33 protein-coding genes and 1 pseudogene (1 of these 34 cut by a window edge) are annotated in these 57,671 nt (G+C 71.0%); 11 read left to right on the top strand and 23 right to left on the bottom strand.

The annotated features are described in order from the left end of the window. A protein-coding gene (locus tag ABZ794_RS01605) for an MMPL family transporter (RefSeq protein WP_357513737.1) crosses the window boundary here: on the bottom strand, positions 1 to 1,391 show its 5' portion. It extends 691 nt beyond the left edge of the window; only the first 1,391 of its 2,082 coding nucleotides appear in the window; the start codon lies at positions 1,389 to 1,391; its stop codon lies off the left edge, out of view. A gap of 838 nt (positions 1,392 to 2,229) precedes the next feature. Between ABZ794_RS01605 and ABZ794_RS01600 the strand changes: the two genes are divergently transcribed. After that, positions 2,230 to 2,937 (top strand): SDR family oxidoreductase, encoded by a 708-nt coding sequence (locus ABZ794_RS01600; protein ID WP_210780665.1) that lies wholly within the window; start codon positions 2,230 to 2,232, stop codon positions 2,935 to 2,937. 572 nt (positions 2,938 to 3,509) lie between these two features. On the opposite strand, the gene ABZ794_RS01595 is transcribed toward ABZ794_RS01600, so the two are convergent. Beyond that, positions 3,510 to 3,842, bottom strand: coding sequence for a hypothetical protein (locus ABZ794_RS01595; protein ID WP_357513735.1), 333 nt, complete (start codon positions 3,840 to 3,842; stop codon positions 3,510 to 3,512). A 562-nt stretch (positions 3,843 to 4,404) separates the two neighbouring features. Here ABZ794_RS01595 and ABZ794_RS01590 point away from each other — a divergent pair. The 7 genes from ABZ794_RS01590 (at position 4,405) to ABZ794_RS01560 (ending at position 23,131) form a co-directional block, all read left to right on the top strand. Next, positions 4,405 to 7,503 carry a BTAD domain-containing putative transcriptional regulator gene (locus tag ABZ794_RS01590; RefSeq protein ID WP_357513733.1) on the top strand — a complete coding sequence of 1,033 codons (3,099 nt, stop codon included), beginning with the start codon at positions 4,405 to 4,407 and terminating at the stop codon, positions 7,501 to 7,503. A 135-nt stretch (positions 7,504 to 7,638) separates the two neighbouring features. Continuing rightward, positions 7,639 to 8,964 (top strand): MFS transporter, encoded by a 1,326-nt coding sequence (locus ABZ794_RS01585; RefSeq protein ID WP_210780667.1) that lies wholly within the window; start codon positions 7,639 to 7,641, stop codon positions 8,962 to 8,964. Further along, the gene (locus ABZ794_RS01580; RefSeq protein ID WP_357513731.1) at positions 8,961 to 12,362 is read left to right on the top strand and encodes an amino acid adenylation domain-containing protein; all 3,402 of its coding nucleotides are present in this window, start codon (positions 8,961 to 8,963) and stop codon (positions 12,360 to 12,362) included. Before ABZ794_RS01585 ends, ABZ794_RS01580 begins: the two co-directional genes overlap by 4 nt. Beyond that, positions 12,359 to 13,405 carry a MupA/Atu3671 family FMN-dependent luciferase-like monooxygenase gene (locus tag ABZ794_RS01575; protein WP_357513729.1) on the top strand — a complete coding sequence of 349 codons (1,047 nt, stop codon included), beginning with the start codon at positions 12,359 to 12,361 and terminating at the stop codon, positions 13,403 to 13,405. The genes ABZ794_RS01580 and ABZ794_RS01575 overlap by 4 nt, the downstream gene beginning before the upstream one ends. Further along, positions 13,402 to 17,904: a condensation domain-containing protein gene (locus ABZ794_RS01570; RefSeq protein WP_357513727.1), complete on the top strand. Its 4,503-nt coding sequence runs from the start codon at positions 13,402 to 13,404 to the stop codon at positions 17,902 to 17,904. Before ABZ794_RS01575 ends, ABZ794_RS01570 begins: the two co-directional genes overlap by 4 nt. Further along, on the top strand, positions 17,901 to 21,113 hold the full coding sequence (locus tag ABZ794_RS01565; RefSeq protein WP_357513725.1) for an amino acid adenylation domain-containing protein: 3,213 nt from the start codon (positions 17,901 to 17,903) through the stop codon (positions 21,111 to 21,113). Before ABZ794_RS01570 ends, ABZ794_RS01565 begins: the two co-directional genes overlap by 4 nt. Beyond that, positions 21,110 to 23,131: a beta-ketoacyl synthase N-terminal-like domain-containing protein gene (locus tag ABZ794_RS01560; RefSeq protein ID WP_357513724.1), complete on the top strand. Its 2,022-nt coding sequence runs from the start codon at positions 21,110 to 21,112 to the stop codon at positions 23,129 to 23,131. The genes ABZ794_RS01565 and ABZ794_RS01560 overlap by 4 nt, the downstream gene beginning before the upstream one ends. A gap of 54 nt (positions 23,132 to 23,185) precedes the next feature. Here ABZ794_RS01560 and ABZ794_RS01555 read toward each other — a convergent pair whose 3' ends face one another. From ABZ794_RS01555 to ABZ794_RS01475, 17 genes are all read right to left on the bottom strand, one after another. Beyond that, entirely contained in the window at positions 23,186 to 23,386 is a 201-nt protein-coding gene (locus ABZ794_RS01555) for an MbtH family NRPS accessory protein (RefSeq protein ID WP_210780673.1), read from the bottom strand. A 31-nt stretch (positions 23,387 to 23,417) separates the two neighbouring features. Next, positions 23,418 to 26,291 carry an amino acid adenylation domain-containing protein gene (locus ABZ794_RS01550; RefSeq protein ID WP_357513722.1) on the bottom strand — a complete coding sequence of 958 codons (2,874 nt, stop codon included), beginning with the start codon at positions 26,289 to 26,291 and terminating at the stop codon, positions 23,418 to 23,420. Between the two features lie 18 nt (positions 26,292 to 26,309). Continuing rightward, entirely contained in the window at positions 26,310 to 27,134 is an 825-nt protein-coding gene (locus ABZ794_RS01545) for a mycofactocin-coupled SDR family oxidoreductase (RefSeq protein ID WP_357514196.1), read from the bottom strand. A 10-nt stretch (positions 27,135 to 27,144) separates the two neighbouring features. Further along, positions 27,145 to 27,858 carry an alpha/beta fold hydrolase gene (locus ABZ794_RS01540; protein ID WP_357513720.1) on the bottom strand — a complete coding sequence of 238 codons (714 nt, stop codon included), beginning with the start codon at positions 27,856 to 27,858 and terminating at the stop codon, positions 27,145 to 27,147. An 80-nt stretch (positions 27,859 to 27,938) separates the two neighbouring features. Beyond that, positions 27,939 to 31,073, bottom strand: coding sequence for a non-ribosomal peptide synthetase (locus ABZ794_RS01535; protein WP_210780675.1), 3,135 nt, complete (start codon positions 31,071 to 31,073; stop codon positions 27,939 to 27,941). Then, positions 31,060 to 34,293 (bottom strand): non-ribosomal peptide synthetase, encoded by a 3,234-nt coding sequence (locus ABZ794_RS01530; RefSeq protein WP_210780676.1) that lies wholly within the window; start codon positions 34,291 to 34,293, stop codon positions 31,060 to 31,062. Before ABZ794_RS01530 ends, ABZ794_RS01535 begins: the two co-directional genes overlap by 14 nt. 155 nt (positions 34,294 to 34,448) lie before the next feature. Next, entirely contained in the window at positions 34,449 to 35,492 is a 1,044-nt protein-coding gene (locus ABZ794_RS01525) for a hypothetical protein (protein WP_357513718.1), read from the bottom strand. A gap of 140 nt (positions 35,493 to 35,632) precedes the next feature. Further along, on the bottom strand, positions 35,633 to 36,160 hold the full coding sequence (locus tag ABZ794_RS01520; RefSeq protein ID WP_238688340.1) for a YbaK/EbsC family protein: 528 nt from the start codon (positions 36,158 to 36,160) through the stop codon (positions 35,633 to 35,635). Between the two features lie 123 nt (positions 36,161 to 36,283). After that, positions 36,284 to 37,603 carry an MFS transporter gene (locus ABZ794_RS01515; RefSeq protein ID WP_357513716.1) on the bottom strand — a complete coding sequence of 440 codons (1,320 nt, stop codon included), beginning with the start codon at positions 37,601 to 37,603 and terminating at the stop codon, positions 36,284 to 36,286. Beyond that, positions 37,596 to 38,231 (bottom strand): winged helix-turn-helix domain-containing protein, encoded by a 636-nt coding sequence (locus ABZ794_RS01510; protein WP_210780679.1) that lies wholly within the window; start codon positions 38,229 to 38,231, stop codon positions 37,596 to 37,598. Before ABZ794_RS01510 ends, ABZ794_RS01515 begins: the two co-directional genes overlap by 8 nt. 37 nt (positions 38,232 to 38,268) lie before the next feature. Continuing rightward, positions 38,269 to 39,522 carry a glutamate synthase-related protein gene (locus ABZ794_RS01505; protein WP_210780680.1) on the bottom strand — a complete coding sequence of 418 codons (1,254 nt, stop codon included), beginning with the start codon at positions 39,520 to 39,522 and terminating at the stop codon, positions 38,269 to 38,271. Next, entirely contained in the window at positions 39,519 to 40,535 is a 1,017-nt protein-coding gene (locus ABZ794_RS01500) for an asparagine synthetase A (RefSeq protein WP_210780681.1), read from the bottom strand. The genes ABZ794_RS01505 and ABZ794_RS01500 overlap by 4 nt, the downstream gene beginning before the upstream one ends. A 51-nt stretch (positions 40,536 to 40,586) precedes the next feature. Continuing rightward, a complete protein-coding gene (locus ABZ794_RS01495) occupies positions 40,587 to 41,846 on the bottom strand; it encodes a methylaspartate mutase (protein WP_210780682.1) in 1,260 nt (419 codons plus the stop codon). Then, positions 41,846 to 42,316 carry a cobalamin B12-binding domain-containing protein gene (locus ABZ794_RS01490; protein ID WP_357513714.1) on the bottom strand — a complete coding sequence of 157 codons (471 nt, stop codon included), beginning with the start codon at positions 42,314 to 42,316 and terminating at the stop codon, positions 41,846 to 41,848. The genes ABZ794_RS01495 and ABZ794_RS01490 overlap by 1 nt, the downstream gene beginning before the upstream one ends. Beyond that, a complete protein-coding gene (locus ABZ794_RS01485) occupies positions 42,303 to 50,093 on the bottom strand; it encodes an amino acid adenylation domain-containing protein (protein WP_357513712.1) in 7,791 nt (2,596 codons plus the stop codon). The genes ABZ794_RS01490 and ABZ794_RS01485 overlap by 14 nt, the downstream gene beginning before the upstream one ends. Further along, positions 50,090 to 53,377 carry an amino acid adenylation domain-containing protein gene (locus tag ABZ794_RS01480; protein WP_357513710.1) on the bottom strand — a complete coding sequence of 1,096 codons (3,288 nt, stop codon included), beginning with the start codon at positions 53,375 to 53,377 and terminating at the stop codon, positions 50,090 to 50,092. Before ABZ794_RS01480 ends, ABZ794_RS01485 begins: the two co-directional genes overlap by 4 nt. Then, on the bottom strand, positions 53,374 to 54,234 hold the full coding sequence (locus ABZ794_RS01475; protein WP_210780686.1) for a fatty acid desaturase: 861 nt from the start codon (positions 54,232 to 54,234) through the stop codon (positions 53,374 to 53,376). The genes ABZ794_RS01480 and ABZ794_RS01475 overlap by 4 nt, the downstream gene beginning before the upstream one ends. Positions 54,235 to 54,570: 336 nt before the next feature. On the opposite strand from ABZ794_RS01475, the gene ABZ794_RS01470 reads away from it, so the two are divergent. Beyond that, complete coding sequence (locus ABZ794_RS01470; protein WP_210780687.1) at positions 54,571 to 54,717, top strand: hypothetical protein; 147 nt, start codon at positions 54,571 to 54,573, stop codon at positions 54,715 to 54,717. 165 nt (positions 54,718 to 54,882) lie between these two features. On the opposite strand, the gene ABZ794_RS01465 is transcribed toward ABZ794_RS01470, so the two are convergent. From ABZ794_RS01465 to ABZ794_RS01455, 3 genes are all read right to left on the bottom strand, one after another. Further along, on the bottom strand, positions 54,883 to 55,218 hold the full coding sequence (locus ABZ794_RS01465; protein WP_210780688.1) for a hypothetical protein: 336 nt from the start codon (positions 55,216 to 55,218) through the stop codon (positions 54,883 to 54,885). A gap of 3 nt (positions 55,219 to 55,221) precedes the next feature. Then, on the bottom strand, positions 55,222 to 55,380 hold the full coding sequence (locus ABZ794_RS01460; RefSeq protein WP_210780689.1) for a hypothetical protein: 159 nt from the start codon (positions 55,378 to 55,380) through the stop codon (positions 55,222 to 55,224). 107 nt (positions 55,381 to 55,487) lie between these two features. Continuing rightward, on the bottom strand, positions 55,488 to 55,862 hold the full coding sequence (locus ABZ794_RS01455) for an RICIN domain-containing protein (RefSeq protein ID WP_210780690.1): 375 nt from the start codon (positions 55,860 to 55,862) through the stop codon (positions 55,488 to 55,490). 279 nt (positions 55,863 to 56,141) lie between these two features. Here ABZ794_RS01455 and ABZ794_RS01450 point away from each other — a divergent pair. Further along, positions 56,142 to 56,415: pseudogene (locus ABZ794_RS01450) on the top strand (hypothetical protein); the annotation flags it as partial. Here the strand turns inward: ABZ794_RS01450 and ABZ794_RS01445 are convergent. Further along, the gene (locus tag ABZ794_RS01445; RefSeq protein WP_357513707.1) at positions 56,328 to 56,516 is read right to left on the bottom strand and encodes a hypothetical protein; all 189 of its coding nucleotides are present in this window, start codon (positions 56,514 to 56,516) and stop codon (positions 56,328 to 56,330) included. The pseudogene ABZ794_RS01450 and the gene ABZ794_RS01445 sit on opposite strands and share 88 nt — an antisense overlap. Positions 56,517 to 57,011: 495 nt before the next feature. Here ABZ794_RS01445 and ABZ794_RS01440 point away from each other — a divergent pair, with 495 nt between their 5' ends. Beyond that, positions 57,012 to 57,527: an RICIN domain-containing protein gene (locus ABZ794_RS01440; RefSeq protein ID WP_357513705.1), complete on the top strand. Its 516-nt coding sequence runs from the start codon at positions 57,012 to 57,014 to the stop codon at positions 57,525 to 57,527. The last annotated feature ends 144 nt before the right edge of the window (positions 57,528 to 57,671 follow it).

Below are 57,671 nucleotides of genomic sequence, written 5' to 3'. Positions count from 1 at the left end.
TCCGCGGCGGTGTCCGGCGCGTCGGTCGGGAACACGGAGATGTCGGCCCAGCCTCCGCTGGTCTGCCCCGGGACGGCCATGGCCACACCGTGAGTGCCCTTGACGATGTCGAGCACCCGGTCCTGGTGCGCCGGCCGCGTGAAGATCGTCATCGGCTGGCCGCCGAGTTCCGGGAAGTGCTGGCGGAGGACGGTGAAGCCGGTGACCGACTCCGGCGCGGACAGGAACTGGTCCTGCTCCCGCAGGGCGCCGGTGTTGCCCGCCAGCCCGATGGCGAGCACGCCGAGGACTCCGAGCGAGCCCAGCGTCGCCACCCACCGGCGGCGGCTGATGGCGGTGCCGAGCCGTCCCCACAGCCCCGGCTTCTCCTGGACGGCCGTGTTGAACCGCGGGATGGCCGGCCAGAAGATCCGCCTGCCGAGCACCACGAGTAGCGCCGGGAACAGCGTCAGCATGGCCACCAGCGCGCACAGGATGCCGGCCGCGCCGATCGGGCCCAACCCGCTGGTGCTGTTCAGGTCGGCGACGAGCAGGCAGAGCAGGCCAGCGATCACGGTGGCCGCCGACGCGACGATGGCCGGTGCCGCGCCGCGTAGCGCATGGACCATCGCGACCCGGACGTCCTCGTGGTGGTGCAGTGTCTCCCGGTACCGGGCGATGAGCAACAGCGCGTAGTCCGTGCCGACGCCGAACACCAGGATCGTCAGCAGCGCCGAGTTCTGGTCGTTGATCACGATGCCGAAGCCCTTGACGAGCAGGTAGACGGTCGCCATCGCGGTCAGTGCGGCCGCGCCCACAGCCATGAGCGGGATGAACCACAACACCGGGCTGCGGTAGGTGAGGATCAGCAGGAGCGTGACGACGACAACGGTGGTGAGGAAGACCTGCAGGTCGATGCCGTCGAAGACGGCGTCCAGGTCGCCGTCGACCGCGGCCGGTCCGGTCACGTCGAGTTCCAGGCCGGCGGGGCGGTCCTTCGCAGCCTCACGCAACGGGCCGACGATGGTCTCCGGTGCGCCGTATGTCGTGCTCACGTCGAGGGTGAACATCATCGCCTTGCCGTCGGCGGAGGGTCTCGTCGGTGAGCCCTCCTCGTCCTCGCCGCCCGCCGCCGTCGCCTTCGGTGGGTACCGCTTGGCAAGGGTGTTGTGGTGGCGCTCGACCGACGCGCGGTCGGCGTCGGTCATGCCGCCGGCCCGGTGGTACACGAAGACGAACGTGTTGTCCTCACCGCCGGGCAGGCTGTCCTCCAGCACCGCCACCTTGGTGGACTCGGCGCTGGCCGGCAGGGTGTCCACGGCTCTGTCGGTGGTTACCGAGCTCAACTTCCCGCTCAGCGGCACCATGACCGCCGCCAGCGCCACCCACAACCCGATCACCAACCATGGCACCCACCGGCCTGCCAAGCGACCGGCCGGCGCTTCCCCGGGCGGCGCTGCCTTGACTGCCATCACTAGCTTCCTCCACACGGTTATCGCTCGTCTGATGCCGACTTCGTACCGAGCGAATCTGAGACGACCGTTAATGCGCCGCTCAGGCCGGGTGGCGGAACCAGGTGCCGAGCCCACGCCCCAGCGCGGTGGTGTCCAGATCCAGATCCTGCGCGGTGCAAGGTCCAGGCGACGCAGCCGTCGGGCCGGATCAGCTACGCGTCGAGGATGTGCTCGGGCAGTTCAACGAGGAAGTGCATCGGCACGGCGGCGACGGTCGGCAGCACCCAGAGCAGCAACACGTACTCACCGAGACCGGCGAGGGCCAGACCGGTGGCGGGGAGAACTGCAGCGCCTTGGACCAGGTGAAGCTCGGCGGACGCCGGATCGAGCTGGGTGAGATCGACGCCGCGCTGCAGGCGCTACCCCATATCGCCGGTGCCGCCGCAGCGGTACAGCGCACCGCTGCGGGCAACCAACTGCTGGTGGGGGTACGTGATTCCGTACGACGGCGTCGCATGCGTGCAGCGCGGGAAGGTTGCGCTCGAGCTGGTCACGCCCGCTGGATCGGCACCCCGTCAAGCTACGTCGGCGGCCATCGACGCCCTCGGTGTTCGATGGCCAGTGGGTGGGGTTGGCCGGTGAGGGCTGCCAGGGCGGTGGCGACGGCGCGCAGGTCAGCTTTGATGTAGGTGGTGGTGCGGGTCCACGGCGGTCGGTGTGGCCGGCGTAGGTGCGAGCGTGATTCACCTCGCACAAGTTTGCCCCTGACGTCAACGTGAGGTTTTAGCGTGGTGATATGCAAATCAACGGCTCAACAGCTCTCGTGACCGGAGCTAACCGCGGCCTCGGCAAGGCCTTCGCCGAGGCCCTCCTCGTCCGGGGAGCCACCGTCTATGCGACCGCCCGTCGCCTGGAAAGCATCGACATCCCCGGCGCCATCGCGCTCCAGCTGGACATCACGGATCCCGCGTCCATCGAGGCCGCCGCAGGCAAGGTGGGCGACCTCGACATCCTCATCAACAACGCCGGCACCTCCACTGAAGCCCCGCTGCTCGGCCCCTCCACGGAGAACATCCGCCGCGACCTCGACACCAACTTCTGGGGCACCCTCAACGTCACCCGCGCCTTCGCGCCCAGGCTGGCCGGTGGCGCCATCCTCAATGTCATCTCGGCGCTGAGCTGGTACACCTTCAGCCCCGGCAGCAACGGCTACGCCGCCTCCAAGGCCGCGGAGTGGTCCCTGACGAACGGCATCCGACTCGAGTTGGCAGACCAGAAGACTCTGGTCACCGCCCTGGCGCTGGCGATCGCCGACACGGACATGATGGCTGGCGTCGACATCCCCAAGCTCGCGCCCCACGAGGTGGTCGCCCAGGCCCTCGACGGACTGGAAGCAGGCAAGATCGAAGTCATCGCTGACAAGCCCACCGCCAACGTCAAGGCCTCCCTCTCCCGCGATCCCGCCGACTTCTACGCCGACATCACCGGCAACCTCTTCGCCTGACTTCACCGGTAATCCGCCTGCCGGAGTAATCGGCTTGGTCAACGGGCGTACGCCCGGCGGGCGGCCCGGATTCTCATGAAGCCGGGCCTCCGCCTGACCGCCGCAGGGGTGCGGACGGCGAGCGAAGCCCTGAAGATCGTGATCGACTTCGTGGTCTTGAAGCTGGCGCCTCCAAGGTGCGACCGATGGCTCCGGGAGGCATAGGACCTTCTGCCCCTGCTCACAGGCCAGATGGGCCTTGGTGGTCAGACCGCCGCGAGATCGTCCGAGCCCGTGATCGGCGGACCGGAGACCTCTTCAATTGTCGATCACCGCCACGCCGGGACCTTCACCAGCCACCACGACTTCCAAAACACGCCTTGGTGTCCTGCCGAGCCATCCGCCTCAACAGGCATATCCGGCAAGCCACACCGCCGCCGCGGCTGGGTTGAGCGCACGGCACCTACAGCATCCTAGGAGGATGGCCTGGGGGGTTGGCTTCTTCAGGCCGAAACGCATCTTCTTCGGCTCGGGGACTACTACAAGCTGCGGGCGCTGAGCGTCATCGAGCGCGGGTCGTTGATCCGTTGGCATTACAGGGCGCCGCCTGGGGTTCTGCCGGCCCGCCGGAGGGCCTGCGGGGTGTCTCGCTCGGCAGCAAGCAGCGCCTGGAATGTCGCCTGCAGGCGCCCGCGGCCGTGTAGTGCCAGCGCTGCGTCTTCCCAGTAGCGAGCTCGGCGCTCCGGCATGACAATCCGGGCTGGGTCGATTTGCCGGGCGTGATCGACGGCGGTGCCGTAGTTACCAAGTACCCGGGACACGCTGATCTTGTAAACAGCCAGGTCGAGCAGATTGAATTGCCCGACCTTCGTGTCACCGGTCCGACGGGCCGCTCTCTCGGCTTCGCCGAGCAGGGTCCGCGGCACGGCACGCGGCACAGGGCACGCGGCACGCGGCACGCGGGACGCGGCACGGCTATGGTGAGAACGCGGCTGGTCACACCGCACTGATGATCTTAAAACACCCGTGGCGGTCAGAGCCAGGTCCGCACATTGGCGGACGTCACTCCTGGCACCGCCCACCAGGAGAGCGCTGAAGGCCGACCGATTCGCACCCGCCTTCATCTTATGCGGCCTCACATGTTGAGATCACGTCACGCGCAGAATACAGTCGGTTACTGTACCGACGGCCGCATGGGCGCATCGACTCATGTCGCTCGCGGGCACAACCGCACCGCAGCATCTTCAACGGGGGCGCCATGTTCGACTTCAATGCATTCGCCAGTCGTTCTGATGACGTCAGCAGGGGCTCGAGCTCACTTCCGTAGCGGGCAGACCGCCCGGCCCGGAGCAGAAGCAGGTCGTTCAAGCCGCTCTAACCGGTAATGAGAAATTCACCTGACTCGGGCACCCTAGCGTTCAAAAACCCTTTGCTGCCTAACCCGACTGATCTACCTGGCAACTCTGGGACTAAGAAGGGCTGCAATGAATGGCATCTCACAAATTCAACATACTCGGGCCCCTGAATTTGATGGCCGACGGCCAGTCCAGACATATCAAAGGCCGGCGGCAACAGGTCATTCTAGCCATGCTCCTGCAGGCGGCAAATAAGGTCGCACCCATCACCAGACTGGTCGATGCCGTGTGGGCCGACAATCCACCATCCACCGCACGGTCTCAGGTGCAGATCGGCATCTCCGCATTACGCCGGACACTCAAGGAGGCCGGCTTCGGGGACATCATCGTCACGCAATCACCCGGCTACCTGATCCGCGTCGCCGACGACCAACTCGATGCGACGGTCTTCGAGGCACACGTTGAAGAGGCGCGGCGTCTGGTCGGACTGGGGCAGCCGGAAGCGGCGATATCCGCCTACCGAAGGGCCTTGGCGCTGACCCAGGGGCCGGCCCTCGCCGACATCGACAGTCCGCTCGTGCAAGCGACCGCGAACCGCCTCGACGAACAACGGATCGTCACCCATGAGGAGTGCATCGAACTCGAACTGGCCCTCGGCCGACACAACAGCGTGATAGCCGAGCTCGGGGAACTGGTCGCTGAGTATCCTCTACGGGAACGACTGCGTGCGCAGCAGATGGTGGCCCTCTCACGCGCTGGCCGCCCGGGTGAGGCGCTGCATGCTTACCGGGACGCCCGGGACACCTCGGTCGAGGAACTCGGCATCTTTCCCGGCGAAGATCTGCAGGAGATCGAGCATGCGATCCTGACTGGCGACGAGAGCCTGCACTCCCCGCTGTCGAGCTGGGTGAGCGATCGCCTGTCGAGTGACAGCGCGCCGACGCCACGGATGCTGCCGGCGGCGCCGGCGGACTTCACCGGCAGGTCGTCGGTCAGCGACCACATGCTGCGGCTGTTCACCCCGGAAGGCTCCCGGACCGCGAACGCCGTCAAACTCGCGGCCGTCGCCGGACCGGGCGGGGTCGGCAAGACGGCTCTGATCCTGCACACGGCGCATGCGATCAGCGAGCAGTACCCCGACGGTCAGCTCTTCGCCCGGCTTCAGGACGACCAGCGCGGCCTGGTCGACCCCGCATACCTGTTGGAGCTGTTCCTTCGCGCGCTCGGTGTGCCCGCAAACGCGATACCCCCGGCACTCGAGGACCGGGCCGCCCTCTATCGCAGTCACATCGCCAGCCACCGTCTTCTCATCGTGCTCGACGACGTGGCCAGCGAACAACAGGTCCTGCCTCTGCTGCCGGGCAGCGACACCTGTGCGGTCCTGGTCAGCAGCCGACAACGCCTCACCGGCCTGCCCGGGGCGCACCACGTCGAACTGGGCGTGCTACCCGCCGATGAGGCGTTGAGCCTGATGGCCCGGATGGTCGGCCAACGCCGTGTCGACGCCGAGGTCGAGGCCGCCCACGAGATCGTCGAGCTGTGCGACGGCCTGCCACTGGCACTGCGCATCATCGGCGCGCGAATCGCCGCCCGACCGCACCGCTCACTGGCCCGCATCGCCAACCGGCTGTCCGTCGAGGAGAGCCGCCTCGACGAGTTGGTACACGACGGGCTGGCGGTCCGTGCCAACATTCTGCTCACCTACAAGAATCTGGACGAGATGACGCGGTGCCTGCTCCGTCGGCTCGCGCTCACCCAGACGCCCGAGTTTCCCGGCTGGATAGCCGCGGCTCTCCTCGACACCGATCTCACCACCGGGGAGAACGTCCTCGACAATCTGGTCGAGGCGCATCTGGTCGACGTCGTCGACACCCATGGCTCGTGGTTGCCCAGGTTCCGGATGCACGACCTCGTCCGACTCTTCGCCCAGGAGCAGCTGCACGACGAAGACGGCCCGGCTGAGGCGCGGGACGCGGTACAACGGGCGCTCGGCGGATGGCTGCTGCTGGCGGAGGCGGCCCACTCCCGGCTCTACGGCGGGGACTACACCGTTCTGCACGGCGACGCGCCACGGTGGAAGAGCCTCCTCACCGCCGTGGACGACCTGACCCTCGCCCCCATGGAGTGGTTTCTGCAGGAGCGGCCGTCCCTGCTGGGAGCGGTCAACCAGGCCGCGCGGATGGGCCTGGACGAGCATTGCTGGGAGCTGGCCGTCACGTCCGTGACCCTCTTCGAAGCCAAGGGCTACTTCACCGACTGGCGGGAAACCCACCGCCTCGCCCTCGCCGAGACCCGTCGGGCCGACAATCGCCGAGGCCAGGCGGCGGTGCTCAACTCGCTCGGCTCCCTGCTCGCCACCAGCGGCCAGAGCGAGGAGGCGCGGTTCCTCCTCGAACGCGCCCAGGTGCTCTTCGACGAGGTCAACGACCAGTACGGAACCGCGCTGGTGCGCCGCAACCTGGCCTTCCTCGACCGGCTGGCCGGTCAGCTGGACCGGGCGATGAACAACTACTTCCACAGCCTGCAACAGCTGCGCCTCACCGGGGACCACATCGGAGGGGCACACGTGCTGAACGGCATGGCACAGATCGCCCTGGAGCAGGGCGACCACGACAACGCGAAAGGCTGGCTGGAGGAAGCCCTGGTCATCTGCGCCGAGCACAACAACCACCGGGTCGCCGCCCAGGTGCGTCACCGGCTCGGCGAGATGTACCTGCAACGAGACGACGTCGACGCGGCCGATGAGACATTTCGCAGCGTGCTCGCCACCGTGCGCGAGGCCGAAGACCAGCTCGGGATCGCCTTCGCGCTGGAGGCCCTGGGTCGGGTCCGTATCCGGCAGGACAGGCTCTCGGAGGCTCGCGAGTTGCTGCTCCAGGCGCAGAAGCTCAGCCACGAGGCGGGCAACCAACCCCTGTCCGCGCGTGCCCTGCTCAGCTTGGGCATCCTGCACGAACGGCGGGGCGAGCCGCACACCGCATCGCGGTATCTCACCGAAGCCCTCGTGCTGTTCGAGCAGATGGGCGCCAGGGCCTGGCTCGGGCAGACGCTGGAAGCCCTCGCCGAGCTGCATCTGCACCAGGGCGACCAGGCCGACGCTGCGGCCCGGGGGCAGGCGTCCGTGGACGCGCTGGACAGCATCGGCTCGCGGGAGGCCGGCGAGCTGCGTCGCCGGCTCGCCGCACGGCTGCTCGAGAACCGGGGCGCACCCGGCCAGGATGCCGTGAACTAGACCGGGCGACGTCGCGGGAGCTCGATAGTCCTTTCGATGGTTGTTCGATAGTGAGTCGAAGTCCGACGCTGGCACACCTGAGACGTGGCAGCTACGGACGTTCACCCGGCACGGCGCTCCTTCACACCCTTCTTGGTGCTGTGGTCTGGTCAGATCGTCGCGGTGGTCGGCAACTCGGTCCTCCGCTTCGCCTTCGTCGTCCACGCGTGGCAGCACGGCGGTGGCGCGACCGCGGTGGCCCTCCTCGCGCTCTGTGCCGTGCTGCCGCAGATCCTGCTCGGTCCGTTGGCCGGCGCGCTGATCGATCGATGCCGGCTGCGGGTGGCGCTGCAACTGTCCGGCCTGGGCGGTCTGGTGATCGTCGTGGGATTCGCCGTCGCGACGTCCGCTACCGCGATCCCGCTGCCCGGCCTCTACCTGGTGGTCACGCTGCTGGGCGTCGCAGCCGCGTTCCAGTACCCGGCGCTGTCCTCGGCCGTGCCACTGATGGTGGGCCGGGAACACCTCCGTCGGGCGAACGCCCTGTTGGCGACCGCGCGCAGCGCGGCCGAGGTCTTCGGCCCCGCACTGGCCGCAGGTCTACTCGCCGTCGGTGGGCTGCGGAGCACGGTATGGACCAACGTGGTCGCGCTCGTCGTCGCCCTGGTGACGGTCTGGTGCGTGCCGCTCCCGGCCCGGCGCGGTCCGGCGGAGCCGGCCACCGAGCCGCGAGGCGTACTGCGTGAGTCGCTGGACGGACTCCGGCTGATGCGCGACACGCCCAGTTTCGGCGGGTTGGCGGCGATGGTGTTCATGGTGAACCTCTGCATGGTCTTCGGTCTCATCGTGACGCAGCCGATGATCCTGCGGCAGACCGGTGACTCAGCCGCGCTGGCGACGGTCATGGCCTGCTCCGGCATCGGGGGTATCGCCGGCGGACTGCTCGCCGGGGCACGAACCTGGAAGCGGTCTCGAATCAGCACCGTGAACCTGGGGATCGTCGCCGCCTGTCTCGGCTCACTCGTCCTGGTCGGCTGCGTGCGTCGGGTGCCGCTCTGGTGCGCCGGCGTGCTGGCGGGGTCGGCCGCACTGGCCGTGGTGAACACCGACATCCAGTCGATAGTGCAGACCAAGGTGCCACCCGGCACGCAGGGCCGGATGTTCGGAGCGATGCAGCTCATCGGCGACGCGTCGGTCCCCCTGGCGATGGGTGTGGCGGGGCCGCTGGCCGATGAGGTCTTCGAACCACTGGACGGGGGTGCGCCGGCCCTCGTGACCGCGCTGGCCCCGCTCGTCGGTTCGGGACCGGGCAGCGGCATGGCGGTGATGCTGCTGATCGCCGGGGTGGGCGGCGTCGCGGTCGCGCTGTGCGCGCAGGCCTGGCCCCCGCTCCGTGACATCGACATCCTCGTACCGGACCTGCCCGACGGCCGTACCGGCCATGGTGACCTCGTCGCCCGGCCAGAGCGGATGGCGTCGTGATCCCGGCCGACTCCACCGTTCCGGATGCCTTCCGCCGGGTCGCCGCCGGCTCGCCGGACGCCGTCGCGCTGATCGCCGAGGACCGGACCATGACGTACCGGGAGTTGGACGAACTCTCCGACCGACTCGCCGCCGCCATCGCGCCGGAGACCGCGCTGACCGGGCGCACGATCGGCATCGAGTTGGCACGCGGGGTCGACCTCGTGGTGGCCGAACTGGGCGTGCTCAAAGCCGGCGCAGCCTGCCTCATGCTCGACCCCGCCCTGCCGCCGCACCGCCGCCGGACCATGGGGATCGACGCCGACATCGACGTCCTGGTGTCTGACGGTCGCGATCCGGTCGTACCCCATCGGCGTCTGATCTCGCCGCGACCACCGGCGGCATCGCGCCAGCCGCCGCGGTTCACCGCGGCGCCCGACGATCCGGCCTGGGTGATGTTCACCTCGGGATCCACCGGCCGCCCCAAGGGCGTGGTCGCCACCCACCGATCGGTGACCGCGACCATCGCCGCGCTGCTGGCTCGCGGTTGCCGGCCGGGCGAGCGGTGGTTGCAGTGCGCGCCGATCTCCTGGGACGCCCACGCGCTCGAGGTGTGGAGCCCACTGCTGACCGGCGGCTCCTGTGTGCTGTACCCGGGGCGACGCATCGACCCGGCGCGGCTGGCCACGCTCTTCACCCGCTCCGGCGTGACCGCCGCCTACCTGTCGGCGAGCTTGTTCAACGTGGTCGTCGACGAGATGCCGGACGTCTTCGCGGGTGTGCACACCGTCATCACGGGCGGCGAGGCGGCCTCACCGGCGCACCTCGGACGGATCATGGCCCGGCATCCGCACCTGCGGCTCTACAACGGGTACGGCCCGGTCGAAACGATGATCTTCCAGACCCTGCACCGAGTCCGGCCGGCTGACGCCGAGGCGCCGGACGTGCCCATCGGCACCCCGCTGCCGGGCAAGCCGGTGCGGCTTCTCGACGAGCGGCTCCGGCCGGTGCCGGATGGCCAGATCGGCGATCTGTACGCCGGCGGCGCCGGCGTCGCCCTGAGCTACCTCGGCCGGCCCCGCGAGACCGCCGACCGATTCATGCCGGACCCCGGTGGGACCGGTACGCGTCTCTACCGCACCGGCGACCGGGCCTGGCGTGACCCGGACGGATTGCTGCACTTCGCCGGTCGGCTCGACAACCAACTCAAGATCCGCGGATTCCGGGTGGAGCCGGAGGAGGTGGAGAGCGTCCTGTCCCGCAGCCCGGCCGTCGACCGCGTCGCCGTGGCCGCCGACGCCGAATCCACCCGACTGGTCGCCTACGTGGTACCGGACGCCGCCGACCCGGCGGCCGTCGAGCGGCAGCTCCGGCCGTACGCCGCCCGACACCTGCCCGAGCATCTGGTCCCCGACACGCTGGTCGTGGTCGACGACCTGCCACGTACCGCCAGTGGCAAGCTGGACCGGGCCGCGCTGCGCCGACTCGTCCCCGCGCCCGCCGGTGGATCGGCGGCGGAGGCGTCCCGGGGACCAGCCGAGTCCTTGGTCGGCCGGGTCTTCGGGGACGTCCTCGGGACCGCGTCGGTGTCCCGCACGGACGACTTCTTCGCGCTCGGCGGTGACTCGCTCCGCGCCGTCCGCGTGCTCAGCCGGATCAACGCCACCACCGGTGCCGCGCTCGACATCGCGGAACTGTTCGACAACCCGACCGTCGCGGCGCTGGCCCGGCGGCTGGACGGCTACCAACTCCGCGAGCCGGCGAGCCCGACCCCGACCCCCGCGCCGGCAGACGCCACCGTGCTGTCCCCGGCGCAGCGGCGGCTGTGGCTGCTCGACCAGGCCGGCGCGGGACCGGCGTACCTCGTGCCTATCCGCATCGCGCTGCGGGGGCCGCTCGACGCGACCGTGCTGACGGCGGCGATCCGGGACGTCGTGGCACGGCACGAGCCACTGCGCACGGTGTTCCCGGCCGAGGACGGCTCCCCCCGAGCGGTGGTGCGGCCAGCCGCGGAGGTCGACGTGCCGTTGCACACCGCCGGCCCGGACGCCGTCAGACGCGCCGCCACCCGGGCGTTCGACCTCGCCCGCGAGGTTCCGCTACGGGTCACGCTGTCACCCGGGCCGGCCCCCGACGAGCACACCCTGCTGCTCACGATGCACCACATCGCGGTCGACGGTTGGTCCCTGCGCCCGCTGCTGCGCGACCTCGGCGACGCGTACGCCGCTCGGCTGGCCGGTGGGCCGCCGCAGTGGCCCGCGCTGCCGAGCCACGCCGAGTACCACCGGGCCGAAGCCGACCGGCTCGGCGCTCCGGACGACCCTGGCAGTACGTCCGCCCGTCAGCTCGCCTTCTGGCGACGTACGCTCGACGGCCTCCGACCCCGCTCCGCGTGGCCCGTTGGCACCGGGATGAGGACCGAGCTGCGGCACCTGGACCGGACCGCCTCGGCGGCGGTGGCCGCCACCGCCGCCCGCCACGGCGTGACACCGTTCATGGTGTTGCACGCCGCGCTGGCCGTCGCGCTCCGGCGGGCGCAGACCAGCACCGACGTCGTGGTCGCCGCCCCGGTGGCCGGCCGGCACGACCCGGCCGCGGACGACCTCGTCGGTTTCTTCGTCAACCAGGTCGTGCTGCGGTGCGATCTCGCCGGCGATCCGGACATCGCCGAGCTGCTTCGTCGCGTCCGGGCCGCGGACGTCGCCGCCTTCGCTCACCAGGACATCCCGTTCGACCTGGTGGTGCAACGGTTGAACCCGCCCCGCGTCCCCGGGCGGATGCCCTTCACCGACATCGCCCTCGTCCTGCAGCACAACTCCGGCACCACGTTGTCGCTCCCCGGCGTCGAGGCGGCGGTGCGCGTCGTGCGTCCCCGTGCCCCCCGGTACGGCCTCCTCGTCGAGGTGACCGAGGAGGCCGGCGGCCTCACCGTCGCCGTCGAACAACGCGACGGTACGGGCCCGGCCCTCGACGCCTCGATCATGGCTGACGGCCTGCGGACCGCACTCACGGCGATCACCACCGGACCGGCCACCGCGCGGATCAGCACGCTGCTCGCGGACGCGGCGGAACCCACCGAGGCGCCGCCCTCCGAACCGTCTCCCACCGTGTCCACCGCCCCGGCTTCCCGGCTCGTCCGGCTGATCAGCAACGTCTGGTCCGAACTCCTGGACACGCCGGCCGTCACGCCGCATGACGACTTCTTCCGGCTGGGCGGCTCGTCCCTGACGGCGGTACGGGCGGCCGCACGGCTCAGCCGGCAGGGACTCCCCGTCTCCACGGCAATGATCTTCAGTCACCCCACGGTGTCCGCGCTGGCCAGCGCGCTGTCGCGCAGCACGGACCGACCACTGCCCCCGATCCCCCGAGCGCCCCGCCACCGAGACATCCACGCCCCGACCAAGGAAGTCGACAAATGAACCTGAGCGTGCTCTTCTTCGGTGCCGACGACGCCAGCACCGACAACGGCCATCGGGAGGCGTACGACCGCGTGCTGCGCGTGGCCTCCGCCGCCGACGCCGACGGTTACCACGCCGTCTGGCTCCCGGAACGGCACTTCCAACAGATCGGCCAGGCGTTCAGCAGCCCGGCGGTGCTGGCCGCGGCACTCGCCGTCACCACCCGGCGCATCCAGCTACGGGCCGGCAGCGTCGTCCTTCCGCTGCATCACCCCCTACGGATCGTCGAGGACTGGGCGATCGTCGACAACCTCTCCGGCGGCCGAGCCGGCATCTCCCTGGCGACCGGCTGGCACTCGAAGGACTTCGTCCTCGCCCCGGACCGGTACGACGATCGCCGGGACCGGGTCGCCGCCGCCGTGCCGCTGTTGCGCGGCCTGTGGGGCGGAGACACGATGACCCTCCCGGACGGTGCCGGAGCCAAGGCCACCGTGGCCCCTGGGCCGCGACCGATCTCGTCGACACTGCCGCTCTGGTTGACCACCTCCGGCAACCCGGCCACCTGGGAACAGGCCGGCAAGCTGGGTGTGAACGTCCTCGCGGCCACGATGGGCCAGACCCGGGCGGAGCTGGCCGGCAAGATCCGCCGGTACCGGCAGGCATATCGGGACACCGGGACCGGGCCGGGCACGGTGACGCTCATGGCCCACACGTACGCCGGCGCCGACGACGACACGGCGCTGCGGATCGCCGGACCGCCGCTGCGCCGCTACCTGCGGTCCTACCTCGGGCAGCTGGCCACGAACGGTGACCCGGCGACACCGGCCGTCGACTCCCTGCCCGAGGCGCAGCTGGACCGCCTGGTCGAGCTGGCCCTACGCCGATACGTCGACTGGGGCAGCCTGATCGGCTCCCCCGAGACCTGCGCGCGGTCGCTCGCCGACCTGGCCGACATCGGCTGCGACGAGGTGGCCTGCTTCGTCGACTTCGGAATCCCGATCGATGAGATCCTGGCCGGTCTGCGGCGCATCGCACCGGCCACCGTGGAGGTGGACCAGACATGAATTCCGCGCCGAATCGTTCCCCGCTGTCCCGCGGCGAACGCTTCCTCCGGCTCAGCAGAGAGCAACGGATCGGCGTCCTCCGCCAACTGGTCGCGGCCGGACGTACAGCGGAGATTCCGGCGGTGATTCCGCCCCTCGACGAGGACACACCGGAGCGCCTCAGCCCGGCTCAGGAGGATCTCTGGGTGTACGAGACCCTCTACCCGGGGGCGTCGCTCAACCTGTCGGTTGCCTACCACTTCCACGAGCCGGTGCAGGTCTCGCTGCTGGAACGGGCGCTGACCTGGCTGCAGGAGCGCCACGAGGTGTTACGGCTGCGAATCACCGGAGAAGCCGGCGATCTGCGGGTCGACTTTCCCGAGCGGGGGCCGTTCCGGCTGGAGCGCGTCGACGTGGCCGACGACGAGGCGGCCCGGCGCGTCACCGAGGAGTTCAGCCGGCGGCCGTTCCGGCTCGACAGCGACCAACTGATCCGCGGCTGCCACCTGCCACTGGACGAGCAGCGGTCGGTCCTCTGCCTGACGCTGCACCACATCGTCACCGACTGGTGGTCGTTCGACGTGCTGCACCGCGACCTGGTGCGGGCCTACCAGTCGCTGCGGAACGGCGTCCCACCGGATGCCGACCCACCCCTGGTCCGCTACGCGAGTTTCGCCGGGTGGCAACGGGAGCTGGAGGCGTCCGGTGTCTTCGGTGCCCAGCTCACGTTCTGGCAGCGCCACCTCGACGGTGTACGGGGCCCGCTGGCCGTCCGTGGCACTGGCGCCGCGCAACGCGGCGGGCCGGACAGCATCGCCCAGGTGCCGATTCGACTGCCAGCCGACATCGCACCGGCCGTACGCGCCTGCGCCGCGTCGCAGGGCGTCAGCGTCTACAGCGTGCTCGCCACCGCGTTCGCCGTCCTCGCGCATCGGCTCACCGGCGAACCGGACCTGCTCATCGGCACTCCGCTCGCCAACCGGACCGCCCGTGGACTGCGCGATGTCGTCGGTTACGTAATGAACGTCGTACCGACCCGCTGGCGGTTCGAGCCGACCGACACGTTCACCCGGTTGGTGAAGGACTTCGCGGCCGAGTTCCCGAGCCTGATGGTCAACGCTGACGTCCCCGTCGGACGAATCGTCGCGGCGGTGGACCCACCTCGGACGCCGGGCGTCTCGCCGCTGTTCCAGTGGGTGTTCATGTACCTGCCGCGCCGGCAGGGCGACGTCGACCTGCACACCATCAGCGAGCCACGACGGATCCACACCGGTGGCGAATACGACCTTGTCTGCATCGTGCGGGAATCCGAGCAGGGCGACCTGGAGGGCACATTCGAGATCCGGACCGACGCCTGCGACCCGGCCACCGCCGCGTCGTGGGCGGAGAGCTTCGCGGTCCTGCTCGCCGGTCTGGTGTCGAGTCCGGAGGCTCCGGTCAGCCGAGGGGCGTTGGTGTCCGAACCGCTCGACGTGGAGCTGGCCGAACCGGAACCGGCTCCGTCGCTCTCCGATTCGGTGGCCCGATGGGCGACCCAGCGACCGGACGCGGTGGCGCTCGAGGCCGCCGACGAGGCGTGGACCTACGCGCGGCTGCACGCCGAGGTCGACAGCGCCACGGCCCGGCTGCGCGCGGCCGGCGTCCGGCCGCACGACGTGGTCGCGCTCGCCCTGCCCCGATCGGCTGAACTCGCCGTCATGGCGCTGGCCACGGACCGGATCGGCGCCGCCTACCTGCCGGTCGATCCCGCTCTCCCCCCGGGACGGCGGGACGTGCTGCTCGCCGCCACGACGCCGGCCGTCCTGGTGACCCTGGAGGATGGTCCGGGGGCGGTCGCGACCCCGCGCCTCACGGCGCTGGCCGGCGAAGCCGCGCTGCCGAGGGTGGCGTACGTCCGGCACACCGCCTCCGGCGACCGACCGGCGGCGGTGCCGATCACCCGGCACGCGCTCGGCGTGTTCGCCGCGGACCTCACCGAGCGGCTGGCCCTCACCGGCGACGACCGGGTCGCCCAGCTCAGCGCGCCGAACTGCGATCACCTGGTCGCCGGGATGTGCCTGGCCTTCACCGCCGGCGCCGCTCTGGTGGTCGGGCCCGCCGATACGGCAACCGGGACCGAGATCGGCGCGTTCCTCGACGATCGTCGGATCAGCGCCCTGCTGACCACGCCGACGTCACTGGCCACCGTGCCGGCCGCCGGCCACCCGACACTCCGGGTGATCTGTGTCGGCGGCGACGTCTGTCCGCCCGATCTGGTGCGTACCTGGGTCGCGGGCGACGTGCCACGACGGCTGCACAACGCGTACGGGTCGACCGAGACGACCATCGTGGCGACGGTCACCGATCCCCTCACACCGGGAACCGGACGGGTGCCGATCGGACGACCGACGCGGGGGACGCGGACGTACGTGCTCGACGCCGACCTGTGTCCCCTCCCGCTCGGCGTACCGGGTGAGCTGTACGTCGGCGGCGTCGGTGTGTCGCCGGGATACCTGCGCCGGCCAGGCGGGACCACCGACCGCTTCGTTCCCGACCCGTTCGCCGGTACCCCCGAGGCACACATGTACCGCACCGGCGATCTGGTACGCCGCCGTCCGGACGGCCAACTGGACTACCTCGGTCGCGTCGACGACCAGATCGTGCTGGACGGCCACCGGATCGAACCGGAGCGGATCGAGGAGGTGCTGACCGCCCAGCCCGGCGTGACCCGGGCCCTGGCGGTGTGCCGTGACGACGCCCCGCAACGGCCCGCCCTGGTGGCCTACGTCCTGCCGCAGGCTGGTGCCACCGTCGAACCGGATCGGCTGATCGCCGCCTGCCAGGCGGCGCTACCCCGACATCTGGTGCCCGGCGCCGTAACGGTCCTGGTCGCCCTCCCGCTCACCCCGAGCGGCAAGGTGGACCGCGCCGCGCTGCCCGCCCCCGACCTGGCGTCTTCCCGTCCACCGGCCGTCGACACCCCGGACGTGGAACTGTTCCGCCGGCTGTTCGCCGAGCTTCTCGACTGCGCCGAGGTCGGACCGGAGGACAACTTCTTCGCCTCCGGCGGCGACAGCATCCGCGCGATCCTGCTGGTCGGCAGGGCCCGCGCCGCGGGGCGCCGGATCACCGTCCGGCAGCTCTACACCTGGCAGACCCCGGTGGCGCTCAGCCAGGTGGCGACCGAACTGGACGACTCCCTCCCGGTAGCCACCGATGCCCCCGAGGGCGCGCTACCACCGCCCCCGATCGTCCAGTGGTGGCACGAGATCGGCGGTGACATCTCCGCCTTCACCGTGTCGCTGCGGCTGTCCATCGAGGCCGGGGTGGCCCATGACGACCTGCTGGCGGCGGTGAACGCCCTCGTCGAGGCACACCCGGCCGCCCGGCTTCGCCTGGTCGAGACCGCCGGCCCGGACTGGCACCTTCGGATCCTCCCCGTCGCGGAGACCCCGCCGCCGACGGTGGACGAATGGGACGGCACCGACCAGCCGCCGGAACTGATCGACCAGGCCGTGCACCGGATCGCGACCGGCACCCGGCTCGACCCGACCGCCGGTCGGATGCTCGCGGCGACCCGGATCGTCACCGGCGGCGACACCGACGTCCTGGTCCTCGTGGCCCATCACTTGGCCGTGGACGGCGCCTCGGTACAACTGCTGCGGGACGACCTGCTCGACCGGCTGCGCGGGCAGGCGCCACCGAACTCCCAGGGTCAGACGTCGTACCGGGAGTGGGCGCTGATGCTACGGCGCCGCAGCGGCACGATCGGCGCGGAGGCGGAACGCTGGCGGTCGGTGCTGCGGGCCCCCGGCACCCGGCTGTCCGACCGTCCGGCCAGCGGGCCACGGCGGATGGTGAACGTGCAACTTCCGGCCGGACCGACCGGCTCGTTGCTCGGCCCGGTGCTCGCGCGCTACGGGTGCGGTCCGTACGACATCCTGATGACCGCGCTGGTGGCCGCTGCCGTCAGTTGGCGTGGCGCGGGTAGCGGACTGCTGGTGGATCTGGAGGGACACGGCCGGGAGGCGCCGATCCCGGGCGTCGACGTCTCACGGACCCTCGGCTGGTTCACCACCGTCTTCCCGGCCCTCATCGATCCGGGACCGGCGGCCGTCGAGGCATTCTGGACGGCCCCCGGGGGGATCGCGCCGATGGTGCGCGCGGTGACCGCCCAACTGCACGACATTCCGCTCAACGGCCTGGACTTCGGGCTCCTGCGGTACGCCAACGCGGATACCGCCGCCGCGCTCGCCGCCGAGCCCGCGGCGGACGTCGCGCTCAACTACTACGGCAGGTTCCGGGCCACCGGGGAGGACGACACCGAGATGCTCGGTCTGGTCGACGTGGACGCCATCCCGATCCAGCACGCGCTCGAGGTGGGTGTGGTCGCGGCGATGGACGACCGGGGCTTGCGGTTGCTGACCACGCTGGCCTACCCCGCGGACACGCTGTCCGAGAGCGAGGTGACCGAGTTCGCGCGGCGGTGGTCCGCCGCCCTCGACCGGATCGCCTCGGCCGGCGGCGAGGAGGGGTCGTGACCGGCGCACCCGGGGGCGGCCCCGGCGAGGCGGAATTTCCGGTCTCGCCCGGACAACTGCGGCTGCTGGTGCTCGAACAGTTGCAGCCGGGGAGCGCCCAGTATCACGTGCCCATCGCGTTCGCGGTGGACGGTTCCTTCGACCCGGCGGCGTTCGGCCGGGCGCTGACCGCCGTGATTCGCCGACACGAGGCGTTGCGGACCAGCTTCCCGGTCCGCAACGGACGTTTCGTCCAGGCGGTCGCCGCCGAGCCGACCGTGGACGTGCGGGTGACCGACGGTTGGTCGCCGGCTGAGGTTCCGGCCGTCATGGCGGACGCGGCGCGTGAACCGTTCGATCTGGCCGACGGCCCCCTGCTGCGCTGCCGGATCTACGGCCTCACCGACGGCAGCCACCGTCTGCTGCTGGTGGTACACCATCTGGTCTGCGACGGTTGGTCGGTCGCCATCCTCCTGCAGGATCTGGCCACCGCGTACGCCGGTGGTGGCCTGGAGCCGCCGCCGTTGCAGTACCCGGACGTGGCGGTGTGGCAGCACGACCTGCTCAGCTCCGGTGGCTACGGCGAGGCCATCGCCGACTGGCGGGCTGAGCTGGCCGGCGTGCCGGACGTTCTGGCGCTGCCGGCCGACCGGACCCGGCCGCAGATCCAGTCGGCCGCGGGCGACAGCGTCGCCGTGCCCCTCGGCGACGACGTGGCCGAGCGCGTCCGGGCCGTCGCGGCCCGGACCGGCAGCACCGACTTCGCGGTCCTGCTGGCCACGTTCGGGGTGTTCCTCGGTCGGGTGTCCGGTGCCACCGACCTGCTGGTCGGCGTGCCGGTCGCGGGTCGGGACCACCCGGACCTGCAGGACGTGGTCGGGCTGCTGACCAACACCGTGGCGGTACGCGTCGACCTGTCCGGTGACCCGTCGTTCGTCGCGATGGTGCGTCGTGTCCGCGACCGGCTGGCCTGGTCGAGGGCGCGACAGGCGGCGCCGTGGACCGAGGTCGTGGCCGCTCTGGCGCCCGAGCGACGGCTCAGCCACGACCCGGTGGTCCAGGCCATGTTCTCGTACGACGACGCGGCCGGCGAGTTGGCGCTGCCCGACGCCCGGGTCCGGCGGGTCGACGCCGGCGTGACGGCGGCCAAGTCCGATCTGCTGGGCTACCTGGAGAACACCCGCGACGGTCTCTCGCTACGCCTGATCTACCGGACCGACCTGTTCGAGCCGTCGACCATGCGGCACTGGGCACGTGCCTTCGCCACCCTGATCGATGGACTGCTCGCCGCGCCCGACCAGCCGGTGGAGACCGCCGAACTGCTCGACGACGAGTCCCGCCGCATGATGCTGCGGGACTGGAACCACACCGACGAGGTGGTGCCGAACGCCCGGGTACCGGAACTGATCGCTCAGCGGGCCACCGCCCACCCCGAGCGGACCGCGCTGGTCGCCGACGGACACGTGGTGAGCTATCGGGACCTGGTCAGCCGGGCCGACAGGATCGCCGACCGGCTGCGTGCGGCCGGCACCGGTCCCGGCTCGGTCGTCGCCCTCCTCCTGCCGCGCGGCGCGGAGTTCGGGGTGGCTGCCCTGGGGGTGTTGCGCGCTGGCTGCGCCTATCTGCCGGTGGATCCCTGGCAACCCGCGCAACGCATACGGTTCATCCTGGCCGACGCGGGCGCGGAGGTGGTCATCGCCCGGGCCGACACCGCCGTCGAGGCAGCAGCCTGCGATCTTCCTGTGCTGTTGCTCGACGCGGCGGCGCGCACCGCCGGCGAGGTGTCGCGAGCGACCGCGCACCGCGGACGCCGCCCGGACAGTGACCTCGCCTACCTGATCTACACGTCCGGATCGACGGGACAGCCCAAGGGCGTCCGGGTCGGCCACCCCGCGCTGACCAATCTGGCGACCGCCGTCGCCCGTCGTCTCGGACTCGACGCCGAGGACCGCGTCCTGCAGTTCGTCTCCGTCACGTTCGACGTCGCGGTGGCCGACTACTTCATGACCTGGGTGGCCGGCGCCGAACTGCACGTCGCCGCCGACTGTGAACGGCTCGGCCGGCCACTGCTCGCCCGGCTCCGGGACGCCCGGATCACCTGGTGCTTCCTGCCACCGTCGGCGGGGATGTCGCTTCCGTACGACGAGGAGGCGCTCCCCGCGCTGAGAGCGTTCGCCTTCTGCGGCGAGCAGTGCCCGGCGGAACTGGTCGCCCGGTGGTCCCGGCCCGGTCGCCGGATCATCAACGCGTACGGCCCCACCGAGGCCGCCGTGTTCACCACCAGCGCGGACCTGACGGTCGACCGGCCCGTGGTGATCGGCCGTCCGCTGCCCAACCACCGGGCCTACCTGTTGGACGGCCGACTGCGCCCGGTGCCGGTCGGCGTGCCCGGTGAGCTCTACCTCGCGGGACGGGGGCTCGCCGACGGGTACGCCGTGCGGGCGCGGGAGACCGCCGCGCGTTTCGTGCCCGACCCGTTCGGGCCGCCGGGATCCCGGATGTACCGCACCGGCGACCTCGCCCGGTACGACAGTGCCGGCATGCTGACGTACCTCGGCCGGACCGATCACCAGGTCAAACTGCACGGCTTCCGGATCGAGTTGGAGGAGGTCGAGTCGGTGCTGTCCGGCCACCCGCAGGTGGCCCGGGCGGCCGTCGCGGTCCGGGGCGACGGCCAGCACCGCAGGCTCGCGGCCTACGTGGTCGCCGCCGGAGTCGCGCCGGGGCCGGAGTCGCTGCGGACCTGGCTCGCCGACCGTCTACCGGAGTACATGGTGCCGGAGGTGTTCGTCCCGCTGCCCGACCTCCCGCAGGGTCAGACCGGGAAGGTGGACCGCTCGCGGCTACCCGCGGTGGAGGCGGTCCGGCCCGCGCTGACACATGCGTACGTGGCCGCGGTGACCCCGATGCAACGCCGACTGGCCGAGGTGTGGGCCGCCGCGCTGGAGGTGGACCGGGTCGGCGTCAACGACAACTTCTTCGATCTGGGCGGCAATTCGATCCGCGCCCTGGCCGTCGTGGAGCGGCTCCGGTCCTGGCCGGAGAGTCAGATCACCCTGATGGACCTGTTCCGGCACACCACCGTGGCGGCGCTGGCCAGGCGGATGGAGATCGGCCCGGCGTCGGTCGATCTCGGGGATGCGCGGCGTCGTGGCGAACGACGGGCGTTGGTGCTGGGATCCGCCCGCGGCGCGGCGAAGGACAGGACGAGCGACAGGAGAATTCCGTGAACGTGACGACTGATGTGGCCATTGTCGGCATGAGTGCTCGGTTCCCCGGCGCCAGCGACGTCGGCGAGTACTGGACGAGCCTGCGGACGGGGCGATGCTCGATCCGCCGCTTCGACGCCGAGACGCTGGCGGCCTCCGGGGTGCCGGTCGAGGAGCGACAGCGCCCCGACTACGTCCCGGCCAAGGGCTTTCTCGACGACGCCGACCGGTTCGAGGCCGGGCTGTTCGGGTTCTCCACGCCGGAAGCGACCGTCGCGGACCCGCAGCATCGTCTGCTGCTGGAATCGGCCTGGGCCGCGTTCGAGGACGCCGGGTACGACCCCTCCCGGGCACCGGCCGCCACCGGCGTGTTCGTCGGCGGCGGTCAGTCCGAGCACATGATCGCCACGCTGGCCGACGCGGCGCTGCGCGCTCAGCTCGGCGATCTGCAACTGCGGATCCTCACCGATCGCGAGTTCCTGGCTCCCTGGCTGTCGTACCGGTTCGGGCTGACCGGACCGAGCGTGACCGTGCAGACCGCGTGCTCGACCTCGCTGACCGCGGTGCACCTGGCGGCGCGGGCCCTGCTCGTCGGCGAGTGCGACGTGGCGCTGGCCGGTGGGGTGTCGGTGGACACCCCGGCCGCGGTCGGCTACCGCTACCAGGAGGGCGGCATCTTCGCGGCCGACGGGCGATGCCGACCGTTCGCCGAGGCCGCGGCGGGCACGGTCAGTGGGTGCGGCGCCGGTCTCGTCGTGCTGCGCCGCTGGGAGGACGCGGTGGCCGACGGTGACCCGATCCGGGCGGTCATCCACGCCAGTGCGATGACCAATGACGGCGCGCTGCGGGCCGCGTTCTCCGCTCCGGGGGTGGACGGACACTCGCGGGCGATCACCGAGGCGTGGGCGGCCGCCGGCACCGTTCCGGCCCGGGCGCAGTACCTGGAGCTGCACGGGACCGGAACAGCGCTGGGCGACCAGATCGAAGCCGAGGCGGCCGGTAACGCGATCGGGTCGGGCAACCGATGTGCCGTCGGCTCGGTCAAGGGCAACGTCGGGCATCTCGACGCGGCCGCCGGGGTGGCCGGCCTGATCAAGGTCATTCTCATGCTGGAACACCGCACGCTGGTGCCGACGGCCGGGGTGGACCGGCCGATGGCGGCCGTCGAGCCGAACGGCCCCGGGCCGCTGCGGCTGGTGACCGAGACCGAACAGTGGCCGGCGCCGCCGGACGGACACCGCCTCGGCGGGGTGTCGGGTCTGGGTATCGGCGGCACCGACGTGCACGTCGTGGTGGGTCAGGCGGATCCGGTCGAGGCGGCCCCGACCGCACGGGTACCGCGCGCGGAGGTGCTTCCGTTGTCCGCGACCGGTCCGGCCCAGCTCGCCGCCACCGCCGAGCGGCTCGCCGAGGCGCTGCGCCGGCCCGGTGCCCCGTGTGTGGCCGACGTGGCGTACACGTTGCGGACTGCCCGGGCCGCGCTGCCCGCCCGGGCGGTGGTGGTCGCGTCCACGCCGGCGGAGGCCGTTGCGGCGTTGGAGCAGGTGGCGGCCGGACGTGCACCGGCTCTGCCCGGGTGGGCCAGCCACTACGCCGCCTGGGTCTCCGGCGCGGACGTCGACTGGCCGGCGACGGTGGGCCGCCGGGTCAACCTGCCGGGCACGCTGCTGCGCGGCGAGCGATTCGGCTGGCGGAGCCTGGGCGACGTCGCCACCATGCCGACGGACCGGACGCCCGAGTCGGGCCGGCCGAGCGAACAGGTGGTCCTGGCGATGATCTGCGAAGTCCTGGGGCTGGCCGACGGCGACGACCTGGACCGGTCGTTCTTCGCGGCCGGCGGGGACTCCCTGGGCGCTGTCGCGCTGGCCGGCAGGATCGGCGACCGATTCGGCCTGGACGTCGACCTCGATTCCTTCTTCGACGCCGAGAGCCTGCATGACCTGGCCGCGCGGGTGGCGCGGGACGATCGGGCCGCGTCGGACGATCTGGTCGACGCCCTGCTCAGCGAGGCCGAGACGGCGTCCCGCGCGTCCGCGTAGGCGGTTACCGGAGGTCGCCGGCACCGGTGGATGCCGGCGACACCGTGACCGCGGTCAGGACGGCCCCATCCGCTCGCGCAGGCTGACCGGCCGCAGGTCGGTCCACACCTGCTCCACATGTGCCAGACAGTCGTCCCGGCTACCGGAGAAGCCCTCGACCCGCCATCCGCGCGGGGGCTCGTGCTCAGTTGGCCAGACCGAGTACTGCCCCTCGTCGTTGCGGACCACCTGATGTGTCGGCTCGCTCTGGGACATGGCGACGTGCCTCTCTCTCCTCGTTGGGGGGTCAGGACCGCTGCTGGTCGAGATCGGCGGCCAGCGCGCGAACGGTCGGCGTCAGGTAGAGCTGGCGCATCGAGAGCGCGGGCAGCCCGCGCTCCCGCATCGCCGACCCGATCCGCACCGCGTAGAGCGAGTTGCCGCCGAGCGCGAAGAAGTTGTCGTCGAGCCCCACCGACACGCCCAGCACCGACTCCCACACCTCGGCGAGGTCTCCGGACAGCCCCGCGGGCTTCCCCGCCGTGGCCTTCGGCGGCGGGGCAGGCGTGGCCGGCGCGGGAAGCCGGTCGGGGTCGAGCTTGCCGTTGCCGGTCAGCGGCAGCGCGTCGAGTGCGGTGAGCGTGGTCGGCACCATGTATTCCGGCAGGATCCTCGACGCCCGCCGGCGAACCGCCTCGGTGTCCTGGCCATCGAGCACGACATAGGCGTCGATGCGGACCGTGGCGGCGTCCTTCAGCGCATCGCCGCTGACCAGCACCGCAGCCGCCCGGACGGCCCGGTCGTCCAGCAGCACGTTCCGGATCTCGTCCAACTCGACTCGGAACCCCCGCACCTTGACCTGATCGTCGAGCCGCCCCAGGTGCTCCAGGGAGCCATCGGGCCGGAACCTGCCGAGGTCGCCGCTGCGGTACCGGCGGCCTTCGAGAAACGGATCGGGCTGGAACCGTTCGGCGGTGAGTTCCGGGAGCCCCAGGTATCCGGACGCGACTCCCGCGCCACCCACCCAGATCTCACCGGTCACCCCGGTGGGCACCGGCCGACCCTGTGGGTCGAGCACGTACAGCCGCCATCCGGGCAGCGCCCGGCCCACCGATCGGGTCCCGGCCAACGCCTCCCGCCGGGTCACGGTCTGGGCTGTCGCGTGCACGGTGGTTTCGGTGATCCCGAACATGTTCACCAACCGGCAGCGGTCCTCCGGGTACCGGTCGAACCAGCCCAGCAGGACGCGAGTGTCCAACGGCTCGCCGCCGAACACGACGAGGCGCACCGCCAGGGGTGCCGCGCTGCGCCGGTCCGCCTCCATGAGCTGGCCGAACGCCGACGGCGTCTGGTTGAGAACCGTCACCCGCTCGCGCACCAGCAACTCGTGGAACTCGGTTGGCGATCGGCTGACGTCGTAGGGCACCACCACGAGTGTCGCCCCGGTGAGCAGCGCCCCCCAGATCTCCCAGACGGAGAAGTCGAACGCGCTGGAGTGGAAGAGCGTCCACGTGTCGTCGGGATGCAACGCGAAATCGTCCCGGGTGGCGGCCACCAGGCCCGTGACGTTGCGGTGCGGAACCTCGACCCCCTTGGGGCGGCCGGTCGATCCGGAGGTGTAGATGACGTACGCCGCGTCTCCCGGCCCTCGCCGCGGGACGGCCGGCCCGCCCGCGCCGCCTGCCCGGACCAGCTCCGCCACGCCCAGGACCGACCCGTCGCCGCCGGGGAAGTCCGGCAGGTCTGACACGACGACGCGGAGACCGGCGTCCCGCACGATGTGGGCGCGCCGTTGCGGGGGGTGGCTCGGGTCCATCGGGACGTACACCGCGTCGGCTTTGAGCACCGCCAACATAGTCACGACGAGGTCCAGGGACCGGTCGAGGCAGATGCCGACGTGGTCGCCGGGCCGCACTCCCCGCAGGCGTAGCCCCGCGGCGACGAGGTCGGCCCGCTCGCGGAGCTGCCCGTACGTCAGGGCAGCGTCGCCGCGACGGAGCGCGACGGCGCCGGGGTGGCGCTCCGCCCACTCGTCGAAGAGCGCGTCGATCCGACGCGGGCGCGGCGGCGCGCTCTCGGGTGCCAGCCCGAGGGCCAGTTGGCGTGCCCCCGCTTCGGCGTCGAGCAGGTCGAGGTCGCGTACCAGGCCGTCGGGGCGCTCGGTGAGCTGTCGGTGCACGAGGGCGACGCACTCGGCGTAGGCGCGTGCCGCCGCCGCGCCGACGTGCCGGACCTGGTGCCGGACCTCCACGTCCGTCGTGCCGTCCGCCCCGGGGGCCAGGACCAGGGTGAGCGGAAAGAGCGCGCTCTGACAGGGGAGTTCGGCGGGGATGTCCGCCTCTCCCGCCGCGGCGGCGACCTCCAGCACCCCGACGTCCGGCCTCCGTTCCGCTGTGTCCTGCGGGGACACGTCCGGCGAGGTCGAGAGCGAGTCGAGCAGGTCCTCGTTCGAGCGGACCCGGGACAGGTCGACCGTCAGCACTGCCACCTCGTCGAAGGCGCCGAGTGCCTCCGACGCCCGGGAAGCCGGGGACCGCACCCGTCCGGTGCGCACCACCTCCCGCCCCTCGTACCGGCTGAGAACCACGACCGCCGCCGCGCTCAGGCTCGTGAGCGGGTCGCCGGCGGCGGCCCCGAGGGGAAGCCGGAAGACGTCCGTCCGGTCGCCGGCCTGGGCGTCGCCCATCCCCCACTCCACCCGGCGACCTCCGCTCGGCGTACGGCGGGGGGTAGCTGTCACCTCGGCGGGCAGCGGTTGCGCGGTCAGTGGGTCCGGACTGCGCCGCCCGGTGAGCACCTCGGCCAGCACGCGCAGCGAGGGCGGGTCCAGCGTGCCGCGATGGCCGGTCAGTACGAGGTCGCGCGAGGCGTCGGCGTAGGTCAGCACCACCGCGCGCAGTACGGGTCCGGTCCGGCTCACCGGTCGATGCATCTCGGTACGCAGCCGGTGCCGGGCGAGTGGGGTGCCCCGGGCCGACGGCACCGCTTCGCTCCACAGCGTGGGCGTACGGTCGGCGGGACCGGGCCACCACCGCCGCACGGCCGTATCGAACCGGTGGCGTAGCGCTTCGGCGTCGACGTCCTCGGTGAGCCGCACCGCAAGCGCGTGACAGAGCGCGGACTCCGGGGTGTCCACCCCGACGATCCGGGCGAAGCCGGGTTGCGTGAACGATGGGGTCACTCTGCTCAGCTCCACGGGTCAGCGGGCGGTGAAGCCGCCGTCGACGGTCAGGACACTGCCGGTCACCTGGCGTGATTCGTCCGACGCGAGCCAGAGGGCGGCGCCGGCGACGTCGTCGGGCTCGATGAGCGTGTTCATCGGCTGCGCCTGGACGAACGTCTCCTCGTGCTCGGCGACCGGTACGTCGAGGGACCGCGCGATCTCGGCGAGCATCCGTCCCTCCACGCGCGGGTCATCGCGCACCGATCCCGGGCAGAGCGCGTTGACCCGGACCCGGCGCGGCGCGTAGTCCAACGCGACGGCCTTGGTGAGCCCGATGATCCCGTGTTTGGCAGCCACGTAACCCGCGAAGTGTCGGTAGCCGACCAGGCCGGCCGTGGAGGCGATGTTGATGATGCTGCCCGAGCCGCGCTCGGACATCCGGCCGCCGACCGCTCGGATGGTCCGCCAGGCCCCGCTGAGGTCCACGTCGATCATCAACTGCCACTCCCGCTCGGTGATCTCGTGTGCGGCACGTCCCGAAGGAGCAGCGATTCCCGCATTGGTGACGAGGACGTCGAGCTCACCGAAGCGCCCCACCGCCTCCGCCACGGCCTGCTCGACCTGCGCCAGGTCACGTACGTCTACCGTGCCGGTGAGCACGCCGGCACCCGCTTCCCGGCAGAGGTCCGCGGTACAGGCGAGCTGACTGGCCGAGCCCAACGGGTACGGAACTCCGGGCAGGTCCGCGGCGATGTCGAGCAGGGCGAGGTCGGCCCCCTCCCGGGCGAAGGCGACCGCGACGGCCCGCCCCAGTCCGCGGGCGGCCCCGGTGATCAGCGCGGTCCGGCCGGCAAGTCGCATGGTCACCGCCTCACCCGACCTCGACCGTACGAAGTTCCGCGGCGATCAGGTCGAGCAGTTGACCGGGCTGCTCGGTGAGGTACATGTGGCCCCCGTCGAGTTCCGACGTGCGGAGCCCGCCGGCGGTGGCCTCCGCCCACTGGGTGATCTGGGCCGCGCTGACCAGCCCGTCCTGCCGGCCCCGCAGCGCACTGATCGGCGTCCTGAGCCTGCGGTCCGAGGTGGGACGGTAGGACTCGTGCAGGCGTACGTCCGCCCGGAGCGTGGGCAGCAGCAGCTCCCTCATCTCGGGGTCGTCGAGGGCTGCGTGGGCGTAGCCGGCGATGACGCGGACCTTCGCGAGGAACTGTTCCTCGGGTAGATCGCCCACCCACTCGGTACGCCCCGACCACGGTCCGGGTGAGCCGCTGACGAAGAGCCGTTCCAGGCGCACGCCGGCGGCGGCCTCCAGCCGATGCGCGAGTTCGTACGCGAGCACGGCGCCCATGCTGTGCCCGAACACGGCGACGGGCGCCCCGGCGGCGAGATGACCGGTCACCAGGGCGCACGCCTCGTCGGTGGCTTGCGCCGCGTCCGTGTGCGGCGGCTCCACGAAGCGTTCCTCCCGGCCGGGGAGCTGGACCGGCAGGATGCGCAGACCCTGCGGGGCCTGCCGCTGCCAGGGCCGGAAGAACGCCGCGCCGGCTCCAGCGAAGGGCAGACAGATCAGCGTGGTCTCGCCCACAACATGCGCCTCTCTTCCTCGGGGCAGCAGGCGCCGGTCCCGGCGCCCGCAACCTGCTCAGGTGTACGGAGATCGCGCCGTCATCTGGCCCGTCGCGCGATCCGGACGATGGCCGGCGGAGCCGGGTCGGCGGCACCTTCCGCGTCGATCCAGGCGGCGAGCTCGGCAACGGTACGCAGCTGAAAGATCTTGCTCACCGGTAGCCAGACCCCGCTGCCGGCCTGCACGTCGTTGACCACCCGGGCGGCGAGGAGGGAGTGACCACCCAGGCAGAAGAAGTCGTCGTCCGAGCCGACCGATCCCACGCCGAGCAGCCGCGCCCAGATGTCGGCGACGAGCCGCTCGGTCGCTGTTCGCGGCGGCGACGTGGCCGCGCGTTCGGTGGTCCACTCGGGAGACGGCAGGGCTGCGACGTCGACCTTCCCGTTGCGGGTCAGCGGCATCGTCGCCAACCGGACCACCCGCTCCGGGAGCATGTAGGCGGGCAGGTTTCTGGCGAGCAGTTCCCGCAGCGCGGTCTCGTCGAGCCGGTCGCCCGTCGGCACGACGTACGACACGAGCCGTTCCTGGCCCTCCGGGTCCCGCCGCAGCATCACCTTGCACTCGCCGACGTGGCCGGTGGCCCGCGTCCTGGCCTCGATCTCCCCCAGTTCCACGCGATAACCACGGATCTTCACCTGGTCGTCGCGACGGCCCAGGTAGTGCAGCGTGCCGTCGGGCGTCAGGCAGGCCAGGTCGCCGGTGCGGTACATCCGACCGGGCTGGCCGGTGCAGTCGGCCAGGAAGCGCTGGGCGGTCAGTTCGGGACGGTTGACGTATCCGGCGGCGAGCGCCGGGCCGGCGATGTGGAGCTCACCGGGCATCCCGATCGGCGTGGGGTGACCCGAGCGGTCGAGGACGTAGAGGCGGGCACCGTCGATGGGTCGCCCGATGGGCACCGGACCGCTGTCCGGGGGCGAGGTCACGGTGTGCACGCAGCAACCGACGACGGCCTCGGTGGGCCCGTACTCGTTGATCATGACGGTTTCCGGCGCGGCCCGCAGCCAGGGCGCCGTCTGCTCGTGGTGCAGGGCCTCCCCACCGACGACCCAGGTCCGAGCGGTCGCCGCGGCACGCGCGACGCCCGGCCAGGTGGAGAGCAGGCCCAGGTGGGCGGGCGTCACCTTGACGAAGGCGAACCGGTGGTGGCCGGCGAGCAGGTCCGCCAGGCCCTCGGGCGGCGCCACCACGATCGTCCGGCCTGCCGCCAGCGGACAAAGGAGGCTGGTCAGGCCGAGGTCGAAGGCCAGCGACGAGTGCAGCGGCACGCCGCCGTCGGCCCCGGTGAGGTACCGGTCGACCGCCCACCACACGTAGTGGGCCAGTGGGCCGTGCTGGACCCGCACGCCCTTGGGCTCACCGGTCGACCCGGAGGTGTAGATGATGTAGGCGACGTCCTGCGGGTCGGTCACCACGTCCCCGGTGGTCGGTCCGGTGGTCGTCACCAGGTCGGGTCGGACCACGGGCAGGTCGTCCGCCCACCCGGGCCGGTCACCCGTCACCACCAGCACCGCCCCGGCGTCGCGGACGATGAACCGTAGGCGCTCTTCCGGCTGACCCGGGTCCAGGGGAAGGTAGACCGCCCCGGCTCGCCAGACCGCCAGCACAGTCACCACCGCCGCCATGCTGGGCGCAAGGCTCACGGCCACCACGGACCCGGGCCGGACGCCACGTTCGATCAGGCCCGCTGCCAGGCGGTCGGCACGCTCGGCCAACTGGCGGTAGGTGATCATACGGTCGCCGTCGCGCACGGCGACGGCATCAGGGGTACGACCGACGGAGGCGGCGAACGCCTCGGGCATCGGGGTCCGCCAGGTGCCAGCGGCGGGCCGCCCCGCGTGCCTCTCCAGGTCGCGCCGCTCGTGCTCGGGGAGCATGGCCAGCTCCCGGACCGGGGTGTCGGGATCGGCCGTCGTCAGGGTTTCGAGCAGGGTCAGGAAGTGGTCCAGGATCCGCCGCGCCACGAGGCTGGTGAACCGTCGCCCGTCGTGCCGCAGCACCACCTCGCCCGCCTCGGGGCGCAGCACGAGCGTCAGGGGGAAGTGCGGGCTCTCCAGCACCTCGCCGGGGGTGGACCGCGCGGTGCCCCACTCGGCCGGGTCCGCCAGCGGATAGCTCTCGGACACCACTATCGAGTCGAAGACCAGCCGCCCGGTCGGTAGGCCGGCGAACTGCAGCGCCTCCGACAGCGAGGTGTCCTGGTACGCGCGCAGCTCGGTGAGCCGGTCGTGCACCGCCTGGATGAGAGCCACGGCGGTGGCGTCACCCGGGACGCGGAGCCGCAGCGGCAGGGTGTTGAGGAACGTGCCCACCATCTGCTGCGCATCGGCCAGCGCGTCCGGTCGACCGGCGAAGACGGTGCCGACGACGACATCGTCCGCGTCGGTGTACCTGGCCACCTGGATGCACCAGGCCGCGTGCAGGACGGAGTTCAGGGACACCTGACGCGTGCGGGCGAGTGTCCGCAACGAACCGAGCAGCCGCTCGGGCAGGGCGTGCCGCTCCTCTCCCCAGCCCTCGTCGGTGCGGCGTTCCAGTTGCCCGATCTCGATCTCACGGGTGTCGAGGTCCCGCAGCTGGTCCTGCCAGAACAGCTCCTCGGACCACCGGTCCCGGCCGTCGCGCCAGGCGAGCAGGGCGTGCACCGGTGGTCGCGCCCCGGGCATCGGTTGCTGCGGATCGCACAGGTGCGCGTACGTCTGGGCGAGGTCCCGCCATGCGAGGGCGAGACTGATGCCGTCCAGCAGGAGGTGGTGGTGGGTGAAGAGGATCCGCAGCCGCTCGGGGCCGAGACGGACGACGGTCCACCGGCACGGCGTCGGCGCGTCCAGGCGCAGGCCACGGCTCCGGTCGGCGCCCAGCAGGTCCCGCCACCGCTGGTCCTGCGGATCCGCACCGTAGGGGGTGAGGTCCAGTTCGGTGTAGTCGGGGCGTACCCGGCTGGTCACCACCTGGACGGGCTGCTTGATGCCCTGCCACATGAACGCGCTGCGCAGGGCTGGGTGCAGCTCGTGCAGGAGTTCGACGGCGCGGCGCAGCAGTCGCAGATCGACCGGTCCGGTCAGGTCGCGGAAGGCCTGCACCAGGTAGTGGTCGGCGTCGGGCTCGCTCAGACAGTGCACCAACATGCCGTGCTGGGTGCGGGTCAACTCGTTGACGGCCTCAAGCGTGGGCATCGTCGTCCCCTCCGTCGATCCGGGCGATGGCCGCCGCGATGGTGCTCAGGTCCCCGGCATCGAGCCCGAGGCGACCGGGGTCGACCGCGATGTCCCCGCTGGCCCGCTGGGTCTCGTCCGCCGCGTCGCAGAACGCGTGCAGGTGGCGGTTGAACGCGCTGGCGAGGTTCCGCACGGTGACCGGGTCGTCCAGCTCGGGCACGTGCTCCCACTCGGTCCGGAGGCCCTCGGTCGACACGAGACCGACGACGTCGAGTCGGTGGGAACGCACGTTCCGCTCCGCCGAGTCCAGTGCCACCTGCACGGGCGCGACGCTCAGCGCGGTCCCCCGGTGGTCGTCGAAACGACCGAGATAGTTGAACTTGACGGTCGGGGTGGGCAGGGCTGCCAGCTCGGCGCGGAGGTCGGGGTCGGCGGCCTGGTACCGCAGCATGCCGTACCCGCTGCCCCGGTGTGGGATCCGGCGCAGTCGCGCGCGGACCGCCCGGAGGACCTCCAGTGGACCGGCGTCGGCCGAGGCCTCGAAGTGGACGGGAAAGATGCTGGTGAACCAGCCGACCGTCCGTGACACGTCGAGGTCGTCGGTCAGGTGGTCGCGGCCGTGGCCCTCGAGATCGATGAACAGGCCCTCCGTGCCGTGGTTCTCGCGGACGGCCAGCCAGAGGGCGGCGACGAGCACCTCGTCGATCCGTGCGCCCAGGACGCGGGTCGTGTCCCGCAGCAGGTGCTGGGTGGTGGCCGGGGCGAGGGTGGCGGTGTGTCGTCGGGCCGATCCCGACGTGCCGGTGCCCGGACCCGGCCATTGCGGGCCGACCGGTGGAAAGTACTGGGTGCTCCAGTAGCGCCGGTCCGCCGCCAGGGCGGGGCCGGCGGTGAGCGGCGTCAACGCTCGCGCCCAGTCGAGGATCGAGTTGGTGCGCGCCGGCAGGTCGGCCGGGCGTCCCGCACGGGCGGCGCGGTAGGCGGCGTCGAGGTCGTCGGCCAGGATCCGCCAGGAGACCCCGTCCATGACGACGTGGTGCAGGGCGAGGACGAGCCGGTCGCCCTCGGAATGGCGCAGCACCGCGGCGCGTACCAGGCGGCCGGCGCCGACGTCGAGCATCCCGCTGGCGGTGGTGATCCAGGCGGTGAGCTGGGCGTGCCGGTCGGACCCGACCCCGAACTCGACCACGTCGAGCGGCGCGTCGGGCGCGATCGGGCGGATGGTCTGCGTTCCGGTCGCGTCGAGGCGGGTACGGAGCGCGTCGTGGTGTGCCAGCACCGCGTGCAACGCGGTCCGGGCCGCCGGTACGTCGATCGGGTCCGACGCGTCCAGCACCAACGGCATCGACCAGTGGTCGGGCACCGCCATGTCGTACTCGAGGAATCTCCGTTGGATCGGGGTCAGCGGCGCCGTCCCGTACGCGGGCTCCTGGTCGACGGCGAGGACCTGGCGACCCTGGACGATCGGCGCCAGTCGGGCCACGGTCCGCAGGGTGAACAGGTCGTCGGTGGTGAGCCGGAGCCCGGCGTCCCGGGCAAGACTGATCACCCGCAGCCCGAGCAGCGAGTCACCGCCCAGCTCGAAGAAGTCGTCGTGCACCCCGACGGGGTCAACGTCCAGCACCGTCGCCCACAGGTCGACCAGCGTCTGTTCCGTCTCGTCGCGGGGCGCGGTCCACGGGGCTTCCGCTGCCAGCGGAGGCCCCGCCGTCCGATGCAGGGCAGGGAGATCCGCCTTGCCGTTGGCGGTGACCGGCACCCGGTCGACCAGCCGGATCGACGACGGGATCATGTATTCCGGCAGGTGGACGGCGAGGGCGTCGCGCAGGCCGCCGAGGCTGACCGTGGCACCCGGTCGCAGGCGCAGGAAGGCGATCAGCCGGTCGGCCCCGCCGGAGGTCTTCTCGGTGCTGACGATGGCCTCGACGACCTCGGGCACGTCGCACAGCCGGCTCTCGACCTCGCCGAGCTCGATGCGGAAACCCCGCACCTTGACCTGCCGGTCACGTCGGCCGCAGTACTCCAACTCGCCGTCCGGGTGCCGGCGGACCAGATCCCCCGTGCGGTAGATCCGGTCCGGTCCGTCGGGGAGCGGACTGGGCAGGAAGACTTCCCGGGTCAACTCGCTGCGGGCGAGGTAACCGGTCGCGAGGCCCACGCCGCCGAGGTACAACTCCCCGACCTGACCGTCCGGGACCGGGCGCAGATCCTCGTCGAGGACGAGCGCGAACATGTTGTCGATGGGTCGGCCGATCGGGACGTACCGCCGGCTGTCGTCGCGCTGGCAGGTCCACGCGGTGACGTCGATCGACGCCTCGGTCGGGCCGTACAGGTTGTGCAGCTCGGTGTCGAGGAGATCGAGACAGCGGTCCTGGGTATGCCGGGGCAGCGCCTCGCCGCTGCAGAAGACGTGGCGAAGCGACCCGCAGCCGCCGACCCCGGGTTCGTCGAGGAACGGCGTCAGCATGGCGGGCACGAAGTGCACGATGGTGATCGCCTCCCGCCGGATGAGGTCCGACAGGTACCTTGGGTCGTGGTGACCCTCCGGACGGGCGGAGACGAGGGTCGCGCCGCTCAGCAGCGGCAGGAAGAACTCCCAGACCGAGACGTCGAAGGTGTACGGCGTCTTCTGCAGGATCCGGTCGGTCGCCCGGATGTCGTACGCCCGGCGCATCCAGAGCAGCCGGTTGACGACACCGGCGTGGCTCAGCACGGCGCCCTTCGGGCGGCCCGTCGAACCGGAGGTGTAGATGACGTACGCCGGATCGGTGGGATCGCTGTCGCCGGGGCGGACGAACTCGACCGGCTCGTGCCGCCGGGGCTCGCCATCGAGAGGCACCACGGGCAGCGTCCCCGCGAAGCGGCGGCCCAAGGGCTCCGGCGCCAGCACCACCGCTGCCCGCGACTCCTCGAGCATGTACCGGGCCCGCTCGTCCGGGCAGTCCACGGCGATGGGCAGGTAGGCCGCCCCACTCTTGAGAATGGCCAGGAGCGCCACGCTGAGCTCGACGGACCGTGGTGCGCAGACGGCGACGATCTGACCGCGCCCGACGCCGTACTCGTCCCGGAGCCGCGCGGCCCACGAGTTGGCCCAGGACTCCAGGTGGGCGTAGCTGAGGCTGCGGTCCTCGGACACGACGGCGGTGGCGTCGGGAGTCGCCAGCGCCTGGCGGCTGATGAGATCGTGCAGCAGGTGGGCGGGCTGGTCCGGCACCGTCGGCCCGGATCCGGCTGCCAACCATCTCGTGAAGGACCAGTCGCGTGGGGACGGTTCGGCGTCCCGTGCTGCGGCGGCTGGGCTCAGCGTTTCGGCCGGTATCGCCATCGGTGTCCTTCCATCGACTCGTGGGGCTGCCCCGCGCCGTGCGGATCGGATCGCCGACGCGGCGTGGCCTAGCCCACGCCCTGGTGCATTCGGATCGCCATCGGTCGGCTTTCGCGCCGGCATCCGGGCCGGGCGTACCGCCCGTCCACCTCCCTGGCCACCGGCCAGGCGCCGATCGCCAGGGTGAGCGCGTCGGCGACGAGGTCCGCGCCGGAGCAGCCGAGGTGGCGCGTGAGTCGCGCGCCGGGGCACACGTCCACGTCCAGGACCTCGATGCCCTGGGGCGTCAAGGCGAGTTCGGTGTGCGCGACCCGCCACCGCACGCCCAACACGTCGAGGCACCGGCTGACGAACCGGGTCAGCACGGTCCGCTGGTGCTCCGGGAGCCGGGTGGGACGGGTGACGGTCGCGGCGAGCCGGCTGTCGACCCCGAAGGGGGCACCCGTCGCGATGTTGTCCCAGAGGCCGAGGTGGTGGTGCGCCCGGTGCTCGTTGACGGTCAGCACCGAGATGGACGCCACGCACCCCGCCGCGACCTGCCGACCGAGAGGCGACGGGCGCGTCTCGAGCAGCAGGCCGCTCCATCGGCGTCGACGGGCGATCTCACGCTGGACGTCAGCGGCGTCGGCGATCAGCGACGCCCTCCCGGCGGCCTGGTGCTGCCGGGACCGGAGCACGCGGACGCCGCTCGACGCCGCGACGATACGGCGAAGATCGTCCGGTGTGTCGACCGGTTGGCTCACGATAGCGCTGAGTCCATGCCGGGCCAGGGTGGTACGGACGGCGAGCCGGTCCCAGCATCCCTCGATGGTCATCCGGGGCGCGCCGAGCTGCCGCGCGATCCGGTCCGCCTGTTCCAGTCGCGCGTCGTGGAACGTGGTCACGCCGCGCAGGTCCAGTCGGGCCACGATCTGCGGCAGACTGTCGCTGGTGGCCACCGCGACGGGAAAGCGCGTCGCCGCGGCACGCACGCTGGCGGGATGTTCGCGGGCGTCCCGCGCGTCGATGAGGATGACCGGGCGGCACCGGCTTCCGGCGGCCCGTTCGATGTCGCCGAGGCCCGCGGCGCTACGAGGGGCGTGGAGCACACCGACGCGGGGCAGGTCGGTCATGCCGCCGCTCCCGGGTGGGTGGTGTTCGTGGCGGTCCAGGCCGGCGTAGGGTCGCCTGGTCGGTGCGCGTGCAGGAGGCTGAGCGGCCCCCGCTCGTACTCGTTCATGGGAGTCCTTCGGTCCGATGGCGGATGGGCCGCTCAGGTGGCGATCCGTGCGATCCTGGGCCGGGCCAGGGCGAGATAGTCCGCCGTCCGCAGCGCCATCGACAGGTCGAGCCGCCCGGCGTTGAAGTACAGCTCGTCCTGCAGGACCAGATTTCGGTCGACGATCAGATCGAGTTCCGGGTCGAAGGCGAACGGGATGATGGATCCGCTGACACTGCCCGCGAGGCGTTCGGCGACGTCCCGCTGGGCGAACAGCGCCTTGGTGCCGCCGGCCAGACACCGGACCGCGTCGAGGTCGACGCGGCGATCTCCGGGCACCACGGCGAGGACGTAACGTCGGGACCGCTTGGTCAGGCCGACGCGGATCACGAGGCACTTGGCCGCCTGCGCGAGATCATGTTGACGGAGGCGACTCACCAGCTCGGTGCATCCTTCGGCCCGGTGACGCATGAGCCGAAAGGGGGTGCCCGTGATCTGCAACCGCTGCATCAGGCGATGATGCGCGGTCTGCCGGTCACCCGCTGTCGGAGTGTCGATGTCGAGACGGGCCTGCACGTTCACGGTGCGGCTCCTTCCGTAAGCCCGGCCGTTGCGCCAACGGTCGACCGGGGCGCTATCGGGGCGCATTCACGGCGACATCGTGCTGCCGATACCGCACTCGTCGGGCACGCCCGACGCGCCTGGTCAGTGCGGAAGTGCGGACTCGGCGACGGTCGTGCCCCGGGCGTCGGGCACCCGGGGAGTGGGCGTCAGCCGTAGGTAGGCCACGCTCGCGAGCGCGACGACCGCGGCGGCGCACAGCCAGACCGTGGCGACGCCGACGCTGTCCACGATCGCGCCGAACCCGAAGGAGGCGATGACCGCACCGGCGCTGGTGCTCATCGAGTACGCCGACAGGACGCTGGCCCGCCGGCCGGCGGGACTGGCGCGATGCAGCAGTGTCTGGTTGAGGGGGGCGCGCAACTCCAGAAACAGGTACACGAACAGGAAGGCGGTCGCGGCGACGGCGAAGGTGGGAGCGACGGCCAGCGCGACGATCGCGGCGGCGAGGAGCGTGAAGAGCGCCCCGCAGACGATCCGCGCGCGGCGGGCGGCGGCGGCCGGTAGCCGGGCGGCGATGAGCGAGCCGATGGCGCCGACCAGTGTGGAGCCGGCGACGAGCAGCCCGGCCATTGTGGTGGTGGCCGACGGATCGGCCAGGAGATCAGCGAGGGCTGGCTGCCAGAACGCTTCCACCGCACCGATACCGACACCGACCGCGAGGCCCGTGATGAGGATCAGGCGCAGGTTCCCCCGCTGGACCGAGAAGGTCACGCTCTCGCGGATGACGCCGGGAACGCTCCTCAGCTCGGCCAGTCCGGCCCGGGCACTCTTGCTGCCCTCGCCACCGCGCACCAGCGCGAGCAGCGCGACGATCTGGAGCAGACCGCAGAGCACCGCCAGGACGAACGGCAACGCCGAGGTCGGGAGGTCGACGGGGAGTTGCCCCTTCGGCAGGAGGGACACGCCGACGGCGGCACCGGATCCGATGAGCACGGCCACGTTGGTGAGGAACATGGCGCCACCGATGGCGGGACGGACGTCGGCGGCCGGCTCCCGGGCGTAGACACGGTCGACGTACCACGCCTCGAGCGCGCCGGAGGCGAGCGCACGGCCGATGCCGCCCAGGATCATCGCGACAGTGAGGGCCACCATCGTCGGTGCCAGCGCGAACCCCAGATAGAAGGCCGTCTCGAGGAGCGCGGCGATGATCAGCACCGGCCGGTTGCCCAACACGTCCGCCAGCGTGCCGGTCGGCAGCTCGAGGAGCGCCGACGTGGCGTTGTAGACCCCGAACAGCACGCCGATCTGACCGAGGCCCAGGCCCCGGTCCAGCGGCAGCAGGGCCAGCACGGGCAGGGCCAGACCGAGGGGCAGCCAGCGGAGGAAATGGCAGGTCCAGTACGTCCATCGCAGGCCGGCGATGTCGCCGCCAACTCGGGTGCGAGGGGTGCGGTCAGTCATCGGACGGTTCCTCTCGGGGCGTGACGGTCGGCTGGCCCTCGTCGGCGACGGGTGGCGGCTCGTCCGGCACCCCGAAGGCGAACAGTCGCACCGGTCGGACCGCCGCGCCCGCCCGCTCACCGCCGTGGCGTCGCTGTGCCCGGGCCACCACCTGCCTGACTTCCTCCGCGACCTCGGTCAATTCCTCGGAGGTGAGCAGAACGGTGTCCGTGATGACGAAGGCCGCTTCCCGCCAGGAGCCGGGGTACCGCTCCTGCGCTGTCTCGTATTCGGAGAGCGCGGCCAGACCGTGCGCGGTCAGTTGGCGCCGTAGGGCCGCTGCCGCCGCGGCGGTCTCGGGGGTGGAATTGGCACCCGATGCCCAGCGGAAGCCACGCGCGACTGCCTGCCAGGGCCGATCGCGTCCTCCGCCCGGTCGGGGCGCGTCGACGACGAAGCCGAACTTGGCGAGCTGGCTCAGGTGGTAGCTGGCCGAGGGTGCGGAGACTCCGAGCTGCCCGGCGAGTTCGGTCGCGGTGGCGGCGCCCTGCTGTGCCAGCAGGCGGAGCAGGGCCAGGCGCAGCGGATGCGCCAGCCCCCGCATGACGCGTGGATCGGTCAGATCCAGGTGGTCGGGAATGTCCGCCATCTATTCAAGATATCTAAAAAAAGAAACCTTGAAAAGCTCACGTCGGTACGTCGGGCCGCCACAGATCGTCCGGCGACAGCAGCCCGACCCGGTACTTGCCGACCGCGCTGGTCAGCATCTGGAGCTCGAGCGCCAGGCACCGCACGAGCCGCAGCAGGCCCTGGTCGGCGTCCTCGTCGACGGCCAGCAGCGCCGCACGCCCCAGCCCGACCGCTCGGGCGCCGAGCGCGATCGCCTTGGCGGCCCGCGCTCCCTCCCACATCCGTCCGCTGGCGAGTAGGCAGGCCGGGGTGTCGGACAGCCGGACGAGACACTCCCCCAGCGGCAGCCCGACGTGGTGCAGGAACGATGTCGGCGCCCATCCGGTGCCGCCCTCCGCACCGTCCACAGTGACCGCGTCCGCACCCGCCGCGTGCGCGACGGCGACCGCCTCGGCCACGTCCCGACCCGGGAACAGCTTGACCCACGTCCGGCAGCGCGGATAGTTGTTGCGCATCAGCCGGATCTGGTGCCGGAGGATGTCGGCGGTGAAGGTGCCGGGGCTCGACGACCGCACCAATGACGCGTTCCGGTCGTCGTCGGCGACCCCGTTCAGGGTGCTGAGGCGGAACTGCTCCGCGAGCCGCGAGCCGTCGGCCCGGTCCACCAGCGTCATGCCCCCGAGCCCCGGCTTCGCCCCTTGGCCGACCTTCAGCTCGAAGCCGAGCCGGCCGGTCTTCAGCAGGGGTTCCACGGTCGGGTCACTGTAGAGGTGGTTCCAGACTTCGGCGTCCGCGTCCTCGGTGCTCTGTTGGACGACGACGCCACCCATGCCGTCGGGCACCTCGTCCAGATAGAGCCGAATTCGCTTGATCAACGTGCCGGCCAGCTCGGCCTCGTCGCGGTAGCCGTGCACAGGAGCGATGTTCTCCCCCACCAGCATCGGCAGTCCGAGCCGGGCAGCCTGCCGGCTGGCCGCGGCGGCCAGCCCGTCGTTGGCGACCCTGGTGGAGCCGAAGGCACAGACGAACACGGGTACCGGCGACCGGAACCCGCCGATGTCGGTGTCGAGGTCGACATCGCTGAAGAGGGGCTCGCGGCCGAGCTGAACCAGTTCGCCCAACCGGCCGGGCATGAACAGCGGCGGCGCCACGCGGAGCGCGTCCAGCCCGTCAGCGGGCACGGGAGCGCCGGCCCCGTACAGGGTCGTGCCGTACGAGTCCGCGGCCGGAAAGACCGTCCGCTCACCGTCGCGGGCTCGGGCACGGACCTCCTCCTCCGGAAAGCCGGGTGCCCTGAGCAGGTCACTCATGGCGCCACCACGCCGGGCAGCTTGGGGAACGCCGTGGCCTGCCAGGTCGCCTCCAGCCCGGCGATCCACCGGGTCAGTCGCTCGACGCCGATCCCGAACCCGGCGCTAGCGGGAATACCGGAACGCACCATGTCGAGGTACCAGGCGTACTTGGCCGGGTTCTCGCCGGTCTCTCGCAGCCGGGTCACCACCTTGGCGTACTCGTACTCGCGCTCACTGCCGCTGCTGATCTCGCCGAACCCCTCGGGGGCCAGGAGGTCGAAGTTCAACAGCACGTTGGGGTTCTCCTCGTCTGCCCGGTCGTAGAAACCCCGCGACCCCCGGGGATAGTCGGTCACGAAGAACGGCAGGTCGTACTCGCGGGACAGCAGCACCTCGGCGGGCCACTCGATCTCCGCCTCCGGGTTCTGGGGATAGTTCCGCCGGTGCAGCGCGGTCACCGCGACCGGGTGCGGCAGCACCGGGAAGGGCAGATCCACCAGCAGGCGAAGCGGCTCCTGATCGCGGCCCAACTCGTCCAGCAGCGCGGAGTGCTGGTCGAGGATCCGCCGCACCATGTGTTTGACGAGTCCCTCGGCGACGTGCATGGCCTCTTCGCGTCCGGCGTTGGCCAGCTCGACGTCGAGTTGGCGGAACTCGACCAGGTGCCGCGCGGTCGAGCAGACCTCCGGAGGTTCCAGCCGGACGTTGGCCGCCACATTGAAGATGCGGTCGAAGGCGGTGAGCGAGGCCTGCTTGTAGAGGATGCCGCTGGTGGCCAACTTGAACCGGTGGCCGTAGTAGTCCACGTCGACCTGCTTCGCGCCGCGGACACCCGGGTCGGTCACCGGACCGATGACCGGCGGGAGCAACTCGACGAAACCCGCCTCGGTGAGGTACTCCCGGCCGGCGATGAGGAGATGGTGCTGAAGGCGCAGAGCGGCACGGGTACGCGGATCAGCGAGGTGGTCGCCCGGAGCGGGCGGTCCGGCGATCGCCGGGTCCGACTTCTGGTGGTTTCCCAGGGTGAGCATGGATCTCCCTTTCTCGGCCGCGGGCATCGATGCCCGCGGCGGCGGGCGGCGTCAGGCGCCGTCGTAACTACGCTGTACGTGGGACAGGGCGCGGAGGAGTCCGGCCGAGGTCAGCAGTGGGGGCGACGAAACGGCGTCGGGGGTGAGGGGCAGCGACCCCACGTCCGCCCACCGCAGCCAGCCGTCGGCGTCCATCGAGGTGGTGGTCGCGGCGTGGTTGTCGGGATGGATGCAGTACGGCACGTCCAGGTATCCCCGGGCGAAGGCGGAGACCAGTGCCCGGCCGACGTCCGCGTCCATCGACAGAACCGCGTGGATCAGCTGCCGGGCCTCGTCGCGGATCCCGGAGTCCGGCACGGCCTGCGGTGTCACGTCGGCTGCCGCGGCGGCGGCGAGTTCGAGGGCTTCGACGTTCTCCCCGATGGTGGGAATGCGGTGCGCCTCGGCGGTGGTCTTCACGATCAGGCGGGCCGCGCCCCCACCGTGGGCGAGCCGGGCGGCCGCGCGCAGGATCTCCCGCGCGCCTCGCGGAGTCCGGGGATACACCCCCATGTACGCGTAGACGACCACGTGCCAGTCGACGTCCGTCAGCAACTCTGCGCAGAGCGCGCGGAGGGCCTGCACCCCCTCGAGATCCTGCCGGTGGTTGGTCTGCTGCGCGAAGCTGACCGACACGCTTCGGATGCCGTGCTGGCGGAAGAAGAGCGCCTCCAGGACGGTGATCGCGATGAGCAGACCCGGTGGACAGAGCTGACCCAGCATGCAGCCGCCGAAGCTCTCCAGGTGCGGGTTGGCCCCGTCCTCCCGTCGTGCCGCCAGCCGCCGGCAGCAGTGCGCCCACTCGGCCACTGCCAGGTGCAACGGTCGTCGGCTGTACGGCAGGCAGTAGGAGACCGGACCACCCTCGGTGGCGTCGAGTCCGGCCTCGAGCAGCGCCTCGAAGATCTTCGTCGGCGCCGCCGAGCCGTGCCGTACCTGTACCGGGAAGGACGGGTGGCCGACCTCCCCGAGCATCGTCCGGGTCACCCCGGGGTCGATGCTCGCCAGCGGGTACCCGTTCAGGGCTACGCCGTCGCGCAGCGCGCGTTCGACGGCGCCCAGCTCCCCGGTCCGGGTGTAGCTGTCGACGGTGATGGTGCCCACCGTGGTGGCCCGGGCCGCGCGGGTCGCGCGCAGACCCGCCGTCATGGCACCGGTGTCGCTGAAGCCCATCCGGGGCTGGACGACGAGGCGACGGTCGCGACGGGCGTCACTGATGAACGTGTGGAAGCTGGGCCCGACAGCCGGCGACGGTCCGGTGGCGGTAGCCATCACCGGACGGCCGGTGCCGGGCTCGCCTGCCGGCGGGCGTGGTGACGCACCGAATCCAACAGGACCTGGAACCGGGGCACCTGTCCGTCGCCGTCGAAGACGTCGTCGTAACCGGCGTCGCGGAGCCGCTTCAGTCGGCTCCCGTCGTCCGGGCCGTCGATCCCGAGCTTGCCGCCGACGACGATCGGGGTGTCGCGGAGGTGCGCTTCCCGCCGCAGGGATCGGATCAGGGTCAGCCCTTCGTGGTAACCGTGACCGTTGACGGTGCTGATCACGACAAGGTCCGGAGCGCACCGGGCGGACTCCGCGACCAGCAACCGCACGGGCGTGCACGGGCCCAGGTTGGACACCTGCCACCCCAGCTCGGTCATCAGCAGTTGCAGGTACAGCAGGTTCCAGGTGTGCGCGTCCGACGGTGGACCCGCCAGCAGGGCGGTGGGACGGGTCCCCCCGGTCTCATACACGTTCATGGCAAACCTCCTCGGCGACGGCGCCGAAGGACGGCAAGGCCGCGCAGAACTCGCGGATGGTCGGATAGAGCAGGACGTCGCGGATGGTGGGGTTCGCTCCCACGTCCCGACGTACCCGGAACGCGACCTCCATCGCCCGCAGCGAGCTGCCGCCCAGCTCGACGAAGTCGTCGGTCACCCCCACCTCGGGCAGGCCGAGGACCTCGGACCAGGCGGTGGCGACCCTCCGCTCGGTGTCGGTCGACGGCGCCTCGAACGCCGCGGCGACGTCGGGCCGTTCTGTCGACGGTTGCGGCAGCGCGCTCCGGTCGACCTTGCCGTTGTTGTTCGTCGGGACCTCGGCGATCGTCTCGTACGTCGTGGGGATCATGAACCAGGGCAGGGTTCCCCGGAGGAAGCCGCGGAAGGCGGAGACGGTCGGTAGCGTCGTCCCGGCCGGCACGAGATAGGCGACCAGTCCGGCGTCGTCGCGGCTGAGGCGACGCACCGCGACGACGGCACGGGCGACGGCTGGATGCTGCTCCAGAGCCACTTCCACCTCACCGAGCTCGATCCGGAATCCGCGGATCTTCACCTGGTCGTCGGCTCGGCCGAGAAGCTCCACGTACCCCTGTGAGGAGTAGCGGGCCAGGTCGCCCGTCCGGTACATCCGCCCGCCGCGCGGGTCGAACGGGTTGGGAACGAAGCGCTGCCGGGTCAACTCCTCGGCACCCAGGTATCCCTGGGCCACGGCCGGGCCGCCGATGCACAGCTCGCCCGGTACGTCGGTGGGCTGCAGCGCCCCGTTCCCGTCGAGGACCAGCAACTGCTCGTTCGGTGACGGGCCACCGACGGGCACCGGGCGACCCGGGACGAGGTCGGCGGCGCGGTCCTCGTACATCGCGTTGTCCACGGTCGCCTCGGTGACTCCGTAACTGTTCACCAGCCGGGTCTGCGGCCCGAGGAGACGGCGGAAGCGCATGTACTCGTCGCCGTACCAGACGTCGCTGCCGCAGATCGCCACCTCCAGGGCCGACAGCCGCTGGTCGGTGCGTTCCAGGTGGTCGATGAGACGACGCAGCACGACGGGGATGAACTCCGCGAAGTCGACGCGTTCGCGACGGATGAGGTCGAGCAGCCCGGCCGAATCCAGCAGCAGGTCGGCGGGGCAGAGCACGAGCTTTTTACCGTTGCACAGGGCCCTGGTCCAGTCCGCGGTGAAGACGTCGAAGGACATGTTCGACATCTGCAGGTGCACGGTGGTCCGGCGATCGAGTTCGTAGGCGGTCGAGTAGCCGGTCACGGTCGTCGTCAGGCCGCCGTGATGGACCAGGACGCCCTTGGGTCGCCCGGTCGATCCGGAGGTGAAGTAGACGTAGACCGGGTCGTCGACGCATACCGCGACCTCGGGGTTCGGCAGCCGCCGGTCCGGCGCCGAGGACCAGTCCTCGAGGTAGACCTGGCGGGCAGGATGCTCGGGCAGCGGATCAGCGAGATCCCGTCGGGTGATCAGGGCCGTGACGGCGGCGTCGTCCATCATCTGGGCGATCCGTTCCGGTGGGTACTTGTGCGAGATCGGCACGTACGCCGCACCGGCCTTGAGGATCGCCAGCATCCCGACCAGCATCTCGACGCAGCGGGTGCTGCTGATGGCCACGAAGGAGCCCTTGCCGACACCGTTGGCGAGCAGGTGCGCGGCCAGGTTGTTCGCCCGCTGGTTCAACCCGTCGTAGGTGAGTTCGTCGGTGCCGTAGGCGATCGCGGGTGCGTGCGGAGTCAGCTCCACCTGCCGTTCGAAACGGCGGTGCACCACGTCGTCGTGCGCCGGTAGCTGATAGGGCGGCGCGTACCGCCGCAGGAGCGCCCGCGTCTCGTCGTCGTCCGCCATCGAAATGGCGCCGAGTTCCCGCTCCGGCTCACCGAGCAGCGCGTCCAGGACGTGCACGTAGTGCCTCAACAACTGCTCGACGGCGGGCTCGGGATAGCGGTTGCGGTCGTAGCCAATCTGCACCTGCAGCTCCGCACCGGGCCTGACCAGCACGTCCAGGGGGTAGTTGGTGCGTTCGACGGAGTATCGCGAGGCGATCCTCGCCCCGTGCCAGTCCTGCTCGTACAGATCCTCGACCGGATAGTTCTCGAAGACGAAGATGTGCTCGAACAGCGAGGCCTGGCCGTTGAGTCCCACCCACTCCTGCACGGCGCTGAGCGCGCTGTCCTCGAAGTCACGCATTCGCCACTGCGCGGCCTGGACCTCCCGCAGCCACCGGTTGACCGGGGCCGAGGGCTCGACCGGCAGCCGCAGCGGGAGGGTGTTGATGAACAGACCGACCATCTGCTCGACACCGGCCAACTCGGGTGGCCGCCCGGAACTCGTCACGCCCACCACCACGGACGGATCGCCGCTGTACCGGGCCGCGGTCAACGCCCAGGCGCCGAGGCACAGGGTGTTGAGAGTGATCCCGGCGGCCTGCGCGAGCGTCCGCAACCGTTCGGTCCGCTCCGCGGAGAGCGTGGTGAGGCAGTGGCTGAATCGTTCGTTGACGCACGCGTCGGAGGGCCGCTCGATGCCGAGGACGGTGGGCCCGGAGATGCCGGAGAGGTGGTCGCGCCAGTAGGCCGCGGCGCGCTCCGGGTCCCGGCCCGACCGCCAGTCGAGATAACCACGGTACGAGGGACGGGCCTGCGGCATCGCCTCCCGGCCGGAGCACGCGGCCCGGTAGGAGTCGGCGATCTCGTTCATCACCAGGGTGAAGGTCCAGCCGTCCAGCAGCGCGTGGTGGTACGTCCACACCACCCGGCACCGGTCGTCGCCGAGCCGCAGGATCGTCACGCGGATCGGTGGCTCGCCGAACGGCCTTAGCCCTCGCTCCCGATCCTCGGTCAGGAACCTGTCGAGCAGGCCCGGCTGGTCGTGCGCCGGGGCGTCCCGGAGCTCCCGGTGCGCCACCGTCAGCTCCGGGTCCGGCCGTACCACCTGGACCAGCCGGTTGGCCCCGGCCCAGGCGTACTGCACCCGTAGCGCGGGGTGCCGTCGGAGGACCTGTCGGCAGGCCTGTTCGTAGTGCTCCGGGTCGAACGCGCCGACGAAGTCGGCGCACCACTGGACGAGGTACATGCCCGCTTCGGGCTCGAAGAGGGAATGGAACATCAGCCCCTGTTGGAGGGGGGTGGCCGGCCAGATGTCCTCGATCGGACGACCGTCGGCGAGGAGTCGGTCCAGTTGCGCCTGGTCCAGTCCGCTCAGCGGGAAGTCGGACGGGGTGAACGTGGTGCTGGCGCGCTCGGCGCAGTGTTCCACGATCCGCACGAGGGTCGCTCGGTAGTCGTCGGCCAGCCGGTGGACGGTTTCCGTGGTGTGGCACTGGGTGCTGTAGGTCCAGATGAGCCGCAGTCGCCCGCCGACGACGCTGCCGTTCACCTCGATCAGGAAGCTTCGTTGCCCCTCGTTGCTGCGGTCGCTCGACACGAGGCGAGGGCTCAGCGCGATGGGTGAGTCGTCCTGCTCGGCGCCGGTGTACTGGCCGAGGTAGTTGAAGCTGACCTCCGGCCAGGGCGCGGCGGTGAGCGATCGCGCCTGCGCGGAGTCCCCGGTGAGGTACCGGACAAGGCCGTACGGCACGCCGTGGTCGGGGACCCGGCGCAACTGCTCCTTGACCGACCGCACCGCGGCCCCCGGGTCGTCGGCGAAGTGGTCCTCGGCGGTGATCAGCACCGGGTACAGGCCGGTGAACCAGCCCACGGTGCGGGAGGTGTCGAGACCGGTGCCGAGGTCCTCCCGGCCGTGCGATTCGAGGGCGACGAAGGTCTCCCGTCGCCCGGTCCATCGGCTCATGGTGATCGAGAACGCGCCGAGCAGGATGTCGTTGATCTCGGAGCGGTAGGCCCGGGGCGCTCTGCGGAGCAGGGCCTCGGTCTGGGCCTCGTCGAGGCTGACGGTGACCCGTGCCGTCGAGGCGCGACTGTTCGTACCGTCGCGGTCGGTGGGCAGCGGCGCCGTCTCGGTCGGCAGCGTCTCCATCCAGTAGGTGGCGGCGGCCTGCGCCGTGGTCGACCGCGCTGCGGTGTGCAGGGCCTCGGCCCACTGCTGGAACGACGCGGTCCGCGCCGGCAGCTCGGGCCGACGGCCGTCGGACAACTGTTGGTACGCCTCACGGAGGTCGTCGATCAGGATGCGCCAGGAGATGCCGTCGACCGCCAGGTGATGGATGATCAGCAAGAGCCAGGCGGGCTCGTCACCGCGGTCGACGTGCAGGGCCCGCAGGAGACCGCCGCCGTCGAGTCGGATCTGGCGTTGCAGCCGGGCGGCGTGCTGTTCCAGTCGCCCCCACTGCTCCGCTTCCGGGCAGCCCGACAGGTCGAGGCGGACCAGGTCGACGGCCGTCTCGTCGCCGTACTGTTGGGCCGGGGCGTCCGGCGGGCCCACCAGTCGCAGCCGCAGTGCGTCGTGGTGCTCCACCAGGGCGGCCAGCGCGTGGCGCAGCAGATCCGGGTCGACGTGCGCGTCCAGCTCGAACAGCTGGGACATGTTGAAGTGCTCACGGGCCGGTAGCGGTTGTTCCAGGAACCATCGCTGGATCGGGCTGAGCCGGAAGGGCTCGCCGGTCACCGCGGCGACCTCCGGTACGGCTTCCGGCTGTCCGCCGGCTCCCAGCGCGGCCAGCCGGCGGATCGTCCGGGCGTCGAGGATGTCCCGTGGTGAAACCCGCACACCGGCACGCCGTGCCCGGGCGACGATCTGGATGCTGATGATCGAGTCGCCGCCCAACTCGAAGAAGTCGTCGTCGATGCCCACCCGGTCGGCCTTGAGGACCTGGCACCAGATGGCCGCGAGCTGTCGCTCCAGCTCCGTCGTCGGAGCCACGTACTCGTCGACGGTCGGCTCGAATCCGACACGCGGGTCCGGCAGCCGGGCGAAATCCACCTTTCCGTGCCGGGTCAGCGGGAGGCTGGGAACGGGCACCAGGAACGCCGGCTGCAGGTAGCGCGGCAGGGACTCCTCGAGCCGGGCCCGGATCTGACGGACGTCCAGGTCGTCCGTCGCGGCCACCAGATAGGCGACCAGTTGGCGGTCGCCATCGTCGTTGCGGACCACGGTCACCGCCGCGTCGGCTATCCGCTCGTCGGTGACCAGCGCGGCGTGGACCTCGGCCGGCTCGACCCGGAAGCCTCGGATCTTCACCTGGTCGTCGAGCCGGCCCAGAAACTCCAGGGTGCCGTCGTGACGCCAACGCGCCCGATCACCGGTCCGGTACCGGCGGGCGCCGGGGCGACGGGGGTCCGCCACGAACCGTTCGGCGTTCATCTCCGCCAGGTTGAGATAGCCGTTGGCGACGCCCAGGCCGCCGGCGTACAACTCGCCGGGGACACCGATCGGCACCGGTTGGCCGGCCGGGTCGACGATGTCGACAGTGGTGTTCGGCAGTGGGCGTCCGATCGGCACGGCGCGGGTCGTGTCGACGGCCGTGACGCGGTGCACGCTGGTCAGCTGGGTGTTCTCGGTGGGTCCGTAGATGTTGAGCAAGGTGCAGTTGGGTACCTCGGTGAGGAAGTCGCGCGCCGCCCGGACCGACATGATGTCCCCACCGGACAGCAGCAGCCGCAGACCGCCGAGGTCCGCCAGGTGGCGTGGTTCGAGCCGGCGGAACAGCCCCGGGGTCAACTGGAGCACGGTGACGCCGGTGGCCGAGAAGAGCGCGCACAGTTCGTCCAGGGTCTCCGGTCCAGGTGGCGCAAGGGCGAGCGCGGCGCCGTTCAACAGCGCGCCGAAGACGTCGAACAGCGAGGCGTCGAAGGTCAGCGGTGTCGCCTGGGCCACCACGTCGTCCGGACGGACCTGGAGTTCGTCGACGTCGCAGACGAGAGCCGTGATGCCCTGGTGGGACAGGGCCACGCCCTTGGGTCGACCGGTCGAGCCGGAGGTGTAGACGACGCAGGCGAGGTCCGTCGGCTCGAACGCCCGGTCGACGGCGACGGCCGACGATCCTGGACGATGGTCGGGGGCGAGGGTGTGGTTCGGGTCGAAGCCCATCCTGGCCCGGACGTCCTCCGCGGCGACGACGAAGCGCGGCGCGGCATCGTCGATCAGCAGCCTGAGCCGTTCGTCCGGATACTGGGGATCGAAGTGCACGAACGCGCCGCCGGCGCGCACCGCGGCCAGCATCCACGCGATGGTGGCGGCTGACCGCTCCACCGCGATCCCCACCCGGTCCCCGCGCCGCAGGCCACCGTCGCGCAACGCGCCGGCCAGGTCGTCGACCCACTCCCCCAGCTCCCGGTAGGTCCACCTGCGGTCGCCCTCGACCAGCGCGGTCGCGGCCGGCCGGCGGTCGACCTGCCGACGGAACAGTTCGTCCACCGGCACCCCGCTCGGGCTCGGGCGGGTGGTGTCGTTCCAGCGCGCGAGGGTGGCCGCCTCCTCGGACGCCAGCAGCGGGAGGTAATCGATCGGGGTGTCGGGCCTGGTCAGGCAGGCGTGGAGCAGGGTCAGGTGGTTGGCCACCAGGCGGTCCATGGATGCCGTGCCGAAGAGGTCCCGGCTGTATTCGAACCGCCCGAGCAGCTGATCGCCGTCCTCGGCCATGTTCAGCGTCAGGTCGAACTTGGCCGACCCGTTGTCGATCGGGACGGCCTGCACGGACAGCTCTTCGCTCGCCACCGTGACCGGATCGGACTGGAGCACGAACGACGTCTGGAAGACCGGTGACACGTCGGTCTCGCGGGTCGGCGCGACCGCCTCGACGACCGTGTCGAACGGCACGTCCTGGTGGGTGAAGGCGTCGAGCGCGGTGCGGCGCACCCGGTCGAGCACGTCACGGAAGGTCGGGTTCCCGGACAGGTCGGTCCGCATGGCGAGGGTGTTGCCGAGGTACCCGACGACGTCCTCGAACTCCCGCCGGGTCCGATTGGCCACCGGGGAGCCGACGACGACGTCGGTCTGCCGGGTGTAGCGGTACAACAGCACCTTGAAGGCCGCCAGTAGCACGATGTACGGCGTGGTGCGGGTCTGCCGGCACAGGTCTGCCAGCGTGTCGGTGAGCTCCGGCGGTACGGCGAAAGCGCTGGTCCCGCCCTTGGCGGAGCGGGCCGCCGGCCGGGTGTCGTCGGCGGGCAGCCGGACGACGCCGAGGGGCCCGGCGAGCTGGTCCTTCCAGTACTCCAGCTGGTCGGCGATGTCGGGGCTGTGCTGCCGGTCCCGCTGCCACCTGACGAAGTCGCGGTATTGGGCGGCGGGTGGCGGCGGCGGCTCGACATGGCCGAGTTGCGCCGAGTAACAGGCCAGGATGTCGCGCATGATCAGCCCGGTCGACCAGCCGTCCGCGACCGAGTGGTGCACGTTCATCAGCAGTAGGTGCTTCTCGGCACCGGAACGCACCAGGACCGTCCGGAAGAGGGGGCCCCGGGCCAGGTCGAAGGGGAGTCGCGCGGCGGCGCGAATCCGCTCCCAGGCGGCGTTCGGTCCGGCCGACCGCTCGTCGTACGTGGCGAACTGCACGTCGACGCTGTCTCGGACCAGTTGGTACGGCACTCCCCCGACGGTGGGGTAACAGGTGCGCAGCGCCTCGTGTCGCCGCACGGTCGTCTCGACCGCTCGGCGAAGGGCCTCGGTGTCCAGGTCACCGGTCAGCACCAGGACGTTGTTGACGCTGTAGGCGGCGTCGTCGGGATTCAGGTGGTCGAGGAGCCACAGCCGTCGCTGGCCCGCGGAGAGGGGCAGCAGGCGCTCGGTGTCGATCAGCGGACGTGCCCTTTCCAGCCCCTCGGTCGGGTCCTTCCGCCGCACAGCGCTGGGGACGGTCATTGGTCATCCTCTCTGACGGTCATTAGGGCGGCGAGCAGTTCGCGCTCGTCGTCGTCGAGGTCCGCGAGGTCGGCGATCGGCGGCGCGGGGCACGCCTCGACAGGGGCCGGCGGTGCCGCGACGACCCGTGGCGTCCCGTCGGCGGTGGTCAGGACGGCAGCGAGTTCGGCCGCCGTCGGATGGTTGAAGACGACCGCGAAGCCCAACCGCTGGCCGAGCTTCTCGTCGATTCGGGCGATGAGCTGGGTGATCAGCAGGGAGTGCCCGCCGAGATCGAAGAAGTCCTGGTCCACGCCGACCGGGCCGCGGCCGAGGACGTCACCCATGAGTGCGCAGAGCCACTTCTCCAGCTCGCTCTCCGGCTTCCGCTCGTCGTCATCGGTGTCGACCGGCTGTGGTAGCCGTGCCCGGTCGACCTTGCCGTTGGGCGTGAGGGGCAACGCGTCCAGGACCACCACCTGATGGGGCACCATGACCCGGGGCAGCCGGGCGGTGGCCCACTTGCGGAGCACCGTCGGCTCGGGCGTCCGGTCCGGGTGGCCCACGACGTAGCCGACCAGTCGTACCAGGCCGTCGGCGTCAGGCCAGTCGCGGACGACGCTGGCCCGGACGTCCGGGTGCTGGGCGAGTACCGCGGCGATCTCGTTCGGCGCGATCCGCGTACCACGAATCTTGATCTGGTGGTCCTGGCGGCCGAGTATCTCCAACTGGCCGTCGGCGCGGTACCGACCAAGATCACCGGTGTGGTAGATGACGTCGTCCGGGTCGTCCCGGTACGGGTTGGGTTGGAAGCCCGGCAGGGTGCCCGCCGTCGGGTCGCCGGACTCGGCGTGGAACCGCGTCCGGATGCAGATCTCTCCCACCTCGCCCACCCCGCACAGCCGATTCCCCGGGGAAAGCACCAGCGCTTGTGTGTCGGGGATGGGGCGGCCGACCGGCAGGGTTTCCGAGGCGGCCGGCGGAACCACGTAGTGGCACGCGGCGAGTGTGGTCTCGGTGGGGCCGTAGAGGTTGACCACCGTGAGGTCCCGGCTCGTCCGGTCCCGCAACTGCCTTACCAGCATGGGCGGCAGGGGTTCTCCGGCGAACAGGACGAGACGCAGGTCCGCCGGCCGCCCGGTGTCGGCGGCACCCAGCCACCACTTCATCAGCGACGGTACGGCGTGCACGACGGTGACGCGCTCGTCGCGGATCCACCGCCAGATCCGCTGCGGCTCGGACAGGGTCTCCTCGGCGGGGATGCAGAGCGTCGCGCCTGTCATCAGCGGCAGCAGCACGTCCCGGAGGAACGGGTCGAAGGAGACGGTCGTGAGCTGCGAGACCCGGTCGCGGTGGGTGACGCCGAAGGCTGCCGCCTCCCAACGGAGAAAATGCGCGAGGCTGTCGTGCCGCCCGAGGACCGCCTTCGGTCGTCCGGTCGTGCCGGACGTGAAGTAGAGGTACGCGGGGGAATCGGGCCTCGGCAGGCTGTCGTGCTCCGGCGTTGACCCGCTGCTCTGGCTGGCCCTGCTGGGAGCGGCGAGCCACCGATGGTCGGTGCCCGACGGATCCGCGCCGAGTCGGATGACCGCCGCCGGTGCCGCGGCCGCGACGAGGTCCCGGATGCGCTGCTCGGGCAGGCGCTCGTCCACGGGCATGAACACCGCGCCGGCCGTCATGGTGCCGAGAAGGGCGCTCACCGTCGCTGCGGACCGGCCGCAGATCACGGCCACCCGATCACCCGGGCCGACACCTCGTTCCCGCAGGTCGGTGGCCACCTGCGTGACGGCGGCGAGGAGGTTGCGGTAGGAGAGCCGATGCCGCTCGTCCTGCACTGCCAGGTGGTCGCCGGCCGAGTGGGCCTCCGCGCGGAACATATCCACCACGGTCGGCATCGCCGGACGGTCGAGCGGCAGGGTCGGATCGGGTAGCACGTCGGGCGTGGCGGTGGCGAGAGAGTACTCGTCCAGAGGGCGGTCGGGGTCGGCGGTGACCGCGCCGAGCAAATGCGCCAGTTGGTTGGTCCAGGCCGCCATCCGGGCGGACGTGTAGGTGGAGGTGCGGTAGCTGACCCTGATGCGGGCGGGGTCGCCGTCGCGGACGTAGACGGTCAGCGGGAACTTCGCCTCCTGGTCCGGACAGTCGACGAGGCGCAGCGTCGTGGGGCCGGCCGCCCAGCGGCCGGGGCTCGGCGGCTCGTAGTTCAGCATCACGTCGATCAGCGCCGGACGGTCGCTTCCCCGGGTCGACCACGCCTCGCGCTGCACAATCTCGAACGGCAGGTCCTGGTTGTCGTAGACCCGAAGGACCTCGTCGCGGACCGCCAGAACAAGATCCCGGAAGGTACGGGCCGCGGCGGTGTCGGCCCGCACCAGGACGGTGTTGAGCAGCAGGCCGATCATCGACCGGGTCTCCGCCGCACTTCTCTGCGTCAAGGGGGTACCGACGCAGGCCTCCCGTTGACCGGTGACCCGGTGCAACAGCAGGTGCAGGGCCGCCATGATGATCATGAATCGACTGCTGGCGCTGGCTCGCGCCAGATCGTCCAGCGCCGACCCGACGGCCGGGGGAAGGAAGACCTCCGAGGTCGCGCCCGCGTCGGAGGCCGGCGCCTGCCGGTCGGCGGGTGGGGCGCTGGACGGGGGCAGGTCGCGTAGCCGTTGCCGCCAGAAGGCGCGCTGTCCGTCCCACGACCCGTCGGCCAGCCGGTCGAGTTGCCAGGCGGCGAAGTCCAGGTACTGGATCTCGTCCGGCGGCGGAGACGGCAGTCCCGCCACCACCTCGGCGTAACGCTGAAGCAACTCCTCGACGAAGAGGCCGATGGATGCTCCGTCGAAGCACAGGTGATGAACGGTGAAGAGCAGTACCCGCCGGTCGGTGCTCAGCCGCACGGCCCGTGCGCGGATCAGCGGCTCCTCCGACGTCAGGTCGAAGGGCACCGTGACGGCGGCGCGCAGGAGCTTGCGGATGTGCCCGTCCGAGCCATCTCCTCCGGCCACCTGCCACTGCGGAGCCACCGCCGCCGGGTGGATGACCTGTACCGGCCCGTCCTCGGAGGTCCCGACGGTGGTCCGCAGCACCTCGTGCCGGTCGACGACCCGCCGGACTGCCTCGGCGAGCGCGACCTCGTCCACCGGGCCCTCGACGGCCAGTGCGAAGGGGATGGTGTACAGCGCACTTCCACCGAGCTGCGCGGCGGCCCACACCCCGAACTGCGCGGGAGACAGCGGCCCGCCGTGCGGCTGTTGCTGCGGCTGGGCCTGGTCGGTGTCGGCCTCGGCGACAAGGCGGGGGGCGCTGGTCACCGCAGTACCTGCGTCAGCAGCGAGCGGTAGAAGTCCCAGTACGTACGGCAAAGGTACTGCTGCTTCGGGGCTAACTCGGGGTGGATCTCGGGGAGATTCTGCATGGGTACGGTCATCTGCCAGTGGTGTTCCACGTGCAGGTTGTTGCTATTGGTGAACCAGGTCGAAAAGCGGCTTCCCGCGATGGTGCGGGTGTTCCGCATGACGTCCTGGGTGTCGTTCTCGCAGAACACGTGTTCCGGCAGCTCGACGAGGAAGTGCAGTGGCTCGGCCAGGAGCAGCGGGATCACCCACAGGTGCACGGCTGCCAGCGAGCCGGTCGCCACGGACAGCCCGGTCACCACCACGATGATCCCGCCGAGCAACCGGTACTCGGCGCGGATGCGGTCGGCCATCCGCTCGGGGACGCCGGCGAAGTCCGGCTTCCATGTTCCGGTGTACGACGTGACGCAGTTCTTCAGCACTTGGAGCCAGCGTCCGTAGTGGAACGTCGCGCGCAGGAGCCGGGCCGGGGTAAGCGGCTGCCGGGTGTCGAACTGGAAGAACTCGGTGTCCCGGTCGGTCCCCAGATACTTGTGATGCTGTAGGTGCTTCAACCGGTAGTGGGTGTAGTTGACCATCATCGGCAGACCGAGAACCACCCCGACCGGACGGTGCGGGCGCTGGTTGACGAAGGCCGTGTGATGCAGCACCTGGTGCTGCAGTTCAACGGCGTGCACGAACATCGCGGCGAGCACGACGTATCCGACGATGCGCAGCGGCCACGGGGCGAGCAGGGCCAGGGCCCCACCGCCCGTCGCCAGTGCCGCACAAACGACCACCCTGCCGACGAAGCCGGCCCGGTCGCGGCCGCTCACCCTACTCGTGCGGGCTAGCCTGGATGTTCTGCCCGACATGACGTTGACCACGGCAACTCCTCAAGCTCGTGCGATACCCACCGCCAGCGCCTCGGCCCTCCCGTCGGTGTCGGGGCTCCTGCGCGGGATACCGGTTCTCGTCTCACCAGGAAGGCTGGTCGAAATGCTTATCAATCGGGCTTTCACCCGCCATCGAGCAGCCACCGGGGAGGCATAGCGGATCGAAGGTCTTTTCATTGGGTATCCATGGCGAGCCTCGGTCAGATGAGTCCGACCCCGGCCGTCGTGCAGCGGCGGCACGGGCGCAACGCACTGCTAGCCGCACCAGGAGAGCCCATGAGCAGGAACCGCATCCAGGCACTCGTCCTCGCCGTCGCCCTCGCGCTGGGCGTCGTGTCGGTGAGCGGCGTCAGAGTGCAGACTTCCGCGGCGGCTGAGCACGTCCTCGCCGACGACACGCCCTGGGGACGGCCGATCGGCTGACCGACGCCGTCACAGGAGCTGTCTCGCTAACGGTGAGGTTCCCCCGGTAGCTCGGAGGCCTTCGATCATGCTCTGGTGCAGTTGAAGGGAGTCATCCGTGGCAGCACCCTGACCAGTGCAATCGATGGGACAGGTGGCGGACCGGTTCGATGATGATGGTGTAGATCAGGCGTCTGCGGCGCAGATCGTCAGGACGGCGAGAGCGGCCAGCGCGAGGGCGGTGAAGCGGTGCCAGGAGTTCCAGTGCCGGACTTGGTGCCGGTCGAGACCAACCTGACTTTTCGCTGCTTGGAAGCCGTCTTCGACGGTCCGGCGGATCCCTGCGACGCGCACGAGCGTGGCGAGGCTGACTGGTTGCGGACTGCAGCAGCGGTAGAAGGCCAGCTCACCGGTGGTGTAGTTCTTGCGGATCAGCAGGCTGTTCCTGCCGTGGTCGTCCGGGTCGGTGTCGGTAGTGACCTCATCGAGCCAGGCCCAGTCGTAGAGGCGAGGGCCACGCACCCGTCAGACCTGCCGGCGGTATGTCGGCGAGCCGACGCCGTTGATCCGGGTGCCCGACTGGGTCAGCGGGACGGCGATCGACGCCAGCCACGGATACGGATAGTTGAGGTCCGGGGCCGACACCCGGTCGAGTTCGCGTAGGCCGTCCTGCGGGATGGTCACCGATTGGATCGCGACCGACTCGGGGGCACAAACCGTGCCCCCGAGTCGGCGCGACGATCGGCAGCTCGTTACCGGCGGCCGAACTTGACACTCACCTCTGCCACTGGTCAGGCGGGTACGAACTGCCATTGCTGGTTGGTCCCGCTGTTGGCGGTCCACTGCACGACCTGCGCGCCGTCGCTGGTGGAGGCGGCGTAGATAGGGTGGCCGCCCTCCTCCGGGGTGAAGTCGGTGGACCGCACGCCGGGCACGACGCTGGCCCAGGCGGACAGCAGCGTGTACGGACGCAGGTCGGTGGCGCCCTTGCCGCGCTTGGCCAGGGTTGCCGAGGCGAACCACTCGAAGCCCTGCTTGTTGTTGCATGCCGGCCAGATGTACTCGCCCTCGCCGTCGGGCCGCCCGTTCACGGTGATCAGGCCCTCCCCGTACCTGCCGAAGCCGTCGACGTAGTGCGGGATCACCACGAAGTTGGCGTACGTCATCCCGGGATACAGGCTGACATTCCCGCCGACGCCCACCTCGACAATGATCGGCCAGTCCCCCCTGCCCTTTTGATGGAACTCACTATCGCCACATTGTCCCCACAGTTCCCGGTAAGCCGCCGAACCTTGCTCGCCGCGGCCGGAGCGGTGTCGTTGAGTGCCGCGCTGGCCGCGCGGCGACGGCAAGGGCGGCACCTCCGCCGCTGCGGCCGTAAGCCAGGCCGACATCGACAAGGCGATGTTTGCGAGGTCTGGGCGATCCCGCAGGACACCGGTCCGCTGATCCGCCGCAACCGCACCACCGGGGAGTTGGCGTTCTACCGCTGCTGGTCACCCGACCTCGTCCCGCTGCACCACCAGCCCGGACGGCCTGATCGGCATCACCGTCAACGAACTACGCCGCCTGTTCCACGCCCTGGTCATCGAACCCGCACGGCGCATCGCCGACGTCATCGCCTGGTCCATCTATCGACGTCGACACCAAGAACAGGCCAAGATCCGGAGCAGCGAAGACTTCCCCGCACCAGATGCGGCGAAGACCGTGAAGAAGTAGTTGTCAGCAATTCTGGCACGCAGTTCTTCGACCAGCTTCGCCCGGCCGAAGAACCATTCGGCATCATCCGAGTGGAAGGTTGACAGGCCAAGGCGCGGCACGTGTGGAGCGTCGTTCCCGCACGACCCCGAACCGACCTCGCCGTGCAGCGATCGCCATCGTTTTTTCCACTCCCGAACATCTCCGCAACAGGCCGCCACGGGGGAAAGAGTCACCGGCAAACTGGGGAAGCGCCTGGCCGCCCGCAGCCTCGGACAGTGCGGTCGCGGAGAGGTGCACGCGTCTGGACATCTCCCGATAGCTCGGCTGCCCCGCCGCCATCCGCATCGCCCGCAGACCCAGAGCGAAGCGCTGCAGTGCCCCGCGCCGGGATCAAGATGCCGTTCAGGCCGTCCCACCTGCCGCCCCCCAGATTTGTTTGTTTGTTTGTCCTGCCCGCGAAAAGGCTGCTGGACAATCCGCGGCAGTCTATACAAGACAAGGTGGCTGGGCCCAGCCCACACGAGTCGGATCAACGTTGGTGAGCAGCAATTTCCTGCGCACAGCTCAGCGATCCGACAGTAAGAAATCCACTCGACACCACCAAGGGGAGAAGCGTGAACCGCTCTGTGAAATCAGCATTTGCTCTGGTCTTCGCGACAGCCTTTCTGCTGACCGGCGCACCGGCGAAGGCCGAGGTGAGTGCCAGGATCGCCGCCGACGGCGAGGCCATCACCCTGACGAACGCGAACAGCCGCAAGTGCCTCACTGTCGCCGGCGGCAGCACCGCAAACCTCGCTCGCGCGGTTCAGTACAACTGCGACGGCCACGCATCGCGTACCTGGGTCGTCAGCGGCTCGCTCGGCGGCAACTTCCGCCTCGTCAACCTGAACAGCGGCCGGTGCCTGACCGTCGACGGCGGAAGCACCGCGAACAACGCTCCGGTCGTCCAGTACACCTGCGACACCCACGCCGCGCGCTACTGGCGGGTCACCAACAACAACGGCAGCACGCTTCAGGTTCGGAACGTGAACAGCGGCAAGTGCCTGACCATCGCCGGCGGTAGCACGGCCAACAACGCCGGCGCTGTCCAGTACACCTGTGACACCCACCTGTCCCGCCGTTGGTACTGACATCGCCCGCCATCGGCTAGCAGGAAGGCCGAACTAGTCGTCGGGGGGCGGGCCGGGGGCCCCCCCCCCCCCGGCGCCCAACACCGGGGGGGGGGGGCGCCACACCGCCCCTAAAAAAAAAAAACCCAGGGGGGCCCCTTAACA

It is taken from the genome of Micromonospora sp. NPDC047187 (assembly GCF_040643355.1).
GTDB classification, from domain to species: Bacteria; Actinomycetota; Actinomycetes; order Mycobacteriales; family Micromonosporaceae; genus Micromonospora; species Micromonospora salmantinae.
The sequence above is the reverse complement of the archived record's forward strand: the minus strand, read 5'-3'. Positions and strand labels throughout refer to the sequence as shown.

Bases quoted from the DNA above. Each gene is read 5' to 3' on its own strand.
- ABZ794_RS01515 (WP_357513716.1), bottom strand. From the start codon at position 37,603: ATGACTGACCGCACCCCTCGCACCCGAGTTGGCGGCGACATCGCCGGC.
- ABZ794_RS01570 (WP_357513727.1), top strand. From the start codon at position 13,402: ATGAATTCCGCGCCGAATCGTTCCCCGCTGTCCCGCGGCGAACGCTTC.
- ABZ794_RS01600 (WP_210780665.1), top strand. From the start codon at position 2,230: ATGCAAATCAACGGCTCAACAGCTCTCGTGACCGGAGCTAACCGCGGC.
- ABZ794_RS01590 (WP_357513733.1), top strand. From the start codon at position 4,405: ATGGCATCTCACAAATTCAACATACTCGGGCCCCTGAATTTGATGGCC.
- ABZ794_RS01510 (WP_210780679.1), bottom strand. From the start codon at position 38,231: ATGGCGGACATTCCCGACCACCTGGATCTGACCGATCCACGCGTCATG.
- ABZ794_RS01535 (WP_210780675.1), bottom strand. From the start codon at position 31,073: ATGCCCACGCTTGAGGCCGTCAACGAGTTGACCCGCACCCAGCACGGC.
- ABZ794_RS01575 (WP_357513729.1), top strand. From the start codon at position 12,359: ATGAACCTGAGCGTGCTCTTCTTCGGTGCCGACGACGCCAGCACCGAC.
- ABZ794_RS01545 (WP_357514196.1), bottom strand. From the start codon at position 27,134: ATGCGACTTGCCGGCCGGACCGCGCTGATCACCGGGGCCGCCCGCGGA.
- ABZ794_RS01505 (WP_210780680.1), bottom strand. From the start codon at position 39,522: ATGAGTGACCTGCTCAGGGCACCCGGCTTTCCGGAGGAGGAGGTCCGT.
- ABZ794_RS01525 (WP_357513718.1), bottom strand. From the start codon at position 35,492: ATGACCGACCTGCCCCGCGTCGGTGTGCTCCACGCCCCTCGTAGCGCC.
- ABZ794_RS01455 (WP_210780690.1), bottom strand. From the start codon at position 55,862: ATGACGTACGCCAACTTCGTGGTGATCCCGCACTACGTCGACGGCTTC.
- ABZ794_RS01485 (WP_357513712.1), bottom strand. From the start codon at position 50,093: ATGACCGTCCCCAGCGCTGTGCGGCGGAAGGACCCGACCGAGGGGCTG.
- ABZ794_RS01470 (WP_210780687.1), top strand. From the start codon at position 54,571: ATGAGCAGGAACCGCATCCAGGCACTCGTCCTCGCCGTCGCCCTCGCG.
- ABZ794_RS01500 (WP_210780681.1), bottom strand. From the start codon at position 40,535: ATGCTCACCCTGGGAAACCACCAGAAGTCGGACCCGGCGATCGCCGGA.
- ABZ794_RS01495 (WP_210780682.1), bottom strand. From the start codon at position 41,846: ATGGCTACCGCCACCGGACCGTCGCCGGCTGTCGGGCCCAGCTTCCAC.
- ABZ794_RS01555 (WP_210780673.1), bottom strand. From the start codon at position 23,386: ATGTCCCAGAGCGAGCCGACACATCAGGTGGTCCGCAACGACGAGGGG.
- ABZ794_RS01490 (WP_357513714.1), bottom strand. From the start codon at position 42,316: ATGAACGTGTATGAGACCGGGGGGACCCGTCCCACCGCCCTGCTGGCG.